The organism is Peribacillus simplex (genome assembly GCF_001542915.1).
GTDB classification, from domain to species: Bacteria; Bacillota; Bacilli; order Bacillales; family DSM-1321; genus Peribacillus; species Peribacillus simplex_B.
The window spans coordinates 173,015-230,261 of sequence record NZ_LNNH01000055.1 but is presented as its reverse complement, the minus strand read 5'-3'; the positions used below and the strand labels follow the sequence as shown (position 1 = coordinate 230,261).

The window sequence follows — 57,247 nt, the reverse complement described above, 5'->3', positions numbered from 1 at the left end:
ATGGGGCAGCCTGTTTCCGTTTAGTTCACGATTTCATCTATCAATCTCGATGGCTTTCATATCGGCTCGCTTTGGTCAGCTGCTTCAAGATGTCAAGCTCGGTTTTTGACAAGGAAGGGCTGCTGGCGGCCCGGCAGTTTTCACGGAGCTGCTTTACTGAGCTTGCTCCCGGGACAACGGTAGCGACGCTTGGGTGTGACAATATATATTGAAGCGCCGTTTCATTTAATTTCCGGTCAGAAAGCTTGTCCTTTAATTGCGGAAGCAAATCTTTCAGTTCGTGATAGCTATAATCAAGATATCCATCCTCATGTGCTTTTTCGAGCATTTTCTCGCTAAGCAGGCCTTTGGCAAGGGGGCCTCGTGCGATGATGCTGATCTGTTTGCTTGCCAAAAGGGACATCCACTCTTCAGGGCGGCGGTCAAGCAGGCTGTACTGCATCATTACGGAATCAAGCTCGGACTTTTCAGTGAATTCCTTGATCACGTTCGGGCGGATCGAGGAGATGCCATAATGACGAATATAGCCTTCCTTTTTTAGCTCTTCAAACGCTTCTACCGTTTCTTCGATATTATCTGCGAGAGTTCCTCCATGTAGCTGGTAAAGATCGATGTAATCCGTTCCGAGCCGCTTTAAGCTATCTTTTACAGCTGTTTTGATATAGGCGGCAGAAGGGTCCCAAGACCAGGAATCCTTATTTTCATTCCAACGGTTTCCGACCTTGGTGGCTATGTATACCTGTTCGCGAACCGCCTTTACATTCCTTCCGACGATTTCTTCATTCACACCGAAATCATACAGATCTGCGGTATCAAAATAATTGATCCCTTCATCTAAAGCGGCTTGGATGATTCCGGATGCCTGTTTTTCATCAGTCCCCAATGACATGCATCCGAGCCCAATTTCAGAAACGAGCAACTCAGAATGACCAAGTCTGCGTTTTTTCATAGTATCCACACTCCCTTTACGTTCATTGTAAAGGAGAATTCCATTTCACTCAAAGAATTCACTTGATTCTTTTTAAAGGAGTTTGGGGAACCTGATGGTGTATGTCGGCAATCCAATCATTGATATAGACATATTGATCTTGCAATTGTTTTAGCTTTTGCAGGATTTCCCAGCTTTTACCGGATAAAGTAACGCTTTTTTCCAACACATAAATCTTCATTAAATCGCCCTCCATCTCTAGTATGGTAAAATGTATGAGAAATCATGCTGCAATTAGAACAGAGGAGTGTTCAGGATGAAAAAATTTGAAGAAAAAACGCTGTCATCGGAAAAAATCTTCACAGGAAGGGTAATCAGCCTGCAAGTGGATAAGGTGGAGCTTCCCGATGGGAAAACAGGTAAACGTGAAATAGTCAAACATCCGGGCGCCGTTGCGATCATAGCCCTTACGGATGAAAATAAAATCATCATGGTTGAACAGTATCGTAAAGCGCTGGAAAGAAGCTTGATAGAAATCCCTGCCGGAAAGCTTGAAAAAGGAGAGGAACCGGTTCTATCAGCAGAACGGGAGCTGGAAGAAGAGACAGGTTATGAATGCGAAAAAATGGAGCATATCATCTCTTTTTACACATCGCCAGGCTTTGCTGATGAATTGGTCCATCTGTATGTGGCCCATAATTTGAAGAAGAAAGAAAATGCGGCACCGCTGGATGAAGATGAATTTGTCGAGCTGATCGAACTTACGCTGGAGGAAGCCCAAAATTATTTACTGGAAGGAAAAATCCAGGATGCCAAGACGGCATATGCCGTTCAGTATCTGTTGCTGAAAAAGGCGATGACTTCATAAATGAAAGAGTTTTACGCTGACCTCCATATCCATATAGGCAGGACGGGAAGCGGGAAGGCCGTGAAAATAACCGGTGCTAAAACGTTGACCTTCAGCAACGTCCTGCAGGTGGCAAGTGAGAGGAAGGGCCTTGATTTAATCGGGATCATTGATTGCCATTCGCCGGAAATCATCGAAGAGATAGAAGCGGCGATTGTGGATGGGGAAATCATCGAGAAGCGTGAAGGCGGTCTCCTGTACCGGAATACGACGGTCATTCCCGGCTCGGAGATTGAAATTTATGATCAACATTGCAATGGACCGATCCATGTTCTTGCCTATTTCCCCAGCTTAACGGCGATGAAGGAATTCTCCGCATGGATGAGCGGCCATGTTAAAAACATTACATTAAGTTCGCAAAGGATTTATTGTGATGGCAGGACGCTGCAAAAAATCGTAAAGTCACTCGGCGGTCTGTTCATCCCAGCCCATGTTTTCACCCCATTTAAAAGCTTATATGGAAAAGGGGTGCGATTCAGTCTGACGGAAGTATTCGATCCAAGGCTGATTGATGCCATCGAGCTTGGTCTAAGCTCGGATACAGAAATGGTCGAGGATATCGCGGAGCTGGAGTCCTATCCCTTCGTGACGAACTCCGATGCGCATTCGCTTGGGAAAATCGCTCGGGAATATCAAAAAATCCAGCTCAAGGAACCAACCTTCGCTGAGCTGGAAAAAGCGCTTCGAGAAGAGGGGAATCGTAAAGTCCTCGCCAATTATGGTTTGAACCCTCTATTGGGGAAATATCATAAAACCGTATGTTCAGCATGTTTCCACGAGGTATTGAACGGAAATGGGCCATGTAGCGAATGCGGAAATGAATCAATCATAAAAGGAGTATCTTCCCGCATCAAGGAACTGTCCATGTCAAAAGTGGATGGAGGATGCAAAAGGGAAAGACCGCCGTATATCCATCAAGTGCCACTCGACTTCATCCCTGGACTTGGACCAAAAGCCATGGAGAAACTGCTGGAGGCGTTTGGAACGGAAATGAACATCCTTCATGGAGCTACGCTCGAACAGCTTAAGGAAATCGTCTCCGATAAGCTGGCAGGCTACATCAATGCAGCCGGGAAAGGGACGCTAATCTTGGAAGCGGGGGGCGGAGGAAAGTACGGAAAGGTCAAAAAGGAAAGCTGAAGGGTTAAGGGCAAAACCAACCTGATGAGATGCTGTCTGTCTAGTGCAGGCGGCATCTTTTTTTAAGATTCCGGAGCTAGAGCCACGAGAAACATTTTCTTCTTATAAATAAACGGACCCTGCAGGATAGACTTTTTTAAAAGTGTCCATTCCATAGGGTCCATGTTAAGCTGTCAGGGTTAGTTAATTTGTCGTTTTGGCATAGATCGAGGTGCTCCGCAATTCCTTGCCATCTGCACTGAGGCTATCATTTTGCAAGATTCCTTCAAGCGTATACCCCAGCTTCTCGGGAATGCGTGCGCTGGCAATATTATTGGGATCACAGCGAATTTCAACTCGCTTGGCTCCATAATGGTAAAAAGCGAACTTCGTCAACTTTTCTATCGCCTCCGTAATGTACCCTTTTTTACTGTACCTCGTATCAATCCAATAGCCGATTTCAAATTTAGGAATATCCCAATCAATTCGGTGCAGGCCGGTGGAACCGATGAACTGGTCGTCTTCCTTCCTATAAATAAGCAGCCGGATATCCTCTTTTAAAATAAAGTCCGCTAAGGATTTCAGGATGTTCCGCTCGGAAATTTCCGCTGAGGCCTCCTGATGGGCAAATGGGAGCCATTGTTTAAGTTCATGTTCAGAATGAATAATGGCTTCGTAAACATCAAGGCCATCGCCTGGCTGGCATGGCCTTAAATATAATCGCGGGGTTTCGATTTTTTCTGGGAAATCCATCAATATCGCTTTCATAACGTACCTCCATCCAATGATTATGGGAAATTATAACACAAATTCCAGTTCAAGTGTTCGCTTGCAGCGAAAGTTTTCTTGGCATAAATGAGAGAGTGAAAACATAGATTCTAGTAAGCGGAGTTGGGAGGATGAAAGATGAAAAAAAAATCTGTCGTACAAAATGCCGTAATGAAACATATTAACGAACATTCCTCATTATATGTCTTTATCACTGTGCTTTTTTTGATGGGTGTCATTTTTGGAGCGGTGCTGGTGAATAGTTTGAGCTTTACCCAAAAGGAGGACTTGTTCTATTATTTATCGCAATTCTTCGGACAAGTATCCAAAGGTGAATTTGCCTCTTCGCATGATATGTTCAGCCAAAGTATCATGCATAATATAAGATATATCGGCTTCATTTGGATACTAGGAATTTCCGTCATCGGCTTGCCGGTCATTTTGGTATTGTTATTCATAAAAGGAATGGTAGTCGGATTCACAGTCGGTTTTTTGGTCAACCAAATGGGATGGAGTGGGTTCTTATTATCTTTCGTCTCCATTCTGCCCCAAAATATCTTCATCGTGCCGATCTTCATCGTGATAACGGTCCTTGCCGTGTCACTATCGATGAAAATGATCAGCCGGATTTTCCTTAAGCAGGTTCGTGAGCCGCTTAAGCCAATCATATCAAGGTATATTTTCTCATTGGTCCTGGCTGGTTTGTTTTTGGTAACAGCTGCAGCATTTGAAGCGTACCTATCACCTTCCTTGATGAAAAATGTCGTGAGTTTATTGGGGCACTGACGGAAATTTGCCTTTATCGCAAATTTTTTTATCATTAACAAGAAATCTATTTTGACAGTTTTCCCTCATTTGATATAATGGATAAGATAGCGGCGCGGGAGGGAATATTAGGTATGGAAATAGAAAACAGAATCGATAGGATAAAAAAGCAGTTGCACTCGTCCAGCTACAAATTGACGCCTCAGCGAGAAGCGACCGTCCGCGTTTTACTTGAGCACGAAGAGGATCATTTAAGCGCAGAAGACGTTTACCTCCTTGTCAAAGAAAAGTCGCCGGAAATTGGATTGGCAACAGTATACCGTACGCTAGAGTTGCTGACTGAATTGAAAATAGTGGATAAAATTAACTTTGGAGACGGGGTTTCCCGTTATGATTTAAGACAAGAAGGAGCTGCGCATTTCCATCATCATCTTGTTTGTGTGGAATGCGGTGCAGTGGATGAGATCCAGGAAGACTTACTTGAAGACGTGGAATCCATCGTGGAACGCGATTGGAACTTCAAGATAAAAGATCATAGATTAACCTTTCATGGCATTTGTCATCGCTGTCATGATAAACAAGAAAATAAAGGTGAATGAAGACAGACCTTTTCCATTTACTGGAGAAGGTTTTCTGCGTTTTAAAAAGACCCGAAACCTGTAACGGGCAAGTGGATGTCCGCAAAGGAGAGGCGTTTTTTTCCTTCTCCCCATCGAAACACGTATAAAACTTGTCCTGTTGGGCATAGATTGATACAAGGGATCGAATGGGAGGGGAAAGATGATGAAAACATCATTATCGCTTGTTTTACATACGGCTAAAGTGATGGTGCTCTTCGTAAGCTTCACTGTCCTTTTTTATATAGGGATGGTATGGTTAAATCAGGAATACCAAAGTTATCATCGTTATGACGAACCGAAAGGGATGGCCGTGAAAGTATCGAAGGCCGTCGACACGGGTGATGATGCATGGCTGGAACGGTTAATGCTGTTTTATTTAAACGGGGAGTGACTATGGAAAATCAAATCAGGGATTTCATTCATTTTTTAACGATTGAAAAAGGTCTTGCCAAGAATACGCTCGTTTCCTATGAGCGCGATTTAAGATCGTATTGGAAGTATCTGATGGAAGTTGAATCCATCGGTGACTGGAACGGTTCACGGCGTGTGAATATCCTGCATTTTCTCATTCATTTGAAGGACCAAGGGAAATCATCGAAAACGGTTGCTCGCCATATTGCCTCGATTCGGTCTTTTCATCAATTCCTTCTGAGGGAAAAAGTGACCGATCAGGACCCGTCGATACATATAGATACACCGAAACCGGAGCGTACCCTGCCGAAAGTGCTGAGCATGGAAGAGGTTGAAGCGTTATTGGAAGCCCCGAAAGCGATGGACGAATTCGGCTTGCGCGATAAGGCGATGCTTGAATTGATGTATGCGACGGGAATGCGGGTCAGTGAGCTGATATCGTTGGATGTGAGTGATGTTCATGCTTCGATGGGGTTTGTCCGTTGTGTCGGGAAAGGAAATAAAGAGAGGATCATCCCGATTGGACAAACGGCATTGGGAGCCATTGAACATTATTTAAAGAGTTCCCGAGGAAAATTGGCAAGCCTAAAGCACAGGACGGATTCACTTTTTTTGAATCATCATGGCAACAGGCTGACACGACAGGGGTTTTGGAAGATTCTAAAGAAACTTGTAAAATCGGCCCATATAGAAAAAGAAATCACACCGCATACGCTCAGGCATTCCTTTGCGACCCATTTATTGATGAATGGTGCTGATTTACGAGCCGTCCAGGAGATGCTGGGACATGCGGATATTTCGACAACGCAAATTTATACACATATTAGTAACGTTCGCATCAAGGATGTGTATTCAAAATTCCATCCGCGGGCATAATAGAATGGTAGAATGATAGAGCGGTTGCTTCCTTCCTGCAGATCAGGGAGGGGAGCGGCCTTTTTATGGTAAGTGCGAGTAGCGAAAATCCGGCTGGGAATTCCTGCTCATGCCTATCAACACTTCGTTGTTTTTTTGAAATATATTATTTGTCTCCATCTAGGTAATCGTTTACAATATAGAGAGGTCAGACTTCTGACGTTCTCGCGATTTGATTTTTTTACAGAGTAACTAAGCTGGATAAGGGTAATATAAAGAGTATAAAAAGCGATTTACTATTTTAGGAGGAATGAGCATGGAAGGGAATTCAGCTTTTAAACGTATATTTGTAGTGGTCATGGATTCGGTTGGAATCGGCGAAGCACCCGATGCGGATTTATTCGGCGATAAAGGGTCCGATACACTCGGGCATATTGCAGAAGAAATGAATGGGCTGCACATGCCGAATCTGGCAAAACTCGGTTTAGGCAATATCCGTGAAATAAAAGGGATAGATAAAGCTCAGCAACCTCTCGCATACTATACGAAAATGAAAGAAGCATCAACGGGAAAAGATACGATGACCGGGCATTGGGAAATCATGGGGCTGAACATCTCCACGCCATTCCGTGTGTTTCCAAACGGATTTCCTGAATTGTTGGTCAATGAACTTGAAGCGAAAATGGGCCGTGGAATTATAGGAAACGTCCCAGCAAGCGGAACGGAAATCATGGAAAGGCTTGGCGAAGAGCATATGAAGACGGGCGCATTGATTGTTTATACATCAGCTGATTCCGTTTTGCAGATCGCTGCACATGAAGATATCGTTCCGATTGAAGAATTATACAAGATTTGTGAAATTGCACGTGAAGTGACAATGGCTGATGAGTACAAGGTCGGACGCGTGATCGCGAGACCTTTCACTGGGGAACCGGGCAGCTTCAAAAGGACGTCTAATCGTCATGATTATGCATTGAAGCCTTTTAATCGGACAGTGATGGATGAATTGAAGGATTCGGGATTCGATGTTCTTGCCATTGGGAAAATCTCGGATATTTTTGATGGGGAAGGCGTAACTGAATCACTGAGGACCGTATCCAATATGGACGGAATGGACAAATTGATCCAAACGATAGACCAGGACTTCAGGGGACTGAGCTTCCTTAACCTAGTCGACTTCGATGCTTTATACGGCCACCGTCGCGATCCGGAGGGATACGGTAAGGCATTGGAAGAATTCGACGCCAGGATGCCGGAAGTCCTTGAAAAGCTGAAAGAGGATGACTTATTGATCATCACTGCCGATCATGGTAATGACCCTGTGCATGAAGGAACCGATCATACACGTGAATATGTGCCATTACTGGTCTATTCCAAACGATTTAAAGAAGGAACCGAGCTTCCAATAAGAGATACATTTGCAGATATCGGGGCGACAGTTTCTGCTAATTTCGATGTGAAAATGCCTGCCTTCGGGAAAAGTATATTGGGCGATTTAAAATAAGGGGGAGAGAAATAGATGTTCAATAAAATAGAGACAGCTGCAGCATTCATAAAAAATAAGATAGAAGGCTCTCCGGAAATAGGACTGATACTTGGTTCCGGACTGGGAGTATTGGCAGATGAAATAGAAAATCCGATCACGATTCCTTACCATGATATCCCGGAGTTTCCGGTATCGACTGTTGAAGGACACGCAGGTCAGCTTGTCATTGGCCAACTAAGCGGTAAAAAAGTGGTGGCGATGCAAGGTCGTTTTCATTTTTATGAAGGCTACTCAATGGAGAAGGTCACCTTCCCTGTACGTGTAATGAAACTTCTCGGTGTGAAGCAGTTAATCGTAACGAACGCTGCCGGAAGTGTTAATGAAAGCTTCGCACCAGGAGATTTGATGCTCATTACCGATCATATCAATTTTATGGGGACAAACCCGCTGATCGGCCCTAATGAAGATCGTTTCGGGCCTAGGTTCCCTGATATGTCTGAAGCTTATAATAAAGACCTACGGGCTAAAGCGAAAAAAATCGCATCTTCACTTGGCATGGATATTAAGGAAGGCGTCTATGTGGGGAATTCAGGGCCGACCTATGAAACACCGGCAGAAGTGAAAATGGCAAGGATCCTTGGAGGGGATGCTGTTGGCATGTCCACTGTTCCCGAAGTCATCGTGGCTAGACATAGTGACATGAAAGTTCTCGGAATTTCATGCATAACCAACATGGCCGCAGGCATTCTGGATCAGCCGTTGTCACATGAAGAGGTAATCGAAACGACTGAAAAGGTGAAAAGCAGTTTTCTGGAATTTGTTAAGCAAATCGTTAAGGACATATAAACCGATCAAAAAAAATACAAGTGCACCCGAGAACGGCGGTGCCTTTAAGAAGTGGGGATTCTAATATGAGAATGGTAGACTTAATTGAGAAAAAACGTGATGGAAAGGCCCTTTCAACAGAGGAAATCCAGTTCATTATCAAAGGCTTCACGGATGGAACGATTCCTGATTACCAAATGAGTGCTTGGTCAATGGCCGTTTATTTCAAAGGAATGAATGAGCAGGAGCGCGCTGATTTAACGATGGCAATGGTCGAGTCGGGTGATCAAATTGATTTATCGATGATTGAAGGGATCAAGGTCGATAAACATTCTACAGGCGGTGTTGGCGATACGACGACACTAGTGCTTGGACCATTGGTCGCTGCGGTAGGTGTTCCCGTTGCAAAAATGTCAGGCCGAGGTCTTGGCCACACGGGCGGCACGATCGATAAGTTGGAGTCTGTTTCGGGTTTTCATGTAGAAATTGAAAATGATGAATTCATTCGACTTGTGAATAAAAACAAAATCGCAGTCATCGGACAAAGCGGGAACTTGACCCCGGCCGATAAAAAACTGTATGCCTTGCGCGATGTAACGGCCACCGTCAATAGCATCGGTTTGATTGCCGGCTCGATCATGAGCAAGAAAATAGCTGCCGGTGCCGATGCAATTGTACTGGATGTTAAAACGGGAGCAGGCGCTTTCATGAAAACCCTTGCAGATTCGGAAGAATTGGCGCATGCGATGGTGAGTATCGGGAACAACGTCGGAAGAAATACGATGGCAGTCATTTCCGACATGAGCCAACCGCTTGGATATGCTATCGGAAATGCCCTGGAAGTGAAGGAAGCGATCGATACGCTTAAAGGAGAAGGACCGGAGGATTTAACGGAACTTTCTTTAACACTGGGAAGCCATATGGTATACCTAGCAAAAAAAGCAAGCTCATTGAAAGAGGCAAGAACATTGCTTGAAAATGCAATCAAAGATGGATCTGCACTTAACTCGTTCAAGATATTCTTGGAAGCGCAGGGTGGCGATGGATCGGTTGTCGATCATCCGGAAAAACTTCCGCAGGCGTCTTATACCTTTGAGCTGGAAGCGAAAGAGGACGGATATGTATCGGAAATCATCGCTGACGAAGTGGGGACGGCAGCCATGCTGTTAGGCGCAGGCCGGGCGACGAAAGAATCGGAAATCGATTTGGCAGTCGGGCTTGTACTCCGTAAAAAAATTGGGGAAACCGTGGCAAAAGGTGAATCCCTTGTAACGATTTACAGCAACTTTGAAGATGTTTCAAAAGTGAAGGAAAAATTGTATGAAAGCATTGCGGTTTCAAAAGCGAAAGTTGAAAAACCGACATTGATTTATAAAGAAATTATGGAATAAGAACATTTGCCAAAATGTCACTGTAGACAAACTCGATAACCATTGAGTTTGTCTACAGTTTTTTTAGATTTTGGATTTAATGCCCCTTTGCTCGACCACTAGGACGGATCCCGACAAAGTTTAAAGAATCTAAACGTAGACCGTTTCATTGCACTGCAGGCGTTCCCTTTCCGCGGGCGGTCCGTGAGCCTCCTCGGCTTTCAGCCTGCGGGGTCTCACGTAGACACGCATATCCCGCAGGAGTCTCCCGCCTTCCGTTCCATTCCACTCTGCTTGACCACTAGGACGAATCCCGATTGTACAAAGTTTGGATAATCTGAACTAGACCGTTTCATTGCACTGCAGGCGTTCCTTTTCCGCGGGCGGTCCGTGAGCCTCCTCGGCTTTCAGCCTGCGGGGTCTCACGTAGACACGCATATCCCGCAGGAGTCTCCCGTCTTCCGTTCCATTCCACTCTGCTTGACCACTAGGACGGATCCCGATTGTACAAAGTTTGGATAATCTGAACTAGACCGTTTCATTGCACTGCAGGCGTTCCTTTTCCCGCGGGCGGTCCGTGAGCCTCCTCGGCTTTCAGCCTGCGGGGTCTCGCGTAGACACGCATATCCCGCAGGAGTCTCCCGCCTTCCGTTCCATTCCACTCTGCTTGACCACTAGGACGGATCCCGATTGTACAAAGTTTGGATAATCTGAACTAGACCGTTTCATTGCACTGCAGGCGTTCCCTTTCCGCGGGCGGTCCGTGACCTCCTCGGCGTTTGCGCCTGGGTACCACATAGACATGCATATCCCTCAGGAGTTCTGCGCACCCGTTCCATTTCACTCTGTGTGACCATGTAAATGGAATCAGGTTGGCGCAAAATTGTTGGCGAGAAACGGTACAAAAAGCATGTAAAAAGCTTGATTTTTATAAGAATGCGCCTCAAGTTCTAGGCAAAGTTAAACTCGCGAGTAAAAGTGCCGAACTGGCTAATAACGCTCCGAACTGGTGAAAGAACGCATCAACTCGAGCCAAATTCGATAATAATGCGCAAGGAGCAGTCAAGAAACGATCGCAATTGTGTGTGAAAAGCGCGAAATTCACGAAAAACGGCCTCGAATTCCATGCAAAACCCGGGTTCGTGAGTAACTTGTACCTTAGACCGCCTCATACCACTGTGTGTGACCAACCACGAAGATGGAATCCATATTACCGACAGTTGGAGATCTGGACTCAACCGTTTCATTTTACTTCTGGAGCCGCTTATCCAGAGTCGGTCGGAGTGAGCAGAGGGGAACATATGCATACTCTTTTATCTTATGTGTCTGTTGAAAATTCAAAATTGATCTTTATTTGTATAAAAATGGGTTTTGTGGAAAAAATAAAAGATATAAAGATTGGAGGGTATGGAGATGAAGCGGGTTCTTTCTCTATTTTTAACGGTATTAATCGCAATAAGTTTTGGCATCCCACATACAAAGGCAGCGGAAAATAAAGGTGTGGACTTGGCAGCGAATGCTAAATCCGCTATTTTGATTGAACGGGATACAGGTACTGTTCTATATGATAAAAATTCGGATGTTCGTCTTTCACCAGCAAGCATGACGAAAATCATGACGATGCTGCTGATCATGGAAGCGATCGATAAAGGCGAGCTTAGCATGAAGGAAAAAATCAGGACGAGCGAGTATGCAGCATCGATGGGGGGATCCCAAATTTTCCTCGAGCCAGGTGAAGAAATGACCACAGAGCACATGCTTAAAGGCATTTCGATTGGTTCGGCGAATGACGCATCGGTGGCGATGGCTGAACACCTTGCCGGTTCGGAAGAAGAATTCGTTAAGAAAATGAATGAAAAGGCAAAAGAACTTGGTTTAAAAAATACAAAGTTCCAAAACGCAACAGGCCTTCCGGTTAAGGATCATTACAGTTCCGCCCATGATATGTCGATCATGGCGAAGGAGCTATTGAAATACGATACGATTACAAGGTTCACGGGTACATATGAAGATTATCTCCGTGAAAATACGGAAAAGAAATTCTGGCTTGTGAACACGAACAGATTGGTGAAATTTTACCCAGGCGTGGATGGCCTGAAGACAGGATTCACGAATGAAGCGAAGTACTGTTTAACAGCAACGGCAAAAAAGGGGAATATGCGCGTCATTGCCGTCGTATTCGGAGCTGCTTCCCCAAAGGAACGGAATGCACAGGTTACGAAGATGCTGGATTACGCATTTTCACAATACATCACCTATCCGATTTATAAGCGCGGAGAGGTGCTAGGGGAAACGAAGGTAAGTAAAGGCAATGAGAAATCTGTTGTTGGTGTGACAAGCGAGCCTATTTCAGTTTTGACGGCCAAGAACGGAACGGCCAAGGACTTCACTAAAAAAATCACACTTAATAAAGATTTGAAAGCTCCGATTCAAAAGGGTGATGAAATCGGGACGCTTGAATTGAAGAAAAACGGAAAGGTATATGTAAAATCGCCAATTGTTGCGAAGAAAACGGTTAAAAATGCGAGCTGGTGGCAACTGTACAAACGTGCTTTCGGCATGTTTACCCAAGCCAAATAAGAAAAATGTCGCAATGGCTGGTAATAGTACTAATTTAGGCGAAACGGCACTAGTTTTGTTGTTAAGAAGGAATCGGCAGGTGAAAAAGAGAATTTGACTCTTATAAGACAGTGAAGGAGGCTGTATATAGTGAGTCTTACGATTAATATGGAGGCGAAGAATCGTGTATTGTGCATTCGTCTCAAAGGTGATTTGGATCATCATACAGCAGAAAGATTGAAAAACCAGGCAGAGGCAGCCATTCAAAAGCATAACATCCAGCATATTATCCTCAACATGGAAGAATTGCATTTTATGGACAGTTCAGGGCTCGGCGTCATTTTAGGGCGTTATAAGCAAGTCAATAAAAAGCAAGGCGAAATGGTGGTCTGTGCAATTTCTCCAGCAGTAAAGCGGTTATTTGAGATGTCAGGGTTGTTTAAAATTGTTAAAATGGAACTATCCGAAAAAAACGCTTTGCAAAGACTGGGGGTTGCCTAATATGAAAAATAAAATGGAAACGAAATTTTCTGCACTAAGCCAAAATGAATCTTTTGCCAGGGTAACTGTTGCGGCTTTCATCGCCCAATTGGACCCGACGATGGATGAATTGACGGAAATCAAGACGGTCGTGTCTGAAGCGGTTACGAATTCAATCATTCATGGGTATGAGAGTGACCCGGAAGGTTGGGTATACATTTCAGCGGTCATCGAAGGCGATACCGTCGAGCTGACCATAAGGGATGAAGGACTGGGCATTGAGGACGTCGAAGAAGCCAAACAACCGTTGTTCACGACGAAGCCGGAGCTTGAACGTTCTGGCATGGGATTCACCATTATGGAAAACTTCATGGATGAAATCAATATCGTATCCCATAAGGGCGAAGGCACGATCATTCGATTAAAAAAGCACTTAACTACAAGCAGAGCTTTGTGCAATTAAGGGAGACTTGCATATGGATGTGGAGGTTAAAAACGAGAAGAGCAAAAAAGGCCAGCCCCATTTAAAAGATGAGGAATTGCGGAGTTTAATCCAACGCAGCCAAAGCGGTGATCAAGACGCAAGAAACCTGATCGTCAATAGCAATCTTAGGCTTGTATGGTCAGTGGTGCAAAGATTCCTCAATCGAGGTTACGAACCGGATGACCTGTATCAAATTGGCTGTATTGGTCTGTTGAAGTCCGTGGATAAATTTGACTTATCGTTTGAAGTGAAGTTCTCAACGTATGCTGTGCCAATGATCATTGGTGAAATCCAACGTTTTATCCGCGATGACGGAACTGTAAAGGTCAGCCGGTCCTTAAAGGAAATGGCGAATAAAATCCGCAGGGCGAAAGAAGAACTTTCCAAGACGTATGGCCGTGTCCCGACTGTCAATGAACTGGCGGAACACCTCGACCTATCGCCTGAGGAAATCATCATGGCCCAGGAAGCAAGCAGGAGCCCTTCATCCATCCATGAAACGGTTTACGAGAATGATGGGGACCCGATTACGCTTCTTGATCAGATTGCCGATAATAATGAAACATCATGGTTCGATCAGATCGCCTTAAAAGAAGCAATCCAGGAATTGAATGAAAGAGAAAGACTGATCGTTTTCCTGAGATATTACAAGGACCAGACACAATCGGAAGTGGCTGCGAGGCTTGGAATATCGCAAGTTCAAGTTTCTAGGCTAGAAAAAAAGATTCTTCAGCAAATGAAAAACCACATGAATCAATGATTCATGTGGTTTTTCATTTTTTTCTGGAGATAAATCTCTTGTTTGGAAGAAAGTGAAAGTGATTGACTCCCTTTCATCCGGGAAGGATAAAAAAATATGAAAATATCGCTGTCCATCCAATTTTTTTATTGAATTTAGAATTAAAAACGAATATTATAGTAAAGGTCGCGCTTTTCATTCGTTTTTTTTCGTTCATTCAACGAATGTTTCAACAGGAAAAGCGTCGTTGCAGTATAATTCTAGGGCACCAAGTCTTTGCATGCAAACGGTTGTCGGTGTTTCCTTTAGATCTGGAGGTCTAAATATGTTTATGGAAAAGTTTTTCTCCCTGAAAGAAAATGGGACGGATATCCGTACGGAAGTCATGGCGGGTGTTACGACATTTTTGACTATGGTTTATATCCTGATTGTGAATCCCGCTTTGCTATCTTCAATCGGAATTCCGTTTGAACAAGTTTTCATGGCAACGGTCATATCAGCTGTGATAGGTACCCTTTTAATGGGGCTGGTTGCGAAATATCCGATTGCAATAGCGCCGGGCATGGGTTTGAATGCTTATTTTGCTAGTGTTGTGGGAGCGCAGGGCCTCTCCTATCAGACGGTATTCGGGACTGTTTTCATCGCAGGCCTGCTATTTTTATTAATTAGCGTGACGAGCTTGCGTAAAATGATCATTGATGCCATTCCCAATTCTTTAAAGTATGGCATTACATCCGGAATCGGTTTATTCATCGCGTTCATCGGATTGAAGAATGCAGGGATCGTTGTTCCTAATGAATCAACGATGGTGACTCTCGGTGATTTGCATCAGCCAGGAACCGTTTTAGCTTTAGCTGGCTTGTTCATTACTTTGATTTTGATGGCGCGCAATATTAAAGGGGCCATTTTCATTGGGATGATCGTTACGGCCGTAATCGGCTATTTCATTGGATTGCTCGATTTCAATGGCGTCTTATCGGTGCCTCCCACACCGGTATTTTTTGATATCGATATTGCTGGGGTCTTCACCCATTCTTTATATTCGGTTGTTTTTGCCTTTCTGCTTGTAACGATCTTTGATACGACAGGTACCTTGATTGGTGTGACGGAGCAGGCTGGGCTCACGAAGGACGGTAAAATCCCACGCGCCAAGAAGGCATTTTTGGGTGATGCAATTGCAACGACAGTGGGCTCCATGTTTGGTACAAGCCCATCGACTGCTTACGTTGAATCGAGCACGGGTGTGGCTGCAGGCGGGCGTACCGGTTTAACGGCAACAGTCGTGGCAATCCTGTTCGCTGCTTCGATTTTCTTTTCTCCTCTTATATCTGCAATCTCGTCAGTTGCTGCGATCACGGCTCCTGTTTTGATTATCGTCGGATGCTTCATGATGGAAGGTTTGGCGAAAGTCAATTGGAAAACATTCGATGAGGCATTTCCGGCGTTTGCGATCATTTTGACAATGCCGCTTACGTCAAGCATATCGACTGGGATAGCAATTGGGTTCATTACCTATCCACTTATGAAGCTTTTCAGCGGAAAAGGGAAATCGGTTCATCCGCTCATTTATATTTTTGGAGTAATCTTTTTGGTGCAACTCATTTTCTTCCCTACTCATTAATTACAAAAAAGACATGCTGTCATTGCAGCGTGTCTTTTTTTTGTAATTAGTAATATATGGACATGCGTCACTTCCTGCATTTTCATTCTGCTTGGAATCCATACTACTATCATAAGGAAATAAAAGGTCGGGATGTGATGAACGTGGCGGTTGTATATATCAGGATGAGGAACCGTGTACAAGTAAATGGAAATCAGACGGTGAGGATAAAAGATATAGCAAGGATAATCGGGCCTGAAGATGAAATTGGAATGATTGAAGAAATCTTGTTACTGACCGTCAAGAAGGAAGACAGGAATATCATCGTCATCGATCTGGCCCAAGTGATCATGGCCATTCGAAAAGTGGATGCATCCATTGAAGTGGAAACCTTCGGGCCATCCCAAACGATCATCGAAATCATTCTCACGAAGAAGAAAATGTCATTTCTCACATTCGCGCTAGTTTGGTTCTTACTGTTCATCGGCGGTGCGATGACCATCATGAATTTTCATGTGGATGTCAGCATGGGGGAAGTGCATCAAAAAATCTTTACGATCATTACGGGGAAAGTGGAGGAAAAACCGTTATTGATCCAAATTCCATATAGCTTTGGTCTTGGGATAGGGATGATTTTATTTTTCAATCATTTCTTTAAAAAACGCTTCAATGAGGAACCTAGTCCACTCGAGGTTGAAATGTTCAACTATCAGCAGGACTTGGACCGTTATGTCACCATGAATGAAAACAAGGAGAACGTGCGTCATCTTGATGACAGGTAGAATTATCTTTGGGATTTTTGCCGGTTTAGCCGGTGGTTTCGCGACAGGTGCAGGTTTTGTAGCGTTTTTAACTGTACTTGGCGTGATTCCGAGACTGACTCAGCTGACAAAAACAATGAAAATGATCCATTACTACGAAGGAGCCATCATCGCCGGTGTTGTCGCGGGCACATGGTTCGGACTACAAGAGACGGAGTTTTTCCTGCCTCCATTCTTATTGATTCCGATCGGATTGGCTGACGGGGTCTTCAATGGGATGCTGGCAGCTGCCCTGACCGAGGTTCTCAACGTTTTCCCCGTTTTGTCAAAGCGAATCGGCATTCAAGAGAAAATCATTTATCTATTGATGGCACTCGTTTTGGGAAAGATAGCCGGGTCGTTATTTCAGTGGATTTATTTTGTCGATATGTAAATTTTTCAAGTAACCATTCCTGATGAAAGGTAGGCCCAAGATGGTGACCAAACGAAATGTGATATTGATTACCGATGGAGATGAATATGCGAAACGGGCCGTGGAAATTGTAGCCAGGGAAATTGGGGGGCGATGTATCTCCATGTCCCAAGGTAATCCATCACGATATACGGGCTTGGAGCTAGTTGAATTGATTAAAAAGGCGAAGTATGATCCGGTATTGGTCATGTTTGATGATAGCGGCTTTATCGGGGAAGGATCCGGTGAACAGGCGATGAAGGTGGTTGCCGGGCATCCCGATATGAATGTCCTTGGAGTGATAGCGGTCGCTTCAAAGACTAGAAGGGAAGAATGGACCAAGGTCGATGTCTGTATCGATCGTGATGGGAATTTGACACCGAATGGCGTCGATAAGTTCGGTGCCGAGGAATTCGAGTTGGGAAAGATTACAGGAGATACGGTGTATTGCATCGATGGCTTGCATGTCCCGATCGTAGTGGGGGTAGGGGATATCGGTAAAATGTCCCGCCAGGATGACTGCAAAAGGGGTGCACCGATCACGAAGCTAGCGGTGGAAATCATTTTGGAAAGGAGTGGTCATGATGTCTTCAGAAAAACCGCAAAACATGAAACCGATTCCGAATAAGGTAGCGGAAGTAGACGCGTACATGAAAGAGAGAGTGGGTCTTGGCGTCAGCTTTGACTTGGGCGTAAGAAAGATCAAAGTCTTAAAAAAAGATGTACACCTTTACTATATAAACGGTCTGACCGATACGGAGTACATCATAGAAATCCTTGACTCGCTGATCCATAATAAAAACACGGAAATCATGACTACGAAGATTTTTGATGTAGTCAAAGGGTTGCTCGTTCACCAATCCGTTGAAGAAATAAGCACGATGGATGAGCTTGTCGATCAAGTATTATCCGGTTTGATCGTCATCGTTGTCGATGGTAAACCAGTAGGCTTGGTCGTAGATGTCAGGAGTTATCCCGGAAGACAGCCTGAAGAACCGGATACCGAGAAAGTCGTTCGCGGTTCCCGGGATGGTTTTGTCGAAAACATCATCGTGAATACGGCAATAACGAGACGAAGAATCCGGGATGAACGATTGCGCTTTGAAATGCTGCACGTTGGCGAACGCTCCAAAACGGATATTTCTATTGGATACATTAAAGGGATCGCCGACCCCGATTTGATCGATATCGTTCGTAAGGAATTGGAAAGCATTGATGTCGATGGATTAACGATGGCTGATAAAACGATCGAAGAGTTCATCGTCAAGCAAAGATATAATCCATATCCGCTCGTCCGGTATACCGAACGTGCCGATGTTGCGGCAACGCATTTACTTGAGGGGCACGTCCTGATCTATGTGGATACCTCCCCGAGTGTCATTATCACCCCGTCTACTCTTTTCCATCATATGCAGCATGCTGAGGAGTATCGGCAGGCACCCGCTGTTGGAACGCTGGTACGCTGGACACGTTTTTTCGGGATTTTCGTTTCGCTATATTTGCTGCCGATTTGGTTATTGTTTTGTTTGGAACCGTCGCTTTTGCCGGAGAAGTTCGAGTTTATCGGACCGAACGAAAAAACGCATATTCCCATTGTGGTCCAAATCTTCATTTCCGATATCGGGATCGAGTTCCTGAGGATGGCAGCCGTCCACACCCCGACGCCGCTTTCGACGGCAATGGGCTTGGTTGCGGCAGTGCTCATTGGGCAAATAGCGATAGATGTCGGCCTATTTGTCCCAGAAGTGGTCCTCTACGCTTCCGTGGCGACAATCGGCACCTTCGTCACCCCAAGCCTGGAACTCGGTGTGGCGAATAAGATTTCCCGTCTGTTCTTGCTGGTGTTGGTCGCTTTGTTTAAAGTGCCTGGCCTAGTCATTGGCATCACGCTCTACATTATTTTATTGACGGGCATTAAAGCTTTAAATACACCGTATTTATGGCCGCTTATCCCATTTCAACCGAAGGCTCTGTCACATATAATATTCAGAAGACCTTTTCCAGGATCAGTGGAGCGTCCAAGTATTGTGCATCCCCAGGATAAATATAGGCAGCCGAGAAAACCTTAAGGTTGATGTTGTCGAAAAGTTGTGGTAATTTAATTTTATTCGGATAAAGCGGTAAAGTTAGGTTTCACAGACAGATAGAGCCTTCATGACTCTTTGACGTTAAACCAATGGCTTTCCCTTCGAACTACTTAGCAGTCATAGATAACAATACTTAAATGGGATGATCGATTGATTCGGATGAGGCTTGTCGATATGGAGGACCCTTCACGAGCATAAGGGGTTCATCATTAGAGGCTGCCTCATTTCTTATTAATCTTTAGTTTCTAAGTCAGGAAGGTGAGGCTATCATGCATTTGTACGGAACCAGCGGTGTCAATGAGCGGGGGCATCTGGAGATTGGCGGAGTGGACACGATCGAGCTGATCGAGCAATTCGGGACACCGTTATATGTTTATGATGTAGAACTGATACGTGAACGGGCAAGGGGGTTCAAAAGGACTTTTGAAGAATTGGGGATTTCAGCACAAGTTGCTTACGCAAGCAAAGCCTTCTCTTCGATTGCCATGATTCAGTTGGCAGATCAAGAGGGACTTTCTCTCGATGTTGTCTCGGCAGGGGAATTGTACACGGCCATTAAGGCGGATTTCCCGACTGAACGCATCCATTTCCATGGAAACAACAAAAGTGAAGAAGAGCTACATATGGCTTTGGATTATAGAATTGGCTGTATAGTAGTCGATAATTTTTCAGAGTTGACCCTTTTAGAAGAGATTTGTACAAACCGTGAACAAAAGATGAAGATCCTTCTTCGTGTTACACCGGGAATCGAGGCCCATACGCATGATTATATCTTGACAGGGCAGGAAGATTCCAAATTTGGTTTCGATCTCATTAATGGCCAGGCGGAAGACGCCCTTAGACAAGCGCTGCAGAGCGAATGGCTGGAAGTCCTGGGTCTGCACTGCCATATTGGATCGCAGATCTTTCAAACGACAGGCTTCTTGCTTGCTGCACAAAAAATCATCGGCAAGCTTGATAGCTGGCATGGCTCGATAGGGTATCAGCCAAAGGTTTTGAACCTCGGCGGCGGCTTTGGGATTCGCTATACACAAGAGGATGACCCGCTTCCGGCTTCGCAATATGTCGAAGAGATTGTTAGGGAAGTCCAGAATTTGGTTGCTGATTCTGATTTGCAAATGCCTGAAATCTGGATTGAGCCTGGCCGGTCATTGGTCGGGGATGCGGGTGTGACTTTATATAAAGTGGGCTCTGAAAAGCAAGTGCCCAATGTCCGTAAATATATTGCGGTGGATGGAGGCATGAGTGACAATATACGTCCAGCTCTTTATGAAGCCAAGTATGATGCCATTTTGGCAAACCGGCCGCTTGATCCTGTAGAAGAAACGGTATCGATCGCTGGTAAATGCTGTGAAAGCGGGGATATGCTGATTTGGGATTTACCTTTGCCAAAAGCTGGGCGCGGGGATGTGTTGGCAGTCTTTTGTACAGGGGCATATGGATATTCCATGTCCAATAATTACAATCGAATTCCAAGACCGGCTGTCGTTTTTGTTGAAAATGGGGAAGCACGGCTTGTCATCAAACGTGAGACCTTCGAGGATCTTATTCATTTGGACTTGGCCCTTCATGAAGCGGCTGTCACGAACAAAGAATAAAAAAGAGGCGGCAAAAGCCAACCTCTCAAGCTGTAGGGAAATCCGATAATAATGGGTTTCCCTGCAGTTTTTTTCATTTGGTTAAAATCAGTTGAAAAGTGATTTGATAGCGTCTATTAAACTGCTGAAAACTTCTTTCAGTTTATCCAAAAATGATTGGCCTTCTTCGGATTCAAGGAAATGGGATAGCTTATCTTTTGCTGCTGTTAACTGATCACCGACCGCGTTCCAATCAATATTCAATTCTTTTAGCTTGTTGAATAGGTCAATAAGACTTTGAATTTGGGCATCATTCAAGGATATTCCAAGTTCTTTCGCCGAAGATTCGACCACATTGCGTACTTCTTCGGTATTGGCTGGCGGATTTTCAGCCATATTCTCTTTAATTTTCGTTACCAGTGCAGATGCTTCCTCTGTACCGATTTCATCCCCCAATTTGGCCGTTTTCACCATTTCTTCATTGGCGGCCTGCTTCACGTCTTCCGGAATCTTCTTATCGGAAGACAGCTCATATGCTTTAATGACACCTGTCAAAGCTGCTGTACCGGAAACGGGAATCGGCGCCGTTACATAAACGGTAGCATCTTTCACTCCAGCAGTGGCCAAGGCATTGATGTACATTTCATCGGTGACCCAGTTAATGTTTTTCGACTCGAGTTTGAGGCCAGTGCCCTTTTCCTCCAATGTAATGGCGGAAGAGGAAATCGCCTTTGTACCGATTAACCGGCTGGCGATATAATCTCCTAGATATTCATGTTCCTCCGCATTCGTAACGGTTAGAACCTCTACATCTTTGGGGGCTTTCATTTCCGACAAAATCATATTCTTTTGTTCAGTTGACAAGTTTTCTCCAAGAGTGACGATCATTTCACCGACAGCTGCATCTGCAAAAGCCTTATATGGCAATAATAGACAAAGCAATATGGTCAAAATGACCCATTTATTCATTTTTTTCATCGTAATCCTCCTTAACATTTTCCTGCTGAATTCAAATCTTCATCTAAAGGGATGCGCTTTAAATGAAGATTCATAGTATTGGACGAAGCAAAGGACAAAAAAGATACATATTTTCATAAAAAAATATTCTCTAGCCGAAAGACTGCCCATGAATTCTCAAGGCACGGCGGTAGCTTTTGTCCCCAGCATGCCCGATATGAACGAAGAGCACTTTATCAATGTAGTAAAATCGAAGCAAGATTGCAAGGGATATTTGTCAGATTGTGTTAAGTTATAGTAAAATGAATTCGGTATTCGAAAATTTGTACCGTTCACAAAAGGAGTATGGGATGACGAAACGGAATAGGACTCTTTTACTTATGATGCTTGCAACCGCTTTAATTTGGGGGATCGTTTATTGGCTATTCATCGTGTAGTACATAGCACAAGGCATATCCATAAATCAAGTGCTGAAAGTGATGTTGAAACGAACGAGGTTTTTATGTATGATGGAAATGTTATAAATTCAAAGCGAATCAGGTAGATAATAAAAACGTTATTTAGTAACGAGGGATATTATGTTGATTAAGTATAAGAAAAGCTATGAGAAGTTTGCCATGGGATTATTATCTTTCATGCCAAATGAAAAAGAGATAAAAGTGCTCCGGAATACCATGAAGAATTATGAAACAGCTGATAATCTACAGCTGTTCTTATGGAAAGATGAAGAAATTACAGGTTTGATCGGAATAGAAATTTCTCAACAACACATTGAGATACAACATATATCTGTAAATCCATCTTTTCGGCAGCAAGGAATCGGTAAAACGATGGTCAGGGCTATTAAGGAGCAATATCCTGACAAGGAATTAAAGGCAAACGAATTTACGGAGAGCTTTCTTGACCGGTGTGAAGAGGTCTGAATGGGAAAGTGAGAATGGAGGGCCGCCTTTAAGGGCGGTCCTCCGTTTTTGATTGTCGCAGGGAAAGTTGCCGGGCCCTTTCAGAAATGACATCCGATCGATCACGGAGCAGATGCTTATGGATTAAAGCTGCATTACCCATGTCGCTTTTCCTGCACCATATGTATCCTTCCTTCACGCACATGGACTGGCATATTTCGATCAACCGAAGATCGGCAATCGGAAGGCTGATGCTTTCATATGGGCTTCCGGATAGCATCCGTTCATGGATAGCGCCGAGCATCTTCAACAGTTTTTCGGGATCAAGTCCCAAATTGAGGAGCTCAGGCTTTTTAGCATGGAGATTTGCAATCGCTTTTGCCATTGTCCGAGCTGCCCCTTTTTTATTTCCCCTTCGATCATGGTACAGGGCAACGGCTATTTGGATGAGGCCGACCCAATGGGAGTCACGCTCCTTTGGGGCGGTTTCCTTCCAATATTCCTCGAGAATTTCATGACATTCGAAGTAATCCCTTGAACCGTGGAAATGGACCAGGAAAGAAAGGTAGTCTTCCGCGTAATTCATTAGGAGCCCCCCTTTTATTTGATGAATCACATAAGGACATGATGCCAGTTTCAAAGCATAACAATCTCGAAGTATCTGTCTAAGTGTAGCATAGAATTTTTTCTTGGAAAATAAAGAAAGCCGATTGCTAAGCAATCAGCTTGATTCATTAGCCTTCCATTAACACCAAGAAGCACCGACGATAACTAACAAAATGAACAATACTACGATAAACGCGAATCCGCCGCCGTTTCCGAAACCACCTGCACCCATAATGAGTACCTCCTTTGTGTTCTGCTATTCTTACATTTCTAGGTTATGTTGGTTTTAAGAAAGTGATTGGGCATAGACCCAATTGTTTCAAATCCGTTTAAGAACTTTCTAAGTCCCAAAATTATTATTATTGGATAAAGGCCGGCAATCCACTATACTTGAATAGTAAAAGAAAAGAGCCTGATCTAGGCCAATTAGATTTAAATGGGGTAATTTAATGGGTTATAATATAAAAGTTGATGCGTTCGAAGGTCCGATGGATTTACTCCTGCACTTGATTAATCGCCTGGAAATAGATATCTATGATATTCCGATGGCTGATATTACAGATCAATACCTAGGTTACATCCATACGATGCAGCATCTTGAATTGGATGTCGCCAGCGAATACTTGGTAATGGCTGCAACACTGCTTGCCATCAAGAGTAAAATGCTGCTGCCAAAGCATGAAGATGAACAGTTGATCGATGAAGATGGGGAACTATTTGAAGAAGATCCACGGGATGAGCTTGTGGAGAAACTATTAGAATATAAAAAGTATAAACATGCCGCAGAAGAGTTCAAAGAGCTGGAGGAAGAACGCAGCTTGATGTTCACGAAGCCTCCAAGTGATTTATCGGTGTATGCCAAGGAGGCTGAAAGCGATAAACAGGAATTGAATATAAGTCTATATGATATGCTGGGAGCCCTGCAAAAACTGCTCCGACGGCAAAAGATACAAAAGCCGCTTTACACGAAAGTGACAAAACAAGAGATATCGATAGAAAAGCGGATGGACGAAATCATGTTGGAGCTACAATCGATCAAAGGGAAGAAGAGCTTTTTCGAACTGTTCCCTGTACCGGTTAAAGAACATATCGTCATCACCTTTATGGCGGTGCTGGAACTGATGAAGCTGAATGAAATCATCGTTGAACAGGAAGATAATTTTTCCGAAATCATGATTGGAGCTAAGGAAGGTGTAGAGACAGTTGGAAGTTATTAATTGGAAAGGGATTCTTGAGGCATTGCTGTTTGCTGCTGGAGATGAAGGACTCTCCGTCAAACAGATTGCTTCTGTCCTCGATATAACGGAATTTCAAGCAACGGACATCGTTGAAGGGTTGAAGGAAGAATATGTAGCGGACGTACGCGGGATCCAGGTAATCGAAATTGCAGGTGTTTATCAAATGACGACAAAAAAGGAACACTCGGATTATTTGAAAAAACTAGTAGAAACATCAAGCACCCAAGGCTTATCACAGGCAGCTTTGGAAACACTCGCGATCGTTGCTTATAAACAGCCGATCACAAGGGCGGAAATCGATGAAATTCGCGGTGTGAAAACGGATCGTCCGATCCATACACTGGTCACGAAAGTCTTGATTAAAGAGGTCGGCCGTGCGGAAGGGTCGGGCAGGGCTTATTTGTATGGTACGACAAAGGAATTTTTGGATTACTTCGGGCTCAATTCCATTGATGAGCTGCCGTCTCTTGCCGATCCATCCGATGAAAGCTTTGAAAATGGTGAAGCGGATTTATTCTTTGAAAAATTTCAGCAAACAATCGAATAACATTTTCCCTTAAATTGTGATAATATAGAAAAAAATGAATGCGGGGGGATTGCAGGTGAGGATTGTTGCATGCAATGGATTTGGGCTTGAAAAGGAAAAGTCGAATTCGCCTGAGGAATTTTTTAATCGATCCGTTATACAATACATAAAGGATGGAGAAGAAAAGGCATTGAATGTCCTTTATCTACGTTATTTTGACGAGATGGTCACGCAATGGACGCCCTATCATGCCAATCCTGTATTCCAAACCCCAAAAAGAGAGATTTTCATGGCTGATCTCATCGCACTGGTCTGCTTACTCAGAGATCAAAGCTTGTTGAACCGAAAACGGTTGTATATAAATTCAGAAAAAGAGTTAGCTGGTTACTTCGAAAATATCGATTTTCAAAAATTGGAGAAAGTGTTTATATCGATTGACCAAGCTAAACCATATGATATAGAAACACCTGTTGACTATTATATTCAATCTTAAACATTTTGAGGAGGGTTCACGGTTGGGGAATACATTGGTAAAATCTCAGCTTGAGGATGTAAAAAGCTTTTTAGAAGTGACAGTGGCTCAGCTAGAGGAATTTATGAATGAGACGACCTATTCTAAGCTGCAAGCGGAAAAAAGCGGCGATGAAATGTACTATAAAGGGGTCCTTTCTAGTTTAAGAAGAATGCTTGTCAGTTGTGAAGAGGGCTTGGAAGCCTGCCAAATCGTCCTGAAAAATGAAAACTTCAATAAGGCTGCAGCCGAAAAAACGCTTTATCGAGTCTATCATCAATGTATCGAAGAATACTTTTCCCCAAAATCAGATCGCTGGTTCGAGGACAGCAGATCGGCTTACACAGGAAAGAATTCGATCAAATTCCACAAAACCGTACCGGACAGCATCATATCGATCCTGAAGGCCTTAGAGGGCGGTTTCCAGTCGATGCGTGAAGAGTTGGAGTTTTATGAAACGGACTACCGCACGAAAATGTTACAGTCATGATAAAAAACAGCAAGGCTCACAGGCCTTGCTGTTTTTTTTATTCATAAAATGGAATCTCCGCCTAATCGAAACATAAAATACGTTGATGATTTATGTGCAATAAGGCTACAAGGAGGCGCAAAGATGTCTGAAGTAAGAGAGTATGCCAAAGAGGTAAGTGATTGGATTGATGAAATCATGGAATACCTCGAAAAAATCGATATCACGGATTCGTCATTGCTATCAAATATTGAACGGCTTTCCCAGTGGACCAAGGATTTGGATGAGGAAGAAATGGATTATGAGGATATGGCCGAGATTGAAGAAGAAATGTCACGCGTTTACGCGGAAGTTGAACAAATCGCTTTGGAATTCAGGAGCAAGGAAAGGCAATCCGTCCCTATCGGGCAGCATACACTCCCACCATTGCCTTATCCCTATGATGCGTTAGAACCGACGATTTCGAGGGAAATCATGAGGCTGCATCATGATAAGCACCATCAATCCTATGTTGACGGTTTGAATAAAGCGGAGCTGATGATGGAAAAAGCGAGGGAAACGAAAGATTATGCCTTGCTGAAGCATTGGGAAAAGGAAGCAGCCTTTCATGGGTCGGGTCATTATCTCCATACATTATTTTGGGAAGAAATGATTCCAGGAGGAGGCGGGGAGCCAAAGGGGGATTTACTTAAACGGATAGAGAAGGATTTTGGAAGCTTTGCGGCCTTTAAAAGCCATTTTAGCGAAGCGGCCAAACAGGTTGAAGGTGTTGGCTGGGCAATTTTAGTCTGGGCGCCACGGGCGCGGAGGCTTGAAATTCTACAATCGGAGTTGCATATGGTCCTGACGCAATGGGATACGATTCCAATCCTTGTTCTTGATGTGTGGGAACATGCCTATTACCTTCAATATAAAAATGATCGAGCGAGCTATGTGGATAAATGGTGGGATGTGGTGAATTGGCCGCAAACGGCGGTGAGGTTCTCCGAGGCGAAGAAGCTTATCTGGAAAAAACAATAGCGGAAACAGCATGAAAGGAAGCTGCGATCAGCAAAAAAAGGAGCCGGGCCGTGATGGTTCGGTTTTTTTGCTTTGGTATTTCGAATCATTTATGGGGAAAATGGGAAGGTTATAAAAGAATGACCTGGCCGGTTCATTTGATTGGTGGGTCTATTGATTCTCATTTGGGAAAGTATATTAGTTTGAAAAGGAGGCAGTGGCAACTTTCAAAATAATGAGTTTGAGTTTCGATATTACCTTGAGATAGTATTGAGAATGTATAAAATGAGCCAGTTTTATGTACGCTGGGTAAATAAACTCAATAAATGTATATCAATATATAAACTGTGACTAATTTGTGAACATGAAAATTATTAAGGGATATTTATTGACTAATTTCTATTTAATAATTATTATAAATAGGAGCAGATAAAAAAAAGCCATTGGAGGAATTCAATATGTCATTGATTAACAAACAAGTTGAAGATTTTAAAGTACAAGCTTACCATGCAGGAGAATTCAAAGAGGTTACACTTGAAGATGTTAAAGGGAAATGGGCTGTATTCTTTTTCTACCCAGCTGACTTCTCATTCGTATGTCCAACAGAATTAGCTGACCTTCAAGATAACTATGAAACATTCAAGGAAATCGGTTGTGAAGTATACTCCGTTTCCACAGATACTCATTTCAGCCATAAAGGATGGGCTGACGCTACAGATACAATCGGTAAAATCCAATACCCAATGTTAGCTGACCCAGCAAACGTATTATCCCGTCAATTCGGTGTATTGATTGAAGAAGACGGTCTGGCACTGCGCGGGACTTTCATCGTCAACCCAGAAGGACAAATCAAAGCATACGAAATCAATGACCTAGGAATCGGCCGTAATGCAGAAGAGCTTGTCAGAAAAGTGCAAGCTGCACAATTCGTAGCTGAACATGGAGATAAAGTGTGCCCTGCTAAATGGACTCCAGGTGAAGATACATTAGAACCGAGCTTAGACCTAGTAGGAAAACTTTAATTTTTAACGGGACGAAACAGCATTAAAGCAAAAGGCACTTACCTAAAATAAGTGCCTTTTGTTTTTCAATATAATCGGATGGACGCGAAATTAATTTACAGCAAGGAGCACAAAAATGAAAAACATATATGATTTATTGATTATTGGCGGCGGCCCTGCAGGCCTCTCAGCTGGCGTTTATGCAGGGAGAGCCAAATTGAAGACCATCATTCTTGAAAAAGGGACCGGGGGCGGACAAGCTGCAACTACATCGGAAATAGCCAACTATCCTGGTATCCGCCATATTTCCGGCCCGAGGTTAGTGGAAGAAATGAAGCTTCAAAATGAAGACTTTGGCGTGGAATTCGCAAAAGCCGACGTTACGGGCGTCGATTTCTCCGGGGAGGTAAAAGTCGTTAAAACCCTTGGCGGAGACTACCATGCCCGCGCGATCATCATCGCAACAGGTGCTTCACCGAGAACACTTGGATTTCCGGGTGAAGAGGAATTTACAGGACGCGGCGTAGCTTATTGCTCAACGTGTGATGGTGAATTCTTTGATGGGCTGGAGGTTTTCGTTATCGGTGCTGGATATGCAGCTGCCGAAGAGGCCATCTTCCTGACCCGCTTTGCTACGAAAGTTACCATAATTGCCCGGGAATCAAGCTTCACTTGTGCCCCGTCGATCGTGGATAAAGTAATGGCAAATGATAAGATTGAAGTGAAATTCAATACGGAAATCCTTGGTGTATATGGAGACGGGATGATTCAAAGTGCCCGCTTCATCAATAATAAGACCAAAGTGGAATTTGAATATATGGCGAAAGAAGAAGATAATACATTCGGAGTATTTGTATTCATAGGATATGAGCCGAAAACGGAAATCTTCCGCGGTCATATCGAAATGGACCATGCAGGTTACATTCTTACGGATGATGATATGAAGACGACTGTGAATGGGGTATATGCGGCTGGTGACTTAAGGCCAAAATCCCTGCGCCAGATAATCACGGCCGTATCTGACGGTGCGATTGCGGCAACGGATGCTGGCAAATATATCGCCGAGGAAAAAGATCGCTTAGGCATCAAGGATGAGCCTGAGGTGGAAAAACCGGCGAAGAAGGAACAAGCTGCCGTCCCGGCTGGGAAGAGCGCATTATTAAGTGATGCATTGCGCGGCCAATTGAAGGGAATCTTCGGCAAGATGGAGAGCGACGTTACATTGGTATCCATCGTGGATGAAAGTTTGCCAAAGTCAGTGGAATTGCGTGACTTCTTACTGGATGTTGCCGAACTAGGTGACAAGCTTCATCTTGAGTTGTTCTCGAAGGGCGAGAATAAGGAAATTGAGGAAAAAATCAATGCTGATAAATTCCCTGTCGTTTCCCTCCTGAATGCGAGCGGTGAATACAGCGGGGTCAAATACCACGGTGTACCAGGCGGGCACGAATTGAATTCGTTCATCTTGGCCATCTATAACTTGGCTGGTCCTGGTCAGGCTTTGGATTCAACGGTATTGAATTCGATTAAAGGAATCAGTAAAAAAGCGAACATTAAGGTTATGGTTTCATTGGCGTGTCATTATTGTCCGGATGTTGTGGTCGGTGCACAGCGCATTGCAATCGAAAACCCTAATGTTGAAGCGGAAATGGTCGATATCAGTAATTTCCAGGAAATTAAAAAGAAATATAAAGTCATGAGCGTTCCGGCTATGATCATCAATGATGAAGAAGTCGTATTCGGTGCCAAGAAAATCGATGAAATCGCTGCATTATTAGTATAATAGAAAAATAATTCGATAGGGGCTCCTATCGTTTCAGTTCGTAGATAAAAGGGGGACGGAATGTAACATTCCGTCCCCCTTTTGAAATTCTCTTTGAATGTTCGCCTGAATTTTAAAGATCAGGGCTCTACGAGTCCTCTTTGTTAGGCCAGTTTTGGACCTTGCCATGTCCTAAAGCAGTCCAACGCATACAAAAAAAACGATGGGGGCTCCTATCGTTTTTTTTGTATGCCTGTAGGAGTTATACAGCCACTTTCAATTCTTTTTAATCATAACACTTGTCCCCCTGCATAAACTTGTACAAAAACAAGTAAAGAGACGAGGGGGCACTCATGCGTTTTCCATATAAAGGGTTATCGAGTTTATGTATCGTCATTCTCCTGTTGTCTTTCATGGCACCTGTACAAAGCGCGAAAGCAAATGTAGCCGTCAGCGCCCATAGTGCGATCCTTATGGATGAGGAAAGCGGGAGGGTCATTTATGAAGTGAATGCTCATGAGAAGAATCGCATAGCAAGCATCACAAAAATCATGACGGCGATTCTCGCCATCGAATCCGGAGAAATGGATGAAAAAGTAAAGGTAAGCAGCAATGCTTTCGGGACGGAGGGTTCTTCCCTTTATTTAAAAGAAGGAGAAAAGATCAAGCTTGAAGATTTGGTTTATGGGCTGATGCTGCGTTCAGGAAATGATGCAGCCGTTGCAATCAGCGAAAAAGTTGGCGGGAGCCTGGATGGGTTCGTCTGGATGATGAATCAAAAGGCGGAAGAGATTGGCATGAAAAATACACACTTTTCAAATCCACATGGACTTGATAATACGAAAAACCATTATTCGACTGCTTATGACATGGCCATATTGACTCGTTATGCCATGCGAAATGACACGTATGCAAAGATTGCCGGCACGAAGGTGCATAGGGCCCCCAATTCAACTGAACAATGGGATTATGTATGGAAGAACAAGAACCGCCTTCTTACACAATTATATGAGTATTGCACAGGCGGCAAAACCGGCTATACGAAACTGGCAAAACGCACCTTGGTCACGACGGCAACAAAAAATGGTCATGACTTGATTGCGGTGACATTGAATGGACCCGATGATTGGAATGATCATATTCAAATGTATGAATCCGCTTTTAAGGAGTACAAGCGGACGGAAATCTTGCCGCAAGGCCCGGTAAAGGACTTGAAAAATAAAACGTATAAAGGACATGTATACATTAAGAACGATTTCACGTACCCACTGACAAAGGAAGAAAGCGACCTGATCAAGGTAAAAATGAAATTGCTGAAGCCGAAGAAGGCTTGGGAGGACAAACGGAAAATTCCGGAAGTGGTCGGCAGGGCTTCCATTTATCTTGATGGAAAGAAAATAGGTACGCGCTCGATTTTTTATGGGGAATCAAAAGAGAGCTTCAAGCAGCAATCATTCCAATCATCTTGGGCTGAGATGTTCGAAGCGGTGTTGGGAATAGAACGCAATGGTTAATTACATCTGGGGTGGAATGTTCGTCATAGGGATTGTATTTGGCATGATCAATGGGACGATGGATCAGGTGAATGAAGCCCTTTTTGTCAGCGCGAAGGAAGCGGTCACCCTCTGTTTGGGCCTGATGAGCATCCTTGTTTTTTGGCTTGGTTTGATGAAGATTGCCGAGGAATCGGGACTGCTTGATAAGCTATCCACCTTGTTCAAGCCATTCATGCGATGGTTATTTCCTGAAGTCCCGCCCAATCATCCTGCCATGGGGTATATTCTCTCGAATATGATGGCCAATACATTCGGTCTAGGGAATGCCGCTACTCCCCTTGGGATAAAAGCCATGGAGCAGCTGAAAAAATTAAATGGCGGTAAAGCGACCGTCAGCCGGTCGATGGTTACTTTTTTGGCGATCAATACATCAAGCGTAACGTTGATTCCAACGACAGTCATCGCAATCCGCATGAATTACGATTCCCATTCACCAACCGACATCGTTTTTCCGACCATAATAGCCACGGCCATTTCTGCCATCGGAGGAATTGCGATCGATCGATATTTCTATTACAGGAGAAAAAAGAACGGGAGGGAATAGAATGTTGCATTGGATGACCACCATTTCGATTTGGATGATACCGCTTTTGATTCTCTCCGTATTGCTGTACGGTACACTGAAAAGAGTCCCGACCTATGAAACCTTCGTCGAGGGGGGGAAAGAAGGAATTAACATGTCCTTTTCCCTCATTCCTTTCTTGGTGGGGATGTTAGTGGCAATTTCGGTGTTTAGGGCATCTGGTGCTTTGGATTACTTTGTCCAATTAGTAAACCCCTTGCTTGCGCTTTTGCATTTTCCGTCAGAGGTGTTACCTCTTGCGATAATCAGGCCCATATCGGGTACGGCTGCATTGGGCATGACCAGTGACCTGATTTCGGTTTATGGGCCGGATTCATTTGTTGGCCGCCTAGCAGCCACCATTCAGGGAAGCACGGACACCACCTTCTATGTATTGACCGTTTACTTTGGAGCAGTCGGCATCAAAAAAATGGGCGACGCCCTGAAGGTCGGCCTCTTGGCGGATTTAATCGGAATCATCGCCGCCGTCATCGTCGTTACACTCGTTTTCGGAATGAATTAAAGATCAAGGAAATGGGCGTCCCATTTCTTTTTTTTTGTCTTTTTTCGGATAAATGACCCCCTAGTTCGGGCCTGGTTTTTTTTATGAGTTCAAACTCCTCTCAAAAAGGAATATTTTTTTGTATGGAAAAAAAAGCTATGTTACACTCATTATGGAAACCAACCCATTTAACTGTCCCATTATTGGTGCAATATGAAAAGAAAAGTTCATTATCGCGAAAAACCTTTTGTTTTTGTCACTCCATATGTAATAATTGTATGATTGTGTATTTGTAGACAATGACAAACCAATGATTAAACTATGAGGTGAAGATAGATGGAACGATTACAAAAGGTGATAGCACATGCTGGACTGGCTTCCCGCCGTAAAGCAGAAGAGTTGATTTTGGAAGGTAAGGTAAAAGTGAACGGCAAAATAGTGAAGGAATTGGGTGTGAAGGTGGGTCCCAATGATAAGGTCGAGGTCAATGAAGTCCCGCTTGAAAAAGAAGCTCCTGTTTATTTCCTCTTCTATAAACCGCGCGGCGTCATCTCGGCCGTTTCGGATGATAAGAATAGAAAGGTCGTAACGGACTATTTCCCTTACATCAATGAAAGGATTTATCCGGTTGGCCGGTTGGATTACGACACTTCAGGTTTGCTTGTATTGACCAATGATGGAGAATTTGCAAACACATTGATGCATCCCAAGCATGAAGTGGATAAAGTGTATGTGGCAAAAGTGAAGGGGATGCCTCTTCGTGAGAGCTTGAAAAAGCTAGAAAAAGGCATCAAGCTGGAAGATGGCAAGACAGCTCCAGCCAAAACCAGGGTATTGTCGACCGACAAGAAAAAGGAAACGGCCATCGTTGAAATCACGATACATGAAGGCAGGAACAGACAGGTACGCCGCATGTTCGAAGCGATCGGCCATCCCGTGATTAAATTGAAGCGGGAACAATACGGATTTTTGACCTTGGACGGCTTAACCGCTGGAGATTCCCGGGAGTTGACTCCGCATGAGGTCAAATTGATGCGCACCATGGCATCGACCGACCCTAAACAAAGAAGGATGTAAGCAAGATTTTACTTGTATTAATAGGTTGAAACCACTACTCCATTTTTCCCTGTGAAGAGGGGGTGGTGGAAAACAACCTGTAAATACCTTTTCTTTCATGCTACGGTAATGAATGTCACAAAACCTTCGGAAATGCAAAAAAATGACATGGTGTTAAATGGTATAATGGTAGGGTTAAATTTAGTGTTGCCTTAGGAGGATTTCTATGGAAAAAAAGAAGCGACGCTTAATAAGCAGAACCATCATTCTTCTGTTGTTAGGTGCAGCTTTAGTGTTTGCCCTTTATACGAACTTCACTAAAGATAAGAATGAAAGTCTTAGAAAAGGATCAGATGCCCCCAATTTCGTTTTGACCGATATGGAAGGCAAAGAACATAAACTGTCCGATTATAAAGGGAAAGGTGTTTTCCTGAATTTTTGGGGTACATATTGTAAGCCGTGTGAATATGAAATGCCGTATATGGAGCATCAATATCAAAACTATAAAGACCAGGGTGTGGAGGTATTGGCGGTCAACGTCGGGGAATCCGATTATGCTGTCGATAATTTCATCACAAAGCATGATCTTACCTTTCCAGTCATGATCGATCAAGGCAGGGAAGTGGAAAATGCTTATCGCGTGGATATATTACCCGTTACTTTTTTGATTGATAAAGAGGGACAAGTGATAGATATCATTACCGGAGCTTTGACAGAAGAGAGCATCCAAAAGCATATGGAGAGAATCAAACCATAATACTGGGGAGTTTTTGACATGAAAGAAGTAAAATGCGATTGTGGTCATGTAAATCCGTTTGGCACGGAGATTTGTGGAAAGTGCGGCATGGTGCTTAGCAGTGAAAAAGAAAATAAGCTTATCGATATGCGCTATGAAGGAAGTGCGAGGCGTTCGCAAACCTACAAGAAAACGATCATTGATAAAATATGGAACTTTTTTTCATCCGTCAAGGTGGGGGTGTCGCTCATCGTCATTGCCTTGATCGCTTCAGCCATCGGTACGATTTTACCGCAGGAAATGTATATTCCTTCTACGGCTACGCCGGCAGAGCATTATGAACTGGAATACGGCTGGTTCGGAAAGTTGTATTATGAGCTTGGATTTCATAATTTGTATAGTTCATGGTGGTATTTGCTCATAATCGGCATGCTGGGCATATCACTGCTGGTTGCCAGTATCGATCGTTTCTTTCCTTTATATCGTTCATTAAAAAAACAAGGGGTCACCCGGCATGACGGGTTCATGAAGCGGCAGAGGATATATGGGGTAACAAAGCTTGATGATCAGGATATCGATCTGGATAAAGTAAAGGCTGAACTGAAAAGGCAGCGTTATCATATTCGTGAGGAGAACGGCCATATACTTGCCGAAAAGAACAGGTTTTCACGGTGGGGACCCTATGTTAATCATATCGGACTTATCATTTTTTTAATGGGTGCCTTACTGCGTTCCGTCCCGGGCATGTATATCGATAAAGTCGTTTGGCTCAGGGAAGGAGAGAGAAAAGAGATTCCTGGCACGAATGGCGAATACTATCTCCAGAATAACGAATTCACCTTAGAGGTTTATGATAAAGGCAACAAAGAGGACGAGCAATACAGCGCCGCCATCGATAAGACCGGTACGATAGCCAAAACCTATCAATCCGATGTTACGCTCTATGGACGCAAGGGGGATGCTTTACCAGGGGAGAAAGTCGGCCTTGAAAAGATTAAAGATTATAAAATCAAAGTCAATGAACCTCTGAAACATGATCATTACTCCCTCTATCAAGTAGATTATAAGCTGGATGAGCTCAGTACGATGTCTTTTAATTTGATCAACAAAAAAACGGAAGAGAAATTTGGCAGTGTGAAGATCGATTTGAATGATCCGCAAAAGAAATACGAGTTGAATGAGGGCTATTCCGTAGATCTGATCAGTTACTTCCCTGATTTCGAGTTTGATGAAAAAGGCGAACCGAGGACGATATCGAAGATTCCGAATAATCCAGCATTTATCTTTAAAATGCATACACCGGATAAGCCTGAGGGGGAAGTCAGTTTCGTGGCGATTAAAGAGACTGCCGAGCCATTAGGTGAAAACACGTACAAAATGGCTTTCAACGGTGTGGAAACACAAGATGTCACGGCCTTGACCGTTCGGAAGGATTTAACGCTCTGGATTCTTTTCACTGGGGGAATCATCTTCATGGTGGGTGTGGTCCAAGGCTCGTATTGGAATCACCGCCGTATCTGGATCAAAAGGAAGCAGGATGAGATAGTAATGGCCGGCCATACGAACAAAAACTGGCACGGCATTAAAAGAGATATCAAAAAAGCGATAGAATCGACATCTCTTTCTGAACCAACAGATCAACTTGAAGAGGAGAAATCTTCTACTAAGGGGGAAGTTTTAAATGGCTGAAATGAGCAGTAACTTTTTATATGCAGCTTTCATACTATACTTACTCGCCACTTTCTTGTTTGGGGGGGCGATAAAGGATAAACGGGGAGCGGAGGAAAAGAAACAAAATAAATGGGCTATGCTTGCCATTTCCGTCACCATTCTTGGTTTCGCTGCGCAAATTGGCTATTTCATCACTCGATGGATTGCTGCAGGCCACGCCCCTGTAAGTAATCTGTTCGAATTCACGACCTTTTTCGGAATGATGCTGGTCGGTGCATTCATATTAATTTACTTCCTTTATAAAACACCCGCACTTGGGTTATTCGCTTTACCGATTGCGTTATTGATCATTGCCTATGCCAGTATGTTCCCGACCGAAATATCACCGCTCATCCCTGCATTGCAGAGTGATTGGCTTCATATTCATGTTACGACTGCAGCAGCGGGACAGTCGATACTTGCGATCAGCTTCGTGGCAGCCATCATCTATTTAGTTAAATTCGTCGATCAAACACATGCCAGTAAAAGAACGTTCTGGCTTGAGGTCATCATGTTCACGTTAGTCAGCACCATCGGTTTTGTCATCATCACTTCTACCTTTGCAGCAACGGATTACAAAGCGAATTTCGATTGGATCGATAAAAAGGGTGCAGCGGACAAGCAGGAATTCAACCTGCCTGCGTTAGTGGGGCCCCATGAAGGGAAACTGATCGAGCAGGATCGGCTTGAGCCGCTTGTAAGCATGCCTGCGATCATCAATGCCAAAAAACTGAATACAGTCATTTGGTCTACAGGAGCCGGGATCGTTCTTTACGGTCTGATAAGATTGATAACTCGCAGAAGGGTAGCGGCCTTGATAAAGCCAATCGTTAAAAATGTGAATTTGAGCCTGTTGGACGAGATCAGTTACCGTTCGGTCCTTATCGGTTTTCCAATCTTTACACTCGGTGCCCTCGTTTTTGCCATGATTTGGGCACAAGTGGCATGGACAAGGTTCTGGGGTTGGGATCCAAAAGAGGTCTGGGCGCTTATAACCTGGTTGTTTTATGCAGCATTCTTGCATCTGCGCATGTCAAAAGGATGGCAAGGGGAAAAATCAGCTTGGCTTGCCGTCATTGGTTTCGCCATCATGATATTCAATTTGATATTCGTTAATCTGGTAATTGCCGGTTTGCATTCATACGCATGATTCTGTATTGTAATATGTAGCTGAAGGGGGTCTTTTGATAGAAATTCGAGAAGATGGATGATCGAATTTTCTAGAGAATGATCCCTTTTTCTATAGCGCCCAATAAAAAAGGATCACGCGGTGAAGTGCATGACCATTTCTCGAACCATGCATACAGCCGATTAATGTGACAAAATGGTGAAATGTCCGTGGTAGTGAAGCGGAATCGCCGTTTTATCATACTTTGGATGGAAATAATATTAGTCATCGAAGTATTCATTTTGTAGAATATAGGATAGGAGGCTGATTACATAATGTATAATGCGATTAAAATTCTCGTGGTGGATGATGAGGAAAGAATTCGCCGATTATTAAAGATGTATTTGGAAAGAGAGGAATACATAATCGATGAAGCGGAAAATGGTGATGTAGCATTAACGAAAGCCCTCGAAATTGACTATGATTTGATTTTATTGGATATTATGATGCCCGGTAAGGATGGAATCGAAGTTTGCCGAGAGCTGAGGGAAAAGAAGACGACGCCGATCATCATGCTGACTGCTAAAGGGGAAGAAGTGAACCGGGTACAAGGGTTCGAAGTGGGGACCGATGATTATATCGTGAAACCGTTCAGTCCCCGTGAAGTCGTGTTAAGGGTCAAAGCTTTATTGCGCCGTTCTTCAAGCACGAGTTACGTTCAGACGGAAACGACGGCAAAAGATGTGATCGTTTTTTCCCATTTAACCATAGATAATGATGCCCATAGGGTGCTTGCCGATGACAAAGAGGTTTCTTTAACTCCTAAGGAATATGAATTATTATATTTCCTGGCCAAATCCCCTGATAAAGTTTTCGATCGGGAGCAGTTGTTAAAAGAAGTGTGGCACTATGAATTCTTTGGAGATCTTCGAACTGTCGACACACACGTAAAACGCTTACGTGAAAAACTAAACCGAATATCGGAAAATGCAGCCAAGATGATTGTTACGGTTTGGGGTGTCGGTTACAAGTTCGAAGTCATTAATGACTGATGCTATGGGGCAGTGTTGTAGGGAAGCTGTGGGCGACGATCCTATTGCTTGTGTCCTTTGTATTGATCGTTTTGACCGTCCTGCTCGTCGAATTCTTTGAGAATTTCCAAATTGAAAATATCGAAAACGACTTGACGAAGACGGCTGAACAAATCATCAAGGTGACAAATGACCATCAAGGGTCTCATGCGGATGTTTTGCAAATAGCTTCGGAGCTGATAGGCAATGAAACGAAAATGATCATTTTGAACGATGATAAAATGGTGTTCTCATCCATTGGTGACAACGAGGTTGAAATAACGCCGCAATCCATCAAGGCGGACTCCGAATTGCTTAAAGTTTTTACGGAAAGGAAGACCGTGAAAAAGGAAATGGCGCTATCCGACGATAAGGATCAGGAATTATCCGCAATCGTTGTAGGCGTGCCGCTGGAGTTGAATGGCGAACAGGACGAAGTATTCCTATTTCAATCGTTGGAGTCCATGGAAGAAACGACTAAATCGACGACACAGTTCATTTTATTGGCCGCCGGGATCGCCATTATTTTGACGACGTTTTTTGCCTTCTTTTTATCTACCAGAATAAATGCTCCATTGGTGAAGATGAGGGAAGCTGCACTGGCCATCGCACGAGGGAAATTTGATACAAAGGTTCCGATCCTGACACAAGATGAAATCGGCGAGCTGGCGATAGCGTTCAATCAGATGAGAAAGCAGCTGAAATTCAATATGAATGCGCTCAGCCAGGAAAAGGAGCACCTTTCAAGCATTCTAAGCAGTATGGCAGATGGGGTCATCACCTTCAATAAAGATGGTACGATCCTTGAGACCAATCCGCCAGCCGAAAGGTTCCTGCAATCCTGGTACTTCGAGAAGGGCTATAATCGGGAAGATAATGTGAATGTCCCGTTGGTGCTGATGAACTTGTTTGATGAATCCGAGTCTCTGGATAAGGAGCAGGTCGGGGAAATTACGTTGCAGGGCCGTGACTGGGGCTTGATTGTCAGTCCCCTATATACCAATCCCGACAATATCAGGGGTGCTGTGGCCATCATCCGGGATATGAGTGATGAAAGGCGGATGGATAAACTGAGAACCGATTTCATTGCAAATGTTTCCCATGAGCTGAGAACGCCGATTTCCATGTTGCAAGGATATAGTGAAGCGATCGTTGATGACATAGCCAGCAGCGAAGAGGAAAAGATGGAAATGGCCCGCATCATTTATGATGAGTCCTTGAGGATGGGACGTTTAGTCAATGATTTACTTGACTTGGCTAAATTGGAATCGGGAAAAATGAATCTTAGCTACGAGCGTGTTCCCATTTCTTCCTACTTGAAAAGGATTACCAGCAAGTTTTCCGTGCTGGCCAAGGAAAAGGGAATCTCCATATCCACGAACCTCCAAGACAGTGATATTGAATGGCACTTCGATCCGGATCGTATTGAACAAGTCTTGACGAACTTGATTGATAATGCGATCCGCCATACTCCTTCAGGAGGTAATATTGATGTCATTCAAAGGACCAGTGATCGAAGAGGGCTGGTCATAGATGTTAGGGATTCCGGATCGGGTATTCCAGAAGAGGATTTGCCTTTTGTATTCGAAAGATTTTACAAAGCGGATAAAGCAAGGACCCGCGGCCGGTCAGGCACGGGATTGGGATTGGCAATCGCAAAAAATATCATCAATGCCCATGATGGCTACATTTCGGTGAACAGTTTACCGGATAAAGGGACAACATTCAGTTTTATCCTGCCTCGAATCATGGAAAATACTGAATGATTAACGGAGAGTTTGCCAGAAAATCTTGTTTCATGAGAAACGGTGAAAAACAAAGGCATGTGGACGAAATTCCAACCTGCCTTTGTTTTTTTTCTCAGGCGTGATCCAAGAAAAAATGCCGGATATGTGGAAATTGGTTCAAAGTTATAATAAGAATGAAGCGGGTTTATGTAACTTTTCATTCAAGTTTGACGACTATATTTATGAACGGATGTGGGGAAATGATGAATTCCGTTTTCCACGATCTTTATGAAAAATATCATCATGAAATCTATCAATTCATTTATTATATGACTAAAAATCGAGAAACGGCCGAGGATCTTGTACAAGAGGTCTATATCCGCATCATGAAGGCCTATGAACAATTCGAAGGTAAAAGCAGTGAAAAAACCTGGATGTATTCCATCGCAAGAAATGTGACGATCGATCATTTCCGTAAGCAAAAAGGATGGAAGGATAAAATTTTTGCCAACTTTGATTGGGATCGGCAATCGATTGAGGATACCCAGCCGATTCCTGAAGAAGTGGCAATCTTGAATGATGATATCCAAGCCCTTTATCAATGCTTGAACCGATGCACCACAAATCAAAGGTCCGTCATCATTCTTCGCTATATACAGGGGATGTCGATAACGGAAACCGCTGAGATATTGAACTGGAGTGAAAGTAAGGTAAAAACGACCCAGCACCGTGCCATCAAGGTAATCAAAAAGCTGATGGAAGATTTATCAGGGAAGGAGGCGCGCGGCATTGAGAAAATCCCGTTGGAACGAAAAAGAAATTGAAGACATGCTACGCGAGCTTCCAAAAATGAAGGATGACAGAACCAAGGCAGAAGTAATGGCGGGAATATATGATAAAAAGAAAAAGAAACGCTCATTACATCTATTGGCTGGCGTTGCCTCCCTATTCCTGATGATTGTTGTGGCGTCAGCATTGATGACTGGAAAAGATGGGGGAGTGGGTCCGGAAAAAAGTGACGGCAGCCGGAAGTTATCCGTTACTGAAAGTAAGGAATCAGCAGATTATGGAGCTAAATCGAAAGAAAGCAGCTCGGGAGATATCCAGGAAAACCAAACGCTTTCGGGCAACCATGACGAAATGGAAGCTAAAGACGAGGAATTGGATATCGAACCTTTTAATGAAAGTCAGGAAAAAACGTTTGCACATGCGATTTACGAGAATGACCTGAAAAATGTCTCGGTCATTACGCTGGGCATTCCTGATGATCAAATGAATGTCATCGTCCCTGTTTCCTTCAAGCTTAGATCCTTTGACGAATCGGATACACTGAACCGGATGGTCAAGCAAATGTCCAAGGTCGATGAAGAGCGATATGGTTTATCTGACTATTTTCCGCTTGATGTAACGATTAGTGAAGGCAGCGATAGGAAGACTGCTCACCTTGAGTTTCGAGAAGGTAGTCCACTATTGGATGAGGATGAACTTTTTCTCTCTTCCATGGAAGAGACCCTTTCCTATAATAATATAACGAAGATGACTTTTGCTACAGATGGTAAGCAAGGGGCGAGGTTTTTGCATGCAGGTTTCTTAGAGAAGCTTGATATACCCGAACATAAACGCCGAACTTACCGCCTTTACCAAAAAAATCAATCCTCTCCAAAGCTGCTCGTCCCAAGCACTGTCCATTATCAGGAGTTTGCCGCAGCGCTGCAAGCGGGAAAAAGGCAGTCCGAATTAAAAGGAATATCACCTGCCATCCCAAAAGACCTGGAATGGGAACGGATTAAGTCTAAAGGAAGTCATGTGACCGTTCATTTAGCAGAAAATATGATTACGGAAGATAGTGAGCGGAATCTTCAAGCCATAGAAGCGATCCTTTTCATTGCAAAGGATTTTGGCTATGAAACAGTGAAGTTCGAAAATGCTTCGATCGAAAAAGTGGGGCATCTGGATTTAACAGGCGAGATAACAGTGCCGAGGGCACCTAACCAAATGAATTGAGACGAAGGCTATTTTCTATCAGGACAAAAGCAAAAGCGCCCATGTTGCAGGCGCTTTTGCTTTTTTATAAGGATATGCGGGCCATAAAGGTGATCTCTTTTGTTTCCATCAAGACTTGTTTGAGATTATCCTCGAGCGGGGCATCAAAGCTTAATACCATGATGGCCTCCCCTCCAGCTTCTTTACGGCCTACCTGCATCGTGGCGATGTTCACCTCGTGATCTCCTAGGATCTTCCCTACGTTTCCGATTACTCCAGGTTTATCTGTATGCTGGATATACAGTAAATGTGGTTCCGGATGAAAGTCGATTTTGAAACCATTCAAATTCACGATCCGTGATCCGTAATTTTCGATATACGTACCGCTGATCGTTAATTCCCGGTTATCCCCCTTGACCTTCAGGCTGATCAAGTTCGCATATCCTAAGGGGTCCGTGGAGATTTTTTCCCCGACTGTGATGCCGCGCTCTTTTGCGACCAGCAGGGCATTCACCTCATTGACCGATGCGTCAACTCTAGATTTGAAGAAACCTGAAATTAAACTTTTTGTCAGAATCGCGGTATCAAAGTCGAGTGATTCTCCTGCGTAGGTTACCGAAATTTCTTGAATTCCTTCTTTCATGCACTGTGAAGCAATCGATCCCATTTGCTGGACGAGTTGATAGAAGGGCTGGACCCTCTCAAACACTTCTTTGGAAATGGCTGGCAGGTTGATGGAACTTGAGACTGGATTTCCCTCGAAATAGGTCAATACTTCCTGTGCGACCTGTACGGCCACATTCAATTGGGCTTCCTTCGTGGATGCACCCAGATGAGGCGTGGCAATGACACGATCAAGTTCGAGCAGTTTATGGCCAAGCGGGGGCTCTTCGACGAAAACATCCAGCGCAGCGCCGGCTACATGACCTTTAACGATCATTTCGTATAAATCATCTTCGTCGAGAATTCCGCCGCGGGCACAATTCAATACATAAACGCCTTTTTTACAAGTGTTCAATTTTTCTTTATTGATTAACCCCCTCGTTTCAGCGGTTAGTGGAGTATGTACAGTAATGATATCTGCTTTAGGAAGCAATTCATTCAAGGGCAAGGATGTTACGGACATTTTCTTGGCACGATCAGCGGTCAGGAATGGATCATATACAATGACATCCATGCCAAACACTTTAGCGCGCTTGGCAATTTCGCCTCCAATACGTCCAAATCCAACAATGCCCAATGTTTTGCCGCGGAGTTCCGTACCTGTGTAGGAAGAACGCTTCCACTCCCCATCCTTCAGTGAGGCGTTTGCCTGAGGGATGTGGCGCATAAGTGAAGCCATCATGGCAAAAGTATGTTCAGCTGTAGAAATGGTATTGCCGTCAGGCGCATTAACCACTAAGATTCCGCGCTTCGTTGCAGCGGGGATGTCAATGTTATCGACGCCTACACCTGCGCGGGCGATGATTTTTAAATGAGGCATCCTGTTCATTAAATCTACCGAGACCTGCGTTGCGCTTCTTACAAGGATAGCATCAATCTGTTCAAGTTCGTTTGCTGCTTCCTCTACCGTCTTTTGAATGAGAAAAATATTGGATGCCCCTGATAGCGGACCGAGTCCTTCTTGTTGGATAGCATCTGCTACTAAAATTCGATACATGACTACACACCTTCCTAGTGGATAATTATCTTAAATTTCAGTTAATTTTACAATTTAACGATGGAGGATGTCAATTTGGGATCATTAATTGTGTTAGCTCTTAGGTTGGCAGCTTACGTACGCCATATCATCGGTTTTAACATAGAAAACTATATAAGCAAAAAGAATTGCATCCATTAAGTTTGGATGCACCGCTAAAGAGAATGCTTGCAATGGAAATCAACGAATTGCAAAGGCAACTCCCCACTGCTGAAATTGGTTCGAAAGAACTTTTGCTGGAACCAAAGAAATTCAAGGAATCATTAAGTGAGGATGAAGGCAGGTATATGGGCCCTTAGCCAATTCCCGTTTAAAGTAATAAACGTGGGTTGCAAATTAAGTAAATTGGGTTGAATTGAATGAAAAAGCGGATGAAATCAGGAATTTATTTCTTGCATTTTTTCAATTACATGTTAAACTCAAGTAAATTAGGTGGAATTAAAACGGTAGGCTATGGGTAGGGAAACTTGGCAGGAAAAACGAGTTCTCAAGGGACTGTTGAAAAACACATAAAATCCCCCATACGCATAAAATACCGATGTAAAGCCACTTAATCCTTTCGGTAACGGAAGGAAACAAAAAATTTTATAGGTCTATCTTCGGGGCGGGGTGCAATTCCCCACCGGCGGTGATGAAGAAAAAGCTTCTTCTAAGCCCGCGAGCCTTTCGGGGCAGGATTTGGTGCAATTCCAAAGCCGACAGTATAGTCTGGATGGGAGAAGATGGAGGTTCCTGATTGCGTTTCAACAATCATTTGCTGAACGTTTGTTTGATGTAACCTTTAATTAATCCCTTTAATTCAATCGGAATTAGAGGGTTTTTTATTGCACATCAGCATGTTGATGGAACCCAAACCTCTTTTTCAGGTAGATCGGAAAAGAAGGAGAGAGAACTATGAAAAAGAACAAAGTCAAAAAAACGGTCACACTGGCCATGATGGGGAGCATTTCATATTTATTGATGCTTTTGAATTTCCCATTTCCGGGATTCCCGTCATTTCTAAATGTTGATTTTAGTGATATTCCCGCATTGATGGCTGCCTTGATTTTTGGCCCGGTCGCTGGAATATTGGTTGAATTCATTAAAAACCTCTTGGATTTAATCATGACAGGTACGCTGACAGTTGTACCAATAGGGCACATCGCTAACTTTTTAGCGGGCATCCTATTCGTTTTGCCCACTTACTATGTGTTCAAGAAACTCAATTCGAAAAAAGGAATGACGTTCGCATTGCTTGCGGGCACCATTTCCATGGCGGTAGTCATGAGTGTCCTGAACTACTTCGTTTTTTTACCGGCGTACACCTTCTTTATGGGATGGGATGCCATGTCGGCAACGGAATCAAGGAAGCTCGTAACGGCTGCAATCCTGCCTTTCAATGTGATCAAGGGCTTACTTATCACCTCTGTATTCATGTTGCTGTTCATTAAATTGCAGACATGGGTCAATAAGCAAACCATATATAAAAATGCTTAAGGGCATTGACGATAAAAAAAACGGATAGAGATATCCGGTTTCAGACTGTAGACAATAGACAAACTCGATAAGAATCGAGTTTGTCTATTTTTATGAGTTATACAATGTGGCCGTTGGTTTCCTCTCCAGGCACTCGCTTTCCGCGGGCGGTCCGGGAGCCTCCTCGGCTTTCAGCCTCCGGTGTCTCCCGTGACTCGCACTTCCCGCAGGAGTCTCGCACCTTCCGTTCCAACCAACTTTGTTTTACCTTTTAGTTAGAACACTTTTGCCTAGAGTCATTTTTGTACTAAATTTGTACTAAAATAGAAGGATTAAAACTTGAGGTGATGAGGTTGCTTTCTAAAAATGATTCTATTCTGCGAGATCAACTTGAAATGATTACGTTAGATCAACTGGTGCGACCGAGCCAGTTGGTTCAAAAAATTGAGGCTGCATTGGACTTCACTTTCATTTATGACTTGGTGAAAGATATGTATTCAGAGGTAGGACGCCCAAGTATTAATCCCGTTATATTATTGAAACTGACTTTCATTCAATATACCTTCGGTATTCCTTCCTTGCGTGAAACGATTGATCGTGTATTCGCAGATGCAAAAGAAAAGCATGCGTTGGACTACTTTAAGGGGACTTGAAAAATTGTCGATGCAGGCGATGCTTACTTTCGCTGCCATGAATGTAAAGAAGATGACCAATTGGTCATGACAAGGTCCAAAAATGGCCTAACATAGTGGGCTCGTAGAGCCCCAATCTTTTAACTATAGGAGAAAATTCAAAGGGAATTTCAAAAGGGGCTCGGAATTTTTAAATTCCGAACCCCTTTTGTCTACAAACTGAAACCACAGAGATATCCGGTTTTTTTTTCGCTTTCCCAAAAGGGGAAGCGGTGCAAATAAAAAAAGCCATTCTCGTCTGAAAATGGCTTGTACCTTTATTCGAATTTCAGTGCGTCTCCGTCAAAGGCCTCGTCGGCAACTTTAATGGAATCGGTTGGACATCCTTCGAATGCGTCCATCATGTCATCTATAAGTACATCCGGGATTTCCACGATTCCCTCGTTATCGTCAAGGGTAACAAAAGCAATCCCTTCGTCATCATAATCATATATATCCGGCGCTGCCGCTCCGCAAGCCCCGCATGCAATGCATGTTTCCTTATCCACAATCGTAAATTTAGCCATGAATATAACCCCTCCTAAGTTGTTTAACAACTGATAATCTTTTTATCCAGATTATTATCTCTTTCTTATTGTAAGACCCAATGCCAAACTTTTCAATAGAAATTGTATTGAGAATAACTATCATAGAGCGGAATGTCAATGGAAAACATTCTGATATTTCATTTTACTCTCGCCTTGTTTCGTCATATAGTCACAATTTCTTCCTTATATTAAGCAATAAAAACGGCGACTTTTGCTGTTTTTTGTTACAATAGGGTTTACGGATCGATGAAATAAGGATGTGAGTCCCATGAATAATTATCTACAGGCAATCATTCTATATGCGATAAAAAAATTTCAAGGCGAGCGTTCCATTTATGCTATATACCATATGCTGCAGGGGAAGAAGTCGTCACAAACGATTCAGGATGCCCATTTATTCGGATTAACGAATATATTTGGGACGATGCCTGTATTTACCCGTCAGCAGTTAAATCAAAACATAGAACAATTCCTTAACGATGGCCTGATTGATCCAACGGATAAACCGGATGCCTATGAAATTAGTGAACATGGCGAGGAGACACTAGCCGGATATTTGTTCGATAATCCGTTTCCAACCTATCTGAATGGCTGGAAATATCAAAATATCACCCCTGTCTTCTGGGGCAGGTTAAATTTGCTCATTCAAACCATATCCCATATTGTCCACAATGAAAGACGTTTTTATCCGATACAGCGAAGCCCTAAGATCCAATATTTCGTAAAGGAATTCCTACATACGAATCGTCAGGACCGCGGTTTGATTGCGATGCATCTATATGAAGAGCTGGTTTCGCTATTGGAAGCGCAAAGTGAGTTGAAAAAGGATATATTCATCCTCAAATTAACGGGGGTAAACAGGATTGGCCTGACTTTTGAACAGATTGCCAAAAGGAAAGCAGCGGAAGAAGAATACGTGCGGTTCATGTTTCTTGACTCGTTGCATCAATTGCTTGCTGAATTGGGGGATGGAGCGGATCATCCGCTTTTGGCGTCGTTGACATTTGATTGGAAGAGGGGCGGGAACCCTCATTTGACCCAATCTACGCAAACGACGTTGCAATACTTGCAGGCAGGAAGAAGCATGGGGGAAATCGCTGAAATACGCCGTCTGAAGCAAAATACCATTGAAGATCATCTCGTCGAAATCGTGCTATCGGATAAAAGTTTTCCGATAGCCGATTATGTGTCGCTCGAGGATGAACGTGATATCGCGGCAGCAATCACGGAACTTGGCACAAAAAAGCTAAAGGCAATCAAGCAGATGGTCGATAATAAAGAAATAAGCTTTTTCCAGATCAGGCTTATACTCGCGAAGATGGGTGACCAATGATGAATATGGAACATTATCTCAAAAATAAATTCGGCTTTGATGAATTCCGACCGGGGCAAAAAGAAGTGATTGAATCTTTGTTGGCCGGCCGCCATACATTGGCGATGCTGCCCACCGGATCTGGTAAATCATTATGCTATCAGTTGCCTGCCTATCTTTTGAATAAAACTGTCCTGATTGTTTCCCCGTTATTATCATTAATGCAGGATCAGGCAGATCAGTTGAAAATGAATGGTGAAAAAAGCGTTTTGACACTCAATTCTTTTTTGACGCTGAACCAAAAAAGGATGGCATTCGATCGGTTACATAGGTACCGGTTTATCTTTTTATCCCCTGAAATGCTCAGCCTTGACGGTGTGATTCAGTCCTTGAAATCAATCGAAATAGGGTTGTTCGTCATTGATGAGGCGCATTGCATATCGCAATGGGGCTATGATTTCCGTCCGGATTATTTGAAATTAGGTGAAGTGAGGCGGGAGCTGAACGATCCGTTAACGCTGGCCCTGACAGCAACGGCAACCAATGAAGTCAGGCAGGACATCGTAAGTAAGCTAAATATCGGGCAGGCAGAGGAAATTGTTTCATCCGTAGACCGTGAAAATATTACGATACTGCTCGAACGTATGCACAGCTATGAAGAGAAGCAACTACGAGCATTGGAGCTAGTGAGGAAATTCAGCGGCAGTGGAATCATTTATTTTTCATCTAAAAAAGTGGCCGAGGCAGTCACTGGTTTTTTTCAGGAAAATGGAATAGATAGTGTCAATTATTATCACGGCGGGATGGAGCAGGAACAAAGGATGCTGATTCAGCAGCAATTCATTTCCGGTCAGTTGAAAGTTATCTGTGCGACAAGTGCCTTTGGCATGGGAGTAAATAAAGCGGATGTCAGATATGTCATCCATTTTCATATGCCATCGACAATGGAGGCATACCTTCAGGAAATAGGCAGAGCAGGGCGGGATCGGAAGCAAAGCGTGGCCATTTTATTATATAGTGATGGCGATGAAGGACTTCCGCTGCATTTGATGGAGCAACAATTGCCGACCGATGTTCAAATTGAAGGGGTATGCTCGTACTTGGGCGCTTCAGGCTTGACGCTGTCCCATTGCACCCTTCCTGAAAAAGAACAGCTCTCGCAAGCCTATTCCTTGAACGAAATCCAGCTTCGTTTTTTCACTCAGCTCATGACAGCCAATGAAAATCCGTTACACCAAGTGGCGGAGATGAAGCAATATTGCCAAAAGCGAAAGTCCGCCAATCAAGAAAAGCTGCATAGGTTCTTGAATTGGATTCATGCAAAGGAATGCCGGCGCATAGGTGTACTGGATTACTTTGACGAAAAGCAGCAAATAGTAAACCCGCAATGCTGTGACTACTGTGGAATGGACGCGCAAAAAATGGTTGATGCATGGCCCGATGTCAAGCATGATCAGGTTCATTCCTATTCCACATGGAAAGAGGAACTGGCTTTCATTTTATTAAAAAAGGAAAATGGGAATGAAAAATAAGCAGGCTGAATTAATTAAACAACTGACAGATAAGCAGTTGCTCCAAAATTTGTTTCTTACACAAATTATTCTCTTAACGTTAGCATTTTTTTTAGGTATTATTTTATTTGAAGACCGTTCCGCATTTTTCGACTTATTTAATTTAAATGACCTTAACATTTTGCTAATCGGTGTTCCCGCTGGAGCCCTCGTCGTGGTATTGGATATTATATTGATGAAAGTGACACCCCCTTCCTATCAGGATGATGGGGGAATCAACGAACGCATTTTCAGCCATTTGCCATATTCGTTGATATTTGTCGTTGCAACAGTGGTTGCGGTAAGTGAAGAGTTATTATTTCGCGGAGTGCTGCAAACCCATTTTGGTTTGCTATGGACGAGCATCATTTTCGCAGCCGTCCATTATCGTTACTTGTTTAATTGGTTCTTATTTTTAAATGTATTGGTTTTGAGCTTTTTTATCGGTTTTTTATATGAATGGACCGATAATATCATCGTGACGATCATGGCCCATTTTTTGATTGACTTTATTCTGGGTGTTTTAATTAGGAACAAAAAGCAAAAAGAGTTAGGCAAGAAGGGGGGTGACTTGAATGAATCGAGTGCAAAAGAGTGACAAGGAAAACGATCAGGCGGGTGAACTTCGTTCGCGGGTTGAACGCCACAAAGCTAAGTCAATGCCTAAGCGCAGTAAAACTCACCAAAATAAAAAGAAAAAAAGTAAGGTGAAGTTCAAGTTTCCGATCATCAAGGCATTGGCGTTGTTTTTCATTTTACTTCCGATTGGGTTTTACAGCCTTTATTCATATCTTCAGAAATTACCGGTCCAAGATCCGAAAACTGACCAAATCGTTTTTGAAAATGGTGAGGATGCAAAGGAAACGATTCCGACTACAGCCACTGCAAAGGATTTAAAGGGCAATGATGAAAAAGAACCGTCGAAGGCCGAAGCGAAGAAAGAGAAAGAAGAAGCGAAGGCAAAAGCGGAGGCAGAAGCGCGAAAGCAACAGGCTAAGGAAGAGGAACAAGCTAAGAAAAAAGCTGAAGAGAATGCCAAAGCCGAGCAGGAAGCGAAAGAGAAAGCGAAAGCCGAGCAGGAGGCGAAAGATAAGGCCAAAGCCGAGCAGGAAGCGAAAGAAAAGGCAAGGGCTCAGCAATTGGCTGACGAAAAAGCCAAGCGGGAGGCCGCAGAAAAGAAAAAGGTAGCCCAAAACGCTCAAGCCGAAAAACCAGATAAGGATGAATATAAGGTTGTCCTACATACTGTTCAACCACAGGAAACCCTGTTCCGGATTTCAATGAATTATTACAAATCCCAGGAAGGCATTGCCCTTATCCAGGAGTGGAATGGACTGAATGGCAATGAAATATCCAAAGGGCAGGTTTTGAAAATTCCGATCAAAAAATAACGATAACACCTTGCCTTATTGGCAGGGTGTTATTTTTTCATATGCAGCTAAAAACATGTGATGGATAGCCGCTTTATCATTTTTTCCTGGACAGACTCATATCATGTTTGGAGAGAGTGAAGGAGGAAAAAAAGATGGAATCGACTATCATTTTATTGGATGAAAAGACGGATCAAGCAACAAAGCAAATGTTGCAAAATGTCGTGGACCGAAAAAAAAAGTTCGAGGCGCTTAAAAGGAAGCACCTAAAAACTTTATGGGCTACCATGATTGCTGTCGCTTTTCTTTTTATTTATCTTTATCTTTATATTGTTGTCCCTTATTCTTATTCTTTTTTCACGATGTTCAGTGTTTTCGTCGACCATTTCAGTCATTTCCTATTCTTGGCTGCAGCGATTGGGCTATATGGATATATGGTATTGGTTAAGAAGAAGCTGGATAAGGCGGAAAAGGAATTTCAGCTCCTTCGCTGTGAAATCATAAATAAAAGCAAGCAGCTATGGGAAAAAGAGGATGAATGGAAGAGCCGCCATAAGGTTTTTGAAATGATGAAGAAAAATTTTGATATAAATTTATACCATGAAAATAAATAAGGGCATATTAAACGATATATAATTGCGGGTGTCATGATTTTATGGTTACATGAAGGTAACTCTTAGGCTTAGGATGGAAAGAAGGTTTAATGATAGATGTTATGGTTATCTGTATTATTTTTTATCATCATGGTGCTGGCATTTGCCTTGATCGTTTACATGTGGCGAATTGCCAAGCAAGATAGGCTGATTATTCAAGACTTATATTTCAATGATTTCCCTGAAGGGTTTGGCGACATGAGGATTTTTTTCATATCGGATTTACATCGGAGGATCATTTCGGATCAATTGATTGCAGGTGCCCGCGGCGGGGTCGATTTGGTGATTATCGGCGGCGATATAAGGGAAGGCGGAGTGCCTCTTGCTCGAGTGGAAGAGAACCTCTCGAAATTGAAAGAACTTGGCCCCCTTTATTTTGTATGGGGAAATAACGACTATGAAGGAGATTTCCATGAACTGGATGCGACGCTTCTGAAACATGGAGTGAAAATCCTCGATAATACGGCTGTTTCATTCGAATCTACAAAAGGAAGGGAAATTGCTCTTCTGGGCATTGATGATATCACGGAAGAACGGGATAGGCTGGACCTCGCCCTTTCTGATTGCAAAAATGAGCCATTTCGGATTTTGGTGAGCCATAACCCGTTGGTCAAGGAACAGCTCACTCCGGAACACCGCATCAGCCTTGTTCTGTCAGGGCACACCCACGGCGGACAAATCCGTATATTCGGCTATGGACCTTATCAGCTTGGCGGCATAAAAAAAGAGGGGAATTGTTTGTATATGACGAGCAATGGTTACGGGACAAGCACTGTGCCTTTAAGGCTTGCGGCAAGGCCTGAAACACATCTAGTCACCTTGAAGAGGGGGAAACGGACTGAAATGGGCGAAGCGATGGAAAAGTCCTATTAAAGGTTTCGTTTAGCCGGCATATCGGGATTTTACAGTCGAAAAAGAATCCACTATAATTTCAATAAATGAACGTTCAGCTATTGGAGGCCTTGTACAACCATGCAAGAAGGTAAATATAATATAAAGGCGGTTTCAAAACTGCTAAACATACAGCCGGGGACTCTAAGGGCATGGGAAAGGCGTTATAAATTCATTGAACCTGTCAGGAATGAGTCAGGCCACAGGCTGTATACAGAAAAACATCTGCAAACCCTTAAATGGCTCATCAATAAAACGAATCAAGGCTTCACAATAAGTCAAGCCGTTTCTCTTCTTGAAAACACCGGGTCTGAAGATAGTGGATCAACGGAAAGCCGGAAGGATGAGCAAACGATCAAGCTAGCGGATGACCTGATCGAAGCGTTATTGAATTTCAATGAAACGAAAGCCCAGATGCTGATTAGCCAAGCCTTCAGCATGTATACAATCGAGCATACGATAGTGGATGTCCTTGGTTCGATACTGGTCCGAATAGGCGATAAGTGGGAAAATGGAGAAATCACCTCCGCTCACGAACATTTTGCTTCGAACATTTTAAAAGCAAGGATCAGTTCCGTCATGCATACGATACCGACCAATGGTTTTCTTCCAAAAGCGCTTGCTGTTTGCGCTCCTGGTGAAAAGCATGAGTTCGGTCTTTTGATCTTCACCATTTTCTTGAAGCGTAAGGGATACGAAACCATTTATTTGGGGGAATCCGTTGCCGATAAAGACCTTTTTAAAGTATTGAATATCATAAAGCCCCGATACCTATTCATGTCATGTTCACAGCAAGAAAACCTTGAAGCGACACTCAAGCTTGTTGAGGCGTTAAAAAGCGACATTCCGGATTTAAAGATCGGTCTTGGTGGAGCGGCGCTCAGCCTTATACCCGAAGAAACGCGTGCAGCCTTCTGCGGCGTTTTGATGGGTGACACGCAATCGGAATGGGAGGAATGGCTCTAGGTATAATGGATATGCACCCTGCGACCAAGGCTTCATATGATGTATGAAGATGGTAACCAGGGGGCATTTTTTTATGAAGCTGGAGCGATTAACTAATAATAAAATCAAGATTTTTTTGACCCTTGATGATTTAATTGATAGAGGTATTACCAAAGAAGATATTTTAGGGAATTCTTTAAAGGTCCACAAGCTGTTTCAGGATATGGTCGAAGAAGCGTGCGAAGAACTCAGCTTTAAAATGAGTGGTTCCATTGCAATCGAAATTTTTTCCCTGCCTGCCCAAGGACTGATCATCATCGTGACGAAGGATGAAGAAGAATTATTGACTGACGAAGAAGAATTCTTGGATTTGCAGGTGAAAATCGACGATTTCCCCCATATTTTATATGTTTTTGATGAGTTTGAGGATATTGTCCAATTATCTCATAGATTATCCATGCAAGGCTTACTGAAAAGTAACCTTTATCATTATGAGGGCAGGTATTACTTACTTATCGAAAATGTCAAAGATACCACTTATGACATGGTCATTTCCTTAGCTGCCGAGTATGGCCATGCTTCAACGCTCACTCTGTGCCGCATCAATGAATATGGAACCTGTATCATCGAAAACGAAGCGATAGATGTTTTGATTTCACACTTTAGATAACGGAAAAAAGAAGGAGGCAAGGAAGGCACATCGAAGAAAACCGAGCGATTTGCCTTATTTGCCTTACCTTCTGGATGGAGAAATGATTGGGGAAACAATCGCTATGATAACGGTTTCATTTTTTGAATATTTCCAACTTTAATTTTCCCGTTTTTACTCTTGCATAAATATAACGAAGGTGTATACTAGCCATGAAGAGGACTATTTGTTTATTATATTTTAATATATGTATGAGATTTTCTAGGAGGTACTTTTAATGGAATCGGCAAAAGGCAATGGCCATGTAAATGAAGAGGAAAAACATGACGTATTGAGGTCCACTCAAACTGTCATACATAAAGCTTTGGACAAGCTTGGTTACCCGGAGGAAGTTTATGAGCTATTGAAGGAGCCCTTGCGCTTATTAACAGTGAAAATGCCAATCCGCATGGATGATGGCACGGTAAAAATCTTCACCGGTTATAGGGCACAGCATAATGATGCCGTAGGGCCGACAAAGGGCGGTATCCGTTTCCATCCAAATGTAACGGAACGTGAAGTGAAAGCATTATCCATCTGGATGAGCTTAAAATGCGGTATCGTGGATTTGCCATACGGCGGAGGTAAGGGCGGTATCGTTTGTGATCCTCGTAATATGTCCTTCCGAGAGCTGGAAAGGCTAAGCCGGGGCTATGTTCGCGCAATCAGCCAAATTGTCGGGCCGACTAAAGATATCCCGGCACCGGATGTTTTTACCAATTCTCAAATCATGGCTTGGATGATGGATGAATACAGCCGCATGGATGAATTCAACTCACCTGGGTTCATTACAGGCAAACCCCTTGTCCTTGGCGGTTCACATGGACGTGAATCTGCAACGGCCAAGGGTGTAACGATTTGCATAAATGAAGCTGCCAAGAAGCGCGGCATCGATATTAAAGGAGCGCGGGTCGTCATTCAAGGTTTCGGTAACGCCGGTAGCTTCCTAGCTAAATTCATGCATGATGCCGGTGCTAAGGTAATTGGGATTTCCGATGCATACGGTGCCCTTCATGATCCTGAAGGTCTTGATATCGATTATCTTCTTGACCGGAGAGATAGTTTCGGAACCGTAACCAAATTGTTTAAAAGCACCATTTCGAATAAAGAGTTGCTTGAGCTGGAATGTGATATTTTAGTTCCTGCTGCAATCGAAAACCAAATCACCGAAGAAAATGCTGCGGATATCAAAGCTTCGATCGTGGTCGAGGCAGCAAATGGACCTACGACAATTGAAGCGACACAAATCCTAACGGATCGTGGCATCCTGCTCGTTCCTGATGTCCTGGCCTCTGCTGGCGGCGTGACGGTTTCTTACTTCGAGTGGGTACAAAACAATCAAGGATACTACTGGTCTGAAGAAGAAGTGGACGAGAAATTGGAAAAAATCCTTGTCAAGTCTTTCAACAATATTTATGAACTTGCACAATCAAGACGAGTTGATATGCGCCTTGCCGCCTATATGATCGGTGTAAGGAAAATGGCTGAAGCTTCACGCTTCCGCGGTTGGATCTAAAAGATTCCAATCAGGCATGCTCATAGAAGAAGTCATGTTCATTGCTTTATCATTGAAATGATTTGTAAAAACTCCTATCATGTATTGATAGGAGTTTTTATTTTAGATGAACGAATTACAAAGTGTATGGAAAGGCAGTGGAGTGAAAATGAATGTGGAAGAAGTCATTATCATAGGTGGGGGCCCTTGTGGATTGGCTGCTGCAATCGCGCTTAAAGACGCGGGAATACAGTCCCTGATCATTGAAAAAGGCAATGTGGTGGATTCGATTTATCGTTACCCGACACATCAAACCTTTTTCAGCTCAAGCGAGAAATTGGAAATCGGAGATACTGCTTTTATTATCGAAAACCGGAAACCGGTCCGCAGCCAGGCGATGGCCTATTATCGGGAGGTTGTCAGAAGGAAAGATTTGCGTGTCAATACATTCGAAAAAGTGGAAAAGGTGGAGAAACGGGAACATGGGAAATTTTCCGTCAAGACTTCTAAAGGCGACTATTCAGCCTTGCAGGTGATTGTCGCAACGGGATACTATGATCACCCGAATTATATGTGCATTCCCGGCGAACAGCTTCCGAAAGTGTTTCATTATTTCAAGGAAGGCCACCCTTACTTTAATTGTGATGTGGCAGTGATCGGCGGTAAAAACTCAAGTGTAGATGCGGCGCTTGAGCTGGTCAAATCCGGTGCAAGAGTGACAGTGCTCTATAGGGGTACAGTATATTCCCCAAGCATCAAGCCCTGGATACTCCCTGAATTCGAAGCATTGGTCCGCAATGGAACAATCAAGATGGAATTTGGGGCGAATGTCGACAGAATCACGGAAGATCGCGTCATATATCATGTAGGCGAAGAGGAAAAGGCGATAAAAAATGATTTCGTGTTTGCGATGACCGGATACCATCCTGACCATTCCTTTTTAGCTTCTATGGGCATAAATATTGATAAGGTTACGGGAAGGCCGGATTATGACGAAGAAACGATGGAGACGAACGTTAAAGGAATCTATATTGCCGGAGTTCTTGCGGCAGGCAATAATGCTAACGAAATCTTCATTGAAAACGGCAGATTCCATGGAGGCTTGATCGCCAATCATTTGACCGTTAAAGAAAATGAAACGGAATGAAAAGGAGCTTACAGGAGTATGGAGAAAATATCATTAATAACGACTGGCGGAACCATTGCCAGTAAAGAAACGACAAACGGAATGCTGGCTTCTGGTGCGTTAAGCGGGCAGGAATTGGCTTCAACTTGCGAATTACCCAACGATATCGAGGTTAAAGTGGTTGACCTTTTCCAGATATCGAGCATGTCCATGTCTTTTGGGAAAATGGAACAGCTAAGACTTGCCATCCAGAAGGAGTTGGAGGACCCGGAAGTTACCGGGATCGTCGTGACTCACGGAACCGATACATTGGAGGAAACGGCATATTTCCTTGATATCACGAATAATGATCGGCGCCCGATTGTGGTAACCGGATCACAGCGCTCTCCAAAAGAAGTCGGTACGGATGTATATTCGAATTTAAGGAATTCGATATTATGTGCTGCTAGCGAGCTTCTCAAGGATGTGGGTGTGGTTGTCGTATTTAACGAGCGGATTTATTCAGCAAAATACGTGAAAAAAGTGCATGCCTCCAATTTGCAAGGGTTCGAATCCTTTGGCTACGGGTATTTGGGCATCATTGATAACGATGTCGTCAGCATCTATCAAAAACCTTTACATAGGGAGCATTATCAGACCCAAAATCGCATTCCGAGAGTGGATATCATCAAATGCCATACAGGAGCCGATGGGATTTTTATCGAGTCGGCAGTCCAGAACGGTGCGATGGGGATCGTTCTTGAGGGTGTGGGAAGGGGTCAGGTTACGCCGGAGATGGTGGAATCGATTCAATCTGCGATCGATCAAGGGATCGCGATCGTCATGACCACAAGCGCTGAAGAAGGCAAGGTTTACCCAGCCTATGATTATGAAGGCAGCGCCTTTGATTTGAAGCAGCGCGGCGTGATTTTGGGTGCCGATTATGATAGCAAGAAGGCAAGAATCAAGTTGGCTGTCGTGCTGGCAAGTGAAAACGCAGTAGATGAAACCTTCTTTAAGTACTGACGCGTTAAAATAAATGCTGGAAGACTCGATTCTTGGATTCAGTTTTTCGGCATTACGTGGTACGAT

At 43.5% G+C, this 57,247-nt stretch carries 60 protein-coding genes, 2 pseudogenes and 1 riboswitch; of the genes and pseudogenes, 54 read left to right on the top strand and 8 right to left on the bottom strand.

Annotation, left to right across the window (positions count from 1 at the left end; all coding sequences use genetic code 11):
• Positions 1-40 precede the first annotated feature (40 nt).
• On the bottom strand, positions 41-949 hold the full coding sequence (locus tag AS888_RS22765; RefSeq protein WP_061144355.1) for an aldo/keto reductase: 909 nt from the start codon (positions 947-949) through the stop codon (positions 41-43).
• Positions 950-1,007: 58 nt separating this feature from the next.
• Complete coding sequence (gene mciZ, locus AS888_RS25370) at positions 1,008-1,169, bottom strand: Z-ring formation inhibitor MciZ (protein WP_081092573.1); 162 nt, start codon at positions 1,167-1,169, stop codon at positions 1,008-1,010.
• Positions 1,170-1,244: 75 nt separating this feature from the next.
• Between mciZ and AS888_RS22760 the strand changes: the two genes are divergently transcribed.
• Positions 1,245-1,796: an NUDIX hydrolase gene (locus tag AS888_RS22760; RefSeq protein WP_061144354.1), complete on the top strand. Its 552-nt coding sequence runs from the start codon at positions 1,245-1,247 to the stop codon at positions 1,794-1,796.
• Positions 1,797-2,975 (top strand): endonuclease Q family protein, encoded by a 1,179-nt coding sequence (locus AS888_RS22755; RefSeq protein ID WP_061144353.1) that lies wholly within the window; start codon positions 1,797-1,799, stop codon positions 2,973-2,975.
• A 183-nt stretch (positions 2,976-3,158) separates the two neighbouring features.
• Here the strand turns inward: AS888_RS22755 and AS888_RS22750 are convergent, their stop codons facing one another.
• On the bottom strand, positions 3,159-3,722 hold the full coding sequence (locus AS888_RS22750) for a GNAT family N-acetyltransferase (RefSeq protein ID WP_061144352.1): 564 nt from the start codon (positions 3,720-3,722) through the stop codon (positions 3,159-3,161).
• Between the two features lie 138 nt (positions 3,723-3,860).
• On the opposite strand from AS888_RS22750, the gene spoIIM reads away from it, so the two are divergent.
• The 17 genes from spoIIM (at position 3,861) to lysA (ending at position 20,813) form a co-directional block, all read left to right on the top strand.
• Positions 3,861-4,508: a stage II sporulation protein M gene (gene spoIIM, locus AS888_RS22745; protein ID WP_061144351.1), complete on the top strand. Its 648-nt coding sequence runs from the start codon at positions 3,861-3,863 to the stop codon at positions 4,506-4,508.
• A 119-nt stretch (positions 4,509-4,627) separates the two neighbouring features.
• Complete coding sequence (gene fur, locus AS888_RS22740) at positions 4,628-5,086, top strand: ferric iron uptake transcriptional regulator (protein ID WP_061144437.1); 459 nt, start codon at positions 4,628-4,630, stop codon at positions 5,084-5,086.
• Between the two features lie 184 nt (positions 5,087-5,270).
• The gene (locus AS888_RS22735; protein WP_057914302.1) at positions 5,271-5,498 is read left to right on the top strand and encodes a YqzK family protein; all 228 of its coding nucleotides are present in this window, start codon (positions 5,271-5,273) and stop codon (positions 5,496-5,498) included.
• A gap of 2 nt (positions 5,499-5,500) precedes the next feature.
• Positions 5,501-6,394, top strand: a complete 894-nt coding sequence (gene xerD, locus AS888_RS22730; protein WP_061144350.1) for a site-specific tyrosine recombinase XerD — start codon at positions 5,501-5,503, stop codon at positions 6,392-6,394.
• Between the two features lie 295 nt (positions 6,395-6,689).
• Positions 6,690-7,877 carry a phosphopentomutase gene (gene deoB, locus AS888_RS22725; protein WP_061144349.1) on the top strand — a complete coding sequence of 396 codons (1,188 nt, stop codon included), beginning with the start codon at positions 6,690-6,692 and terminating at the stop codon, positions 7,875-7,877.
• Positions 7,878-7,892: 15 nt separating this feature from the next.
• Entirely contained in the window at positions 7,893-8,705 is an 813-nt protein-coding gene (locus AS888_RS22720; protein WP_061144348.1) for a purine-nucleoside phosphorylase, read from the top strand.
• Positions 8,706-8,770: 65 nt separating this feature from the next.
• Complete coding sequence (locus AS888_RS22715; RefSeq protein WP_061144347.1) at positions 8,771-10,075, top strand: pyrimidine-nucleoside phosphorylase; 1,305 nt, start codon at positions 8,771-8,773, stop codon at positions 10,073-10,075.
• 1,392 nt (positions 10,076-11,467) lie between these two features.
• The gene (locus AS888_RS22710; protein ID WP_061144346.1) at positions 11,468-12,634 is read left to right on the top strand and encodes a D-alanyl-D-alanine carboxypeptidase family protein; all 1,167 of its coding nucleotides are present in this window, start codon (positions 11,468-11,470) and stop codon (positions 12,632-12,634) included.
• A 129-nt stretch (positions 12,635-12,763) separates the two neighbouring features.
• Positions 12,764-13,114 (top strand): anti-sigma F factor antagonist, encoded by a 351-nt coding sequence (gene spoIIAA, locus AS888_RS22705; RefSeq protein WP_061144345.1) that lies wholly within the window; start codon positions 12,764-12,766, stop codon positions 13,112-13,114.
• Between the two features lies 1 nt (position 13,115).
• Positions 13,116-13,556, top strand: a complete 441-nt coding sequence (gene spoIIAB, locus AS888_RS22700) for an anti-sigma F factor (protein ID WP_057914309.1) — start codon at positions 13,116-13,118, stop codon at positions 13,554-13,556.
• 13 nt (positions 13,557-13,569) lie between these two features.
• Complete coding sequence (gene sigF, locus AS888_RS22695; RefSeq protein ID WP_061144344.1) at positions 13,570-14,337, top strand: RNA polymerase sporulation sigma factor SigF; 768 nt, start codon at positions 13,570-13,572, stop codon at positions 14,335-14,337.
• A 310-nt stretch (positions 14,338-14,647) separates the two neighbouring features.
• Positions 14,648-15,937 carry an NCS2 family permease gene (locus tag AS888_RS22690; protein ID WP_061144436.1) on the top strand — a complete coding sequence of 430 codons (1,290 nt, stop codon included), beginning with the start codon at positions 14,648-14,650 and terminating at the stop codon, positions 15,935-15,937.
• A 137-nt stretch (positions 15,938-16,074) separates the two neighbouring features.
• Positions 16,075-16,698 (top strand): stage V sporulation protein AA, encoded by a 624-nt coding sequence (locus tag AS888_RS22685; RefSeq protein ID WP_061144343.1) that lies wholly within the window; start codon positions 16,075-16,077, stop codon positions 16,696-16,698.
• Positions 16,688-17,110, top strand: a complete 423-nt coding sequence (locus tag AS888_RS22680) for a stage V sporulation protein AB (RefSeq protein ID WP_061144342.1) — start codon at positions 16,688-16,690, stop codon at positions 17,108-17,110. The genes AS888_RS22685 and AS888_RS22680 overlap by 11 nt, the downstream gene beginning before the upstream one ends.
• Positions 17,111-17,150: 40 nt before the next feature.
• Positions 17,151-17,756, top strand: coding sequence for a stage V sporulation protein SpoVABEA (gene spoVAEA, locus AS888_RS22675; protein ID WP_061144341.1), 606 nt, complete (start codon positions 17,151-17,153; stop codon positions 17,754-17,756).
• Positions 17,713-19,197 (top strand): spore germination protein, encoded by a 1,485-nt coding sequence (locus AS888_RS22670; RefSeq protein ID WP_260320340.1) that lies wholly within the window; start codon positions 17,713-17,715, stop codon positions 19,195-19,197. Before spoVAEA ends, AS888_RS22670 begins: the two co-directional genes overlap by 44 nt.
• A gap of 287 nt (positions 19,198-19,484) precedes the next feature.
• A complete protein-coding gene (gene lysA, locus AS888_RS22665; RefSeq protein ID WP_061144339.1) occupies positions 19,485-20,813 on the top strand; it encodes a diaminopimelate decarboxylase in 1,329 nt (442 codons plus the stop codon).
• Between the two features lie 87 nt (positions 20,814-20,900).
• On the opposite strand, the gene AS888_RS22660 is transcribed toward lysA, so the two are convergent.
• Complete coding sequence (locus AS888_RS22660) at positions 20,901-21,761, bottom strand: DUF1002 domain-containing protein (protein ID WP_061144435.1); 861 nt, start codon at positions 21,759-21,761, stop codon at positions 20,901-20,903.
• A gap of 290 nt (positions 21,762-22,051) precedes the next feature.
• On the opposite strand from AS888_RS22660, the gene AS888_RS26980 reads away from it, so the two are divergent.
• Complete coding sequence (locus tag AS888_RS26980) at positions 22,052-22,186, top strand: hypothetical protein (RefSeq protein WP_260320338.1); 135 nt, start codon at positions 22,052-22,054, stop codon at positions 22,184-22,186.
• Between the two features lie 141 nt (positions 22,187-22,327).
• The gene (locus AS888_RS22655) at positions 22,328-22,672 is read left to right on the top strand and encodes a GNAT family N-acetyltransferase (protein WP_061144338.1); all 345 of its coding nucleotides are present in this window, start codon (positions 22,328-22,330) and stop codon (positions 22,670-22,672) included.
• Positions 22,673-22,700: 28 nt separating this feature from the next.
• On the opposite strand, the gene AS888_RS22650 is transcribed toward AS888_RS22655, so the two are convergent.
• On the bottom strand, positions 22,701-23,237 hold the full coding sequence (locus AS888_RS22650; RefSeq protein WP_061144337.1) for a DUF309 domain-containing protein: 537 nt from the start codon (positions 23,235-23,237) through the stop codon (positions 22,701-22,703).
• A 159-nt stretch (positions 23,238-23,396) separates the two neighbouring features.
• Positions 23,397-23,489 (bottom strand): YjcZ family sporulation protein, encoded by a 93-nt coding sequence (locus AS888_RS25365; protein ID WP_072273196.1) that lies wholly within the window; start codon positions 23,487-23,489, stop codon positions 23,397-23,399.
• 217 nt (positions 23,490-23,706) lie between these two features.
• Between AS888_RS25365 and AS888_RS22645 the strand changes: the two genes are divergently transcribed.
• From AS888_RS22645 to AS888_RS22560, 18 genes are all read left to right on the top strand, one after another.
• Entirely contained in the window at positions 23,707-24,474 is a 768-nt protein-coding gene (locus tag AS888_RS22645; protein ID WP_061144336.1) for a segregation/condensation protein A, read from the top strand.
• A complete protein-coding gene (gene scpB / locus AS888_RS22640) occupies positions 24,461-25,042 on the top strand; it encodes an SMC-Scp complex subunit ScpB (protein ID WP_061144335.1) in 582 nt (193 codons plus the stop codon). The genes AS888_RS22645 and scpB overlap by 14 nt, the downstream gene beginning before the upstream one ends.
• 55 nt (positions 25,043-25,097) lie before the next feature.
• On the top strand, positions 25,098-25,514 hold the full coding sequence (locus AS888_RS22635; RefSeq protein WP_061144334.1) for a hypothetical protein: 417 nt from the start codon (positions 25,098-25,100) through the stop codon (positions 25,512-25,514).
• A gap of 22 nt (positions 25,515-25,536) precedes the next feature.
• Positions 25,537-26,022 carry a YpuI family protein gene (locus tag AS888_RS22630; RefSeq protein WP_061144333.1) on the top strand — a complete coding sequence of 162 codons (486 nt, stop codon included), beginning with the start codon at positions 25,537-25,539 and terminating at the stop codon, positions 26,020-26,022.
• A gap of 123 nt (positions 26,023-26,145) precedes the next feature.
• A complete protein-coding gene (locus AS888_RS22625; protein WP_061144332.1) occupies positions 26,146-27,021 on the top strand; it encodes a superoxide dismutase in 876 nt (291 codons plus the stop codon).
• A 437-nt stretch (positions 27,022-27,458) separates the two neighbouring features.
• Positions 27,459-28,022, top strand: coding sequence for an alkyl hydroperoxide reductase subunit C (gene ahpC, locus AS888_RS22620; RefSeq protein ID WP_061144331.1), 564 nt, complete (start codon positions 27,459-27,461; stop codon positions 28,020-28,022).
• Between the two features lie 115 nt (positions 28,023-28,137).
• Positions 28,138-29,784 carry an FAD-dependent oxidoreductase gene (locus AS888_RS22615; RefSeq protein WP_061144330.1) on the top strand — a complete coding sequence of 549 codons (1,647 nt, stop codon included), beginning with the start codon at positions 28,138-28,140 and terminating at the stop codon, positions 29,782-29,784.
• Positions 29,785-30,116: 332 nt separating this feature from the next.
• On the top strand, positions 30,117-31,277 hold the full coding sequence (locus AS888_RS22610) for a D-alanyl-D-alanine carboxypeptidase family protein (RefSeq protein ID WP_061144329.1): 1,161 nt from the start codon (positions 30,117-30,119) through the stop codon (positions 31,275-31,277).
• Entirely contained in the window at positions 31,270-31,863 is a 594-nt protein-coding gene (locus AS888_RS22605; RefSeq protein ID WP_061144328.1) for a nucleoside recognition domain-containing protein, read from the top strand. The genes AS888_RS22610 and AS888_RS22605 overlap by 8 nt, the downstream gene beginning before the upstream one ends.
• A gap of 1 nt (position 31,864) precedes the next feature.
• Positions 31,865-32,404, top strand: a complete 540-nt coding sequence (locus AS888_RS22600; RefSeq protein WP_185113154.1) for a spore maturation protein — start codon at positions 31,865-31,867, stop codon at positions 32,402-32,404.
• Positions 32,405-32,719: 315 nt separating this feature from the next.
• Complete coding sequence (gene rluB / locus AS888_RS22595) at positions 32,720-33,460, top strand: 23S rRNA pseudouridine(2605) synthase RluB (RefSeq protein ID WP_061144327.1); 741 nt, start codon at positions 32,720-32,722, stop codon at positions 33,458-33,460.
• Between the two features lie 205 nt (positions 33,461-33,665).
• The gene (gene resA, locus AS888_RS22590) at positions 33,666-34,196 is read left to right on the top strand and encodes a thiol-disulfide oxidoreductase ResA (RefSeq protein ID WP_061144326.1); all 531 of its coding nucleotides are present in this window, start codon (positions 33,666-33,668) and stop codon (positions 34,194-34,196) included.
• A gap of 18 nt (positions 34,197-34,214) precedes the next feature.
• Entirely contained in the window at positions 34,215-35,864 is a 1,650-nt protein-coding gene (gene resB / locus AS888_RS22585) for a cytochrome c biogenesis protein ResB (protein WP_061144325.1), read from the top strand.
• On the top strand, positions 35,857-37,035 hold the full coding sequence (ccsB, locus tag AS888_RS22580; protein WP_061144324.1) for a c-type cytochrome biogenesis protein CcsB: 1,179 nt from the start codon (positions 35,857-35,859) through the stop codon (positions 37,033-37,035). Before resB ends, ccsB begins: the two co-directional genes overlap by 8 nt.
• Positions 37,036-37,328: 293 nt before the next feature.
• Entirely contained in the window at positions 37,329-38,045 is a 717-nt protein-coding gene (locus AS888_RS22575; RefSeq protein WP_061144323.1) for a response regulator, read from the top strand.
• Positions 38,042-39,829 (top strand): ATP-binding protein, encoded by a 1,788-nt coding sequence (locus AS888_RS22570; protein WP_061144322.1) that lies wholly within the window; start codon positions 38,042-38,044, stop codon positions 39,827-39,829. The genes AS888_RS22575 and AS888_RS22570 overlap by 4 nt, the downstream gene beginning before the upstream one ends.
• Before the next feature lie 224 nt (positions 39,830-40,053).
• Positions 40,054-40,614, top strand: a complete 561-nt coding sequence (sigX, locus tag AS888_RS22565) for an RNA polymerase sigma factor SigX (protein ID WP_061144321.1) — start codon at positions 40,054-40,056, stop codon at positions 40,612-40,614.
• Entirely contained in the window at positions 40,580-41,794 is a 1,215-nt protein-coding gene (locus tag AS888_RS22560) for a hypothetical protein (RefSeq protein WP_061144320.1), read from the top strand. The genes sigX and AS888_RS22560 overlap by 35 nt, the downstream gene beginning before the upstream one ends.
• A gap of 64 nt (positions 41,795-41,858) precedes the next feature.
• Here the strand turns inward: AS888_RS22560 and serA are convergent, their stop codons facing one another.
• A complete protein-coding gene (serA, locus tag AS888_RS22555) occupies positions 41,859-43,433 on the bottom strand; it encodes a phosphoglycerate dehydrogenase (protein ID WP_061144319.1) in 1,575 nt (524 codons plus the stop codon).
• Between the two features lie 212 nt (positions 43,434-43,645).
• Between serA and AS888_RS26975 the strand changes: the two genes are divergently transcribed.
• From AS888_RS26975 to AS888_RS27185, 4 genes and pseudogenes are all read left to right on the top strand, one after another.
• Entirely contained in the window at positions 43,646-43,771 is a 126-nt protein-coding gene (locus tag AS888_RS26975; protein WP_260320337.1) for a hypothetical protein, read from the top strand.
• 292 nt (positions 43,772-44,063) lie between these two features.
• A riboswitch (FMN riboswitch) is annotated at positions 44,064-44,200 on the top strand.
• A 166-nt stretch (positions 44,201-44,366) separates the two neighbouring features.
• Positions 44,367-44,948: an ECF transporter S component gene (locus tag AS888_RS22550; protein WP_061144318.1), complete on the top strand. Its 582-nt coding sequence runs from the start codon at positions 44,367-44,369 to the stop codon at positions 44,946-44,948.
• Positions 44,949-45,274: 326 nt separating this feature from the next.
• Positions 45,275-45,529 (top strand): annotated as a pseudogene (locus tag AS888_RS22545) (transposase); the annotation flags it as partial.
• Positions 45,509-45,644 (top strand): annotated as a pseudogene (locus AS888_RS27185) (transposase); the annotation flags it as partial. The pseudogenes AS888_RS22545 and AS888_RS27185, both read left to right, overlap by 21 nt.
• Before the next feature lie 232 nt (positions 45,645-45,876).
• Here AS888_RS27185 and AS888_RS22540 read toward each other — a convergent pair.
• A complete protein-coding gene (locus AS888_RS22540) occupies positions 45,877-46,125 on the bottom strand; it encodes a ferredoxin (RefSeq protein ID WP_034308087.1) in 249 nt (82 codons plus the stop codon).
• A 289-nt stretch (positions 46,126-46,414) separates the two neighbouring features.
• Here AS888_RS22540 and AS888_RS22535 point away from each other — a divergent pair, with 289 nt between their 5' ends.
• The 11 genes from AS888_RS22535 (at position 46,415) to AS888_RS22485 (ending at position 57,181) form a co-directional block, all read left to right on the top strand.
• The gene (locus AS888_RS22535; protein ID WP_061144317.1) at positions 46,415-47,479 is read left to right on the top strand and encodes a YpbB family protein; all 1,065 of its coding nucleotides are present in this window, start codon (positions 46,415-46,417) and stop codon (positions 47,477-47,479) included.
• Positions 47,479-48,990, top strand: coding sequence for a RecQ family ATP-dependent DNA helicase (locus tag AS888_RS22530; RefSeq protein ID WP_081092577.1), 1,512 nt, complete (start codon positions 47,479-47,481; stop codon positions 48,988-48,990). Before AS888_RS22535 ends, AS888_RS22530 begins: the two co-directional genes overlap by 1 nt.
• Positions 48,974-49,606 (top strand): CPBP family intramembrane glutamic endopeptidase, encoded by a 633-nt coding sequence (locus AS888_RS22525; protein WP_311316499.1) that lies wholly within the window; start codon positions 48,974-48,976, stop codon positions 49,604-49,606. Before AS888_RS22530 ends, AS888_RS22525 begins: the two co-directional genes overlap by 17 nt.
• Positions 49,584-50,399 (top strand): LysM peptidoglycan-binding domain-containing protein, encoded by an 816-nt coding sequence (locus tag AS888_RS22520; protein WP_061144314.1) that lies wholly within the window; start codon positions 49,584-49,586, stop codon positions 50,397-50,399. Before AS888_RS22525 ends, AS888_RS22520 begins: the two co-directional genes overlap by 23 nt.
• 134 nt (positions 50,400-50,533) lie before the next feature.
• Positions 50,534-50,992, top strand: a complete 459-nt coding sequence (locus AS888_RS22515; protein WP_061144313.1) for a YpbF family protein — start codon at positions 50,534-50,536, stop codon at positions 50,990-50,992.
• A gap of 96 nt (positions 50,993-51,088) precedes the next feature.
• The gene (locus tag AS888_RS22510; RefSeq protein WP_061144312.1) at positions 51,089-51,904 is read left to right on the top strand and encodes a metallophosphoesterase; all 816 of its coding nucleotides are present in this window, start codon (positions 51,089-51,091) and stop codon (positions 51,902-51,904) included.
• A gap of 99 nt (positions 51,905-52,003) precedes the next feature.
• Positions 52,004-52,888: a MerR family transcriptional regulator gene (locus AS888_RS22505; protein WP_061144311.1), complete on the top strand. Its 885-nt coding sequence runs from the start codon at positions 52,004-52,006 to the stop codon at positions 52,886-52,888.
• 73 nt (positions 52,889-52,961) lie between these two features.
• The gene (locus AS888_RS22500; protein ID WP_061144310.1) at positions 52,962-53,537 is read left to right on the top strand and encodes a genetic competence negative regulator; all 576 of its coding nucleotides are present in this window, start codon (positions 52,962-52,964) and stop codon (positions 53,535-53,537) included.
• A 256-nt stretch (positions 53,538-53,793) separates the two neighbouring features.
• Positions 53,794-55,071, top strand: a complete 1,278-nt coding sequence (locus AS888_RS22495; protein WP_061144309.1) for a Glu/Leu/Phe/Val family dehydrogenase — start codon at positions 53,794-53,796, stop codon at positions 55,069-55,071.
• Positions 55,072-55,219: 148 nt separating this feature from the next.
• Positions 55,220-56,197 carry a YpdA family putative bacillithiol disulfide reductase gene (locus tag AS888_RS22490; protein WP_061144433.1) on the top strand — a complete coding sequence of 326 codons (978 nt, stop codon included), beginning with the start codon at positions 55,220-55,222 and terminating at the stop codon, positions 56,195-56,197.
• Between the two features lie 18 nt (positions 56,198-56,215).
• The gene (locus tag AS888_RS22485) at positions 56,216-57,181 is read left to right on the top strand and encodes an asparaginase (RefSeq protein WP_061144308.1); all 966 of its coding nucleotides are present in this window, start codon (positions 56,216-56,218) and stop codon (positions 57,179-57,181) included.
• Positions 57,182-57,247: the final 66 nt, after the last annotated feature.

Bases quoted from the DNA above. Each gene is read 5' to 3' on its own strand.
- AS888_RS22765 (WP_061144355.1), bottom strand. From the start codon at position 949: ATGAAAAAACGCAGACTTGGTCATTCTGAGTTGCTCGTTTCTGAAATT.
- mciZ (WP_081092573.1), bottom strand. From the start codon at position 1,169: ATGAAGATTTATGTGTTGGAAAAAAGCGTTACTTTATCCGGTAAAAGC.
- AS888_RS22760 (WP_061144354.1), top strand. From the start codon at position 1,245: ATGAAAAAATTTGAAGAAAAAACGCTGTCATCGGAAAAAATCTTCACA.
- AS888_RS22755 (WP_061144353.1), top strand. From the start codon at position 1,797: ATGAAAGAGTTTTACGCTGACCTCCATATCCATATAGGCAGGACGGGA.
- AS888_RS22750 (WP_061144352.1), bottom strand. From the start codon at position 3,722: ATGAAAGCGATATTGATGGATTTCCCAGAAAAAATCGAAACCCCGCGA.
- spoIIM (WP_061144351.1), top strand. From the start codon at position 3,861: ATGAAAAAAAAATCTGTCGTACAAAATGCCGTAATGAAACATATTAAC.
- AS888_RS22735 (WP_057914302.1), top strand. From the start codon at position 5,271: ATGAAAACATCATTATCGCTTGTTTTACATACGGCTAAAGTGATGGTG.
- xerD (WP_061144350.1), top strand. From the start codon at position 5,501: ATGGAAAATCAAATCAGGGATTTCATTCATTTTTTAACGATTGAAAAA.
- deoB (WP_061144349.1), top strand. From the start codon at position 6,690: ATGGAAGGGAATTCAGCTTTTAAACGTATATTTGTAGTGGTCATGGAT.
- AS888_RS22720 (WP_061144348.1), top strand. From the start codon at position 7,893: ATGTTCAATAAAATAGAGACAGCTGCAGCATTCATAAAAAATAAGATA.
- AS888_RS22715 (WP_061144347.1), top strand. From the start codon at position 8,771: ATGAGAATGGTAGACTTAATTGAGAAAAAACGTGATGGAAAGGCCCTT.
- AS888_RS22710 (WP_061144346.1), top strand. From the start codon at position 11,468: ATGAAGCGGGTTCTTTCTCTATTTTTAACGGTATTAATCGCAATAAGT.
- spoIIAB (WP_057914309.1), top strand. From the start codon at position 13,116: ATGAAAAATAAAATGGAAACGAAATTTTCTGCACTAAGCCAAAATGAA.
- sigF (WP_061144344.1), top strand. From the start codon at position 13,570: ATGGATGTGGAGGTTAAAAACGAGAAGAGCAAAAAAGGCCAGCCCCAT.
- AS888_RS22690 (WP_061144436.1), top strand. From the start codon at position 14,648: ATGGAAAAGTTTTTCTCCCTGAAAGAAAATGGGACGGATATCCGTACG.
- AS888_RS22685 (WP_061144343.1), top strand. From the start codon at position 16,075: ATGAACGTGGCGGTTGTATATATCAGGATGAGGAACCGTGTACAAGTA.
- AS888_RS22680 (WP_061144342.1), top strand. From the start codon at position 16,688: ATGACAGGTAGAATTATCTTTGGGATTTTTGCCGGTTTAGCCGGTGGT.
- spoVAEA (WP_061144341.1), top strand. From the start codon at position 17,151: ATGGTGACCAAACGAAATGTGATATTGATTACCGATGGAGATGAATAT.
- AS888_RS22670 (WP_260320340.1), top strand. From the start codon at position 17,713: ATGTCTTCAGAAAAACCGCAAAACATGAAACCGATTCCGAATAAGGTA.
- lysA (WP_061144339.1), top strand. From the start codon at position 19,485: ATGCATTTGTACGGAACCAGCGGTGTCAATGAGCGGGGGCATCTGGAG.
- AS888_RS22660 (WP_061144435.1), bottom strand. From the start codon at position 21,761: ATGAATAAATGGGTCATTTTGACCATATTGCTTTGTCTATTATTGCCA.
- AS888_RS26980 (WP_260320338.1), top strand. From the start codon at position 22,052: ATGAATTCGGTATTCGAAAATTTGTACCGTTCACAAAAGGAGTATGGG.
- AS888_RS22655 (WP_061144338.1), top strand. From the start codon at position 22,328: ATGTTGATTAAGTATAAGAAAAGCTATGAGAAGTTTGCCATGGGATTA.
- AS888_RS22650 (WP_061144337.1), bottom strand. From the start codon at position 23,237: ATGAATTACGCGGAAGACTACCTTTCTTTCCTGGTCCATTTCCACGGT.
- AS888_RS25365 (WP_072273196.1), bottom strand. From the start codon at position 23,489: ATGGGTGCAGGTGGTTTCGGAAACGGCGGCGGATTCGCGTTTATCGTA.
- AS888_RS22645 (WP_061144336.1), top strand. From the start codon at position 23,707: ATGGGTTATAATATAAAAGTTGATGCGTTCGAAGGTCCGATGGATTTA.
- AS888_RS22625 (WP_061144332.1), top strand. From the start codon at position 26,146: ATGTCTGAAGTAAGAGAGTATGCCAAAGAGGTAAGTGATTGGATTGAT.
- ahpC (WP_061144331.1), top strand. From the start codon at position 27,459: ATGTCATTGATTAACAAACAAGTTGAAGATTTTAAAGTACAAGCTTAC.
- AS888_RS22615 (WP_061144330.1), top strand. From the start codon at position 28,138: ATGAAAAACATATATGATTTATTGATTATTGGCGGCGGCCCTGCAGGC.
- AS888_RS22610 (WP_061144329.1), top strand. From the start codon at position 30,117: ATGCGTTTTCCATATAAAGGGTTATCGAGTTTATGTATCGTCATTCTC.
- AS888_RS22605 (WP_061144328.1), top strand. From the start codon at position 31,270: ATGGTTAATTACATCTGGGGTGGAATGTTCGTCATAGGGATTGTATTT.
- AS888_RS22600 (WP_185113154.1), top strand. From the start codon at position 31,865: ATGTTGCATTGGATGACCACCATTTCGATTTGGATGATACCGCTTTTG.
- rluB (WP_061144327.1), top strand. From the start codon at position 32,720: ATGGAACGATTACAAAAGGTGATAGCACATGCTGGACTGGCTTCCCGC.
- resA (WP_061144326.1), top strand. From the start codon at position 33,666: ATGGAAAAAAAGAAGCGACGCTTAATAAGCAGAACCATCATTCTTCTG.
- resB (WP_061144325.1), top strand. From the start codon at position 34,215: ATGAAAGAAGTAAAATGCGATTGTGGTCATGTAAATCCGTTTGGCACG.
- ccsB (WP_061144324.1), top strand. From the start codon at position 35,857: ATGGCTGAAATGAGCAGTAACTTTTTATATGCAGCTTTCATACTATAC.
- AS888_RS22575 (WP_061144323.1), top strand. From the start codon at position 37,329: ATGTATAATGCGATTAAAATTCTCGTGGTGGATGATGAGGAAAGAATT.
- sigX (WP_061144321.1), top strand. From the start codon at position 40,054: ATGAATTCCGTTTTCCACGATCTTTATGAAAAATATCATCATGAAATC.
- serA (WP_061144319.1), bottom strand. From the start codon at position 43,433: ATGTATCGAATTTTAGTAGCAGATGCTATCCAACAAGAAGGACTCGGT.
- AS888_RS26975 (WP_260320337.1), top strand. From the start codon at position 43,646: ATGGAAATCAACGAATTGCAAAGGCAACTCCCCACTGCTGAAATTGGT.
- AS888_RS22550 (WP_061144318.1), top strand. From the start codon at position 44,367: ATGAAAAAGAACAAAGTCAAAAAAACGGTCACACTGGCCATGATGGGG.
- AS888_RS22540 (WP_034308087.1), bottom strand. From the start codon at position 46,125: ATGGCTAAATTTACGATTGTGGATAAGGAAACATGCATTGCATGCGGG.
- AS888_RS22535 (WP_061144317.1), top strand. From the start codon at position 46,415: ATGAATAATTATCTACAGGCAATCATTCTATATGCGATAAAAAAATTT.
- AS888_RS22530 (WP_081092577.1), top strand. From the start codon at position 47,479: ATGAATATGGAACATTATCTCAAAAATAAATTCGGCTTTGATGAATTC.
- AS888_RS22525 (WP_311316499.1), top strand. From the start codon at position 48,974: ATGGGAATGAAAAATAAGCAGGCTGAATTAATTAAACAACTGACAGAT.
- AS888_RS22520 (WP_061144314.1), top strand. From the start codon at position 49,584: ATGAATCGAGTGCAAAAGAGTGACAAGGAAAACGATCAGGCGGGTGAA.
- AS888_RS22515 (WP_061144313.1), top strand. From the start codon at position 50,534: ATGGAATCGACTATCATTTTATTGGATGAAAAGACGGATCAAGCAACA.
- AS888_RS22510 (WP_061144312.1), top strand. From the start codon at position 51,089: ATGTTATGGTTATCTGTATTATTTTTTATCATCATGGTGCTGGCATTT.
- AS888_RS22505 (WP_061144311.1), top strand. From the start codon at position 52,004: ATGCAAGAAGGTAAATATAATATAAAGGCGGTTTCAAAACTGCTAAAC.
- AS888_RS22500 (WP_061144310.1), top strand. From the start codon at position 52,962: ATGAAGCTGGAGCGATTAACTAATAATAAAATCAAGATTTTTTTGACC.
- AS888_RS22495 (WP_061144309.1), top strand. From the start codon at position 53,794: ATGGAATCGGCAAAAGGCAATGGCCATGTAAATGAAGAGGAAAAACAT.
- AS888_RS22490 (WP_061144433.1), top strand. From the start codon at position 55,220: ATGAATGTGGAAGAAGTCATTATCATAGGTGGGGGCCCTTGTGGATTG.
- AS888_RS22485 (WP_061144308.1), top strand. From the start codon at position 56,216: ATGGAGAAAATATCATTAATAACGACTGGCGGAACCATTGCCAGTAAA.